This is a genomic window from Nocardioides campestrisoli (assembly GCF_013624435.2).
GTDB lineage: Bacteria > Actinomycetota > Actinomycetes > Propionibacteriales > Nocardioidaceae > Nocardioides > Nocardioides campestrisoli.
This window is the reverse complement of sequence record NZ_CP061768.1, coordinates 2,230,757-2,287,156: the sequence shown is the minus strand read 5'-3', so window position 1 is coordinate 2,287,156 and position 56,400 is coordinate 2,230,757. Positions and strand designations below refer to the sequence as shown.

The window sequence follows — 56,400 nt, the reverse complement described above, 5'->3', positions numbered from 1 at the left end:
GCGGCCTTCCAGTCGCGCATCAGGTCGCGGAACCGACCTGAGGTGGGACCCCAGTCGGTCGAGTCGGCGAGCGACTCGGCCTCCTTGGCCAGGCGCTCCTTGACCGCCTTGGCGGCGTCGCGCTTCTCGTGCTGCTCGGCGAAGTGGCTCTTGCGACGACGGGTGTAGGTGGTGCGGGCCGAGGAGAACCGACGCCACAGCGTGTCGTCGGTCGACTTGTCCAGACGGGGGAGCGCCTTCCACTCCTCGAGGAGGTCCCGGAGCCGGTTGGCGCCGTTGCGCCAGTCGTCGCCGGCGGCGAGCTTCTCCGCCTCGGCGACCAGCTCCTCCTTGCGCGCCTTCGACTCCGCGGTGCGCTGGGCCTTCTCGGCCTTGCGCGCCTCCCGCTGGGTGGCGATCACCGGCCCGAGGGCGTCCAGCTTGGCCAGCAGGGAGTCCAGGTCGCCGACGGCATTGGCCTCGGTGACCTGGGCCCGCACGGTCTTGACCGCGGTGGTCGCCTCCTCCGGGCTCACCTTCCCCGCGGCCACGCGTTGGGCCAGCAGGCCGACCTCGAACTCCAGGGCCGCGAAGCGTTCGGTGAAGAACGTCAACGCCTCCTCGGGGGTGCCCGCGGGGTAGGACCCGACGGCACGCTCACCCGTGCTGGTCTTGACGTAGACGGTGCCGTCCTCGGCCACCCGGCCCCACTCGGACTGCTTCTGCGCGCTCATAGCGGCCCATGCTAGTCAATGAACCGGCGCTGCTCGGTAGGCTGCTGACCGACAACCCCTCCCGAGTCGATCGAAGGTCCATCACCGTGTTCATCGCCGGCTTCCCCGCGGGCCCCTGGGGAACCAACTGCTACGTCGTCTCGACCGGTCCCGGCAACGAGTGCGTCGTCGTCGATCCGGGCAAGGACGCCGCCTCCGGGGTCGACCAGGTCGTCCGCGAGAACCGGCTCAAACCGGTCGCGGTCCTGGTGACCCACGGGCACATCGACCACATGTGGTGCGTCGCCCCGGTGGCCGGCAGCTACGAGGCCACCGCCTGGATCCACCCCCGGGACCGGCACCTGCTGACCGATCCGATGGCGGGCATGTCGCGGGAGAGCACCCAGATGCTGCTGGGCGGCTCGTACGAGTGGGCCGAGCCCGACGACGTGCGCGAGCTCTCCGACGAGCAGACCCTGGAGATCGCGGGCCTCTCGTTCGTGGTCGACCACACGCCCGGCCACACCGAGGGCTCGGTCACCTTCCGCACGCCGTACGGCGAGTCGGCCGGCAGCGCGGACGTGTCGGAGGTGATGTTCTCCGGTGACCTGCTCTTCGCCGGCTCCATCGGCCGCACGGACCTGCCCGGCGGCGACCACCCCACGATGCTGCGCAGCCTGACCTCCAAGGTGCTGCCGCTGGCCGACGACATCGTGGTGCTGCCCGGGCACGGGGAGCAGACCTCGATCGGGCGGGAGCGGGCGACCAACCCCTACCTGCGCGAGCTGATCGACCAGGGCGACTCTGCCCGTGTGACCCGAGGACTCTGAGATGGCCAGGATCGCCCCGCTGAGCGGGTTCCCCGAGCTGCTGCCCGCCCAGCGGGTGGTGGAGCGCGACGTGATCGCGTCCCTGTCGAGCACCTTCGAGCTGCACGGCTTCGCCAACATCGAGACGCGCGTCGTGGAGCCGCTGGACCGGCTGGCCAAGGGTGGCGAGATCGACAAGGAGATCTACGTCCTGCGCAGGTTGCAGGCCGACGACAGCGCCGACGACACCGGCCTGGGCATGCACTTCGACCTCACCGTGCCCTTCGCCCGCTACGTGCTCGAGCACGCAGGCCACCTCGAGTTCCCGTTCCGCCGCTTCCAGATCCAGCCGGCGTGGCGAGGCGAGCGCCCGCAGGAGGGCCGGTACCGGCAGTTCACCCAGGCCGACGTCGACATCGTCGGGCGCGACACCCTGGCGTTCCACCACGACGTCGAGGTGATGACCGTGATGGTCGACGCCCTCGACCGGCTGCCCATCCCGCCGGTGGCGTTCCAGTTCAACAACCGCAAGCTGATCCAGGGCTTCTACCGCGGCCTCGGCATCGGGGACGTGACCGCCGCGATCAAGGTGATCGACAAGCTCGACAAGCTGCCCGCCGAGCAGGTGGCGCGGCTGCTGGTCGAGCAGGCCGGAGCCACGGCCGAGCAGGCCGAGCGGTGCCTGGAGCTGGCCACGATCCGGGTCCCCGACACCTCCTTCGTGGAGCGGGTCCGCGCGCTGGGCGTCACCGACGACCTGCTCGACGAGGGCCTGGCCGAGCTGGCCGCCGTGATCGAGGGCTGCGCGGCGGTCGACGCCCCGTCGGTGAGCGTCGAGGCGAACCTGCGCATCGCCCGTGGCCTCGACTACTACACCGGCACGGTCGTGGAGATCTTCATGGAGGGCTACGAGCGCCTCAAGTCGGTGGGCGGCGGCGGTCGGTACGACGCGCTGGCCACCGACGGCAAGACCACCTACCCCGGCGTCGGCGTCTCGTTCGGCGTCTCCCGCAGCCTGCTGCCGCTGCTGGCCGACGGCGTGCTCGCCGGGTCCCGCCCGGTGCCCAGCGCGGTGCTGGTGGCCGTGGTCGACGAGGAGAGCCGCACGCGGTCCACCGACGTGGCCGCCGCCCTGCGTCGTCGTGGCGTGCCGTGCGAGGTGGCGCCCAGCGCCAGCAAGTTCGGCAAGCAGATCCGGTTCGCCGAGCGCCGCGGCATCCCCTGGGTCTGGTTCCCCGGCGACGACGGCGCCGACACCGTCAAGGACATCCGTTCCGGGGAGCAGGTCGCCGCCGATCCGGCGTCCTGGACCCCACCGGCCGAGGACCTGCGACCGCAGGTGCTGACCCCGACCGCCACCCCCAGCATCCCCACCACCACCGAGGAGAACACCCCGTGATCCGCACCCATGACGCCGGTTCCCTGCGACCCGAGCACGTCGGCCAGACCGTGACCCTCGCCGGGTGGGTGGCGCGGCGCCGCGATCACGGCGGCGTCGCCTTCCTCGACCTGCGCGACGCCAGCGGCGTGGTGCAGGTGGTGGTCCGGGACGAGGCCGTGGCCCACAGCCTGCGCAACGAGTACTGCCTCAAGGTCACCGGCGAGGTCGGCACCCGTCCCGAGGGCAACGCCAACGCGGCGATCCCCACCGGCGAGATCGAGGTCGTCGCTCTGCCTGGCACCGAGGGCGTCGAGGTGCTCTCGACCGCGGCTCCGCTGCCGTTCCCGATCGACGACGCCGCCTCGCACAAGGGCGGCGACGTGGGGGAGGAGGTGCGGCTCAAGCACCGCTACCTCGACCTGCGCCGCTCCGGCCCCGCCGCCGCCATCCGGCTGCGCAGCCGGCTCAACCGGGCGGCCCGCACGGTGCTCGACGAGCACGGCTTCGTCGAGGTGGAGACCCCGACCCTGACCCGCTCCACCCCCGAGGGCGCCCGCGACTTCGTGGTGCCGGCCCGGCTCCGGCCCGGCAGCTGGTACGCCCTGCCGCAGAGCCCGCAGCTGTTCAAGCAGCTGCTGATGGTCGGCGGGCTGGAGAAGTACTACCAGATCGCCCGCTGCTACCGGGACGAGGACTTCCGCGCCGACCGCCAGCCCGAGTTCACCCAGCTCGACATCGAGATGAGCTTCGTGGACCAGGAGGACGTCATCCGGCTGATGGAGGACGTGCTCGAGGCGATGTGGGCCGAGGCCGGGCACAAGATCGAGCGTCCGATCCCGCGGATGACCTACGAGGAGGCGATGCGCCGCTTCGGCTCCGACAAGCCCGACCTGCGAATGGGTCTGGAGCTCGTGGAGTGCACCGAGTTCTTCGCCGACACCACGTTCCGGGTCTTCCAGGCGCCGTACGTCGGTGCCGTGGTGATGCCCGGCGGCGCCTCGCAGCCGCGCAAGAAGCTGGACGCCTGGCAGGAGTGGGCCAAGCAGCGCGGTGCCAAGGGCCTGGCCTACGTGCTCGTCCAGGAGGACGGCTCGCTCACCGGGCCCGTCGCCAAGAACCTCTCCGAGACCGAGGCGGCCGGGCTGGCCGACCACGTCGGCGCGGCGCCCGGGGACTGCATCTTCTTCGCCGCCGGCGCGGCCAAGCCGAGCCGCGCCCTGCTGGGTGCCGCCCGGCTGGAGATCGGGCGCCGCGGCGGCCTGATCGACGAGTCCACCTTCGCCTTCACCTGGGTGGTGGACGCGCCGCTGTTCGAGCCCGCCTCGGACGCGGTGGCCAGCGGCGACGTCGCCGTGGGCGCCGGCGCCTGGACCGCGGTGCACCACGCCTTCACCAGCCCCAAGCCGGAGTACCTCGACACCTTCGACACCGACCCCGGCTCGGCGCTCGCCTACGCCTACGACATCGTGTGCAACGGCAGCGAGCTGGGCGGCGGGTCGATCCGTATCCACCGCGAGGACGTGCAGAAGCGTGTCTTCAAGGTGATGGGGATCGACGAGGCCGAGGCGGAGGAGAAGTTCGGCTTCCTGCTCGAGGCGTTCAAGTACGGCGCCCCGCCGCACGGCGGCATCGCCGTCGGGATGGACCGGATCTCGGCCATGCTGGCCGGCACCGACTCGATCCGCGACGTGATCGCGTTCCCGAAGTCAGGTGGCGGTTACGACCCGCTCACCGAGGCGCCCGCGCCGATCAGCGCGCAGCAGCGCGCGGAGGCCGGGGTGGACGCGGTGCCGGAGGAGACCGGCTCCGACGCGGCTGACGCCTGAGCACCTCGATGAGCCGCTGGAGGCCGTGGGCCGTGGGCGTGGCCTCGGGGCTGCTGCTCACGGCCTGCACCGGGAGCGGGGACCCGGAGGACGCGGACGAGGGCGCGGGGGCGCCGGGTAGCTCCGCGTCCCGGATCGCCGACCTCCGTGGGCCGGCGCGGCCGGTCGAGGGTGCGGTCTCCGGGGGCAGCCTCACGGTCCACCTGCCGGGGGAGCCGGGACCCACGTCGCTCGACCCGGCCGGACTCGGCCAGGGCCAGGCCAGGGCCATCATGCAGGCGCTGACCCAGCGCTCGCTGACCCAGTACGTCCGCGGCGAGGACGGCACCCCGGTGCTGGTGCCCGACCTGGCCACGGACCTGGGCCGGCCCAACGAGGACCACACCGAGTGGCGGTTCACCGTGCGCGACGGGGTGACCTGGGAGGACGGCAGCGCGGTCACCCCCGGCCAGGTGGCCTTCGGGATCACCCGCACGCTGGACGTCAAGGCGTTCCCCCTCGGGCCCGGCGCCGACTACACCCGGCCGTACTTCGCCGGGGGCACCCAGGGCAGGAGCACGGAGCAGCAGGGCAAGCAGGGCAAGAAGGCGAAGAAGGCGGAGAAGGCGCCCTTCACCGGAGTCCGGGTCGAGGGACGCGACGTGGTGCTCACCACCACCGAGCCCTACCCCGAGATGGATCGCCTGGTCTCCCTGCCGGGCTTCGGCCCGGTGCCGGAGGGGAAGGTCTCCGACCCGCCCGGCTACGGCCGCAAGCCCTGGGCGACCGGCCCCTACCGGGTGAAGCGGCTGGTGCCCGGCAAACGGCTCGTGCTGGTCACCAACGGTCAGTGGCAGCCGGACAGCGACCCGGGCCGGCACCAGTACCTCGACCGCTGGGTCTTCCGCTTCGACCGGACGCAGGCCCAGGTCGACCGGCTGGTCCTCGACGGCGGGAAGCGGGCCCGGCACACGGTGGCGACGGTGAGCGGTCACGCCTACCCCGAGGCCGCCCCGGCGCTGGGCGACCGACTCGTGCCGCAGGCCGCGCCCTGCGTCTCCACGCTGGCGCCGGACCACACCAAGATCACCGACCTCGCCGTACGCCGCGCGCTCGCCCTCGCCTATCCCTACGAAGAGGCGTGGCTGGCGGCCGGCGAGGTCCCGGGGATCACCCGGATGCACGCGGACTCGCTGGTTCCGCCGTGGTTCCCGGGGAAGCAGGACCGGGACGCGGTGGACGCGGGTGAGGGCTCCTGGCCGCGCACCGACCCGGAGCGGGCCCGCGAGCTGCTCGCGGAGGCCGGCCACGAGCCGGGCGACTACGAGCTGACCATGCTGGTGCACGAGGACGACCCCCGGGCCGTGGCCGTGCAGGCGCGTGTCACCCGGGCGCTGCGCCGGGGCGGCTTCGCGGTCCGGGTGCTGCCCGTGGCGGAGTCGCCGTACAACGTCTGGGGCGAGCCGAAGTCCCCGCTGGACAAGAAGCTGAACGTCCGCGCGGTCAGCCTGTGCGCCGACTGGCCGTCGGGCTCGGGCCTGGTGGAGCCGCTGCTGCGGGCGGGGTCGGACTACAACACCGCCCGGTTCGCCGAGGAGTCGGTGGAGCAGGAGCTCGACCGGATCGCGGCGTTGCCGCCGACGGAGCAGGACGAGGCCTGGGCCGAGCTGGACGAGCGGGCGAGCGCCGAGCAGCTGCCGTTCGTCCCCACCGGCTTCCGGCGCGAGCTGCTCGCCTTCGGGCAGGGCGTCGGCAACCCGACCGGCGAGGCCGCCTCCGGGGCGCCGAACTACCGCGACCTCTACGTGGTCCAGTGACCTCGCGCGAGCGGGGTCGACGGCGACGCCTAGGCTGAACGACGTGGGTGACACGATCTCCGAGCCCGGACTCTTCGACGCCCCCGACCCGGGCGCCGGATCGCTGGGCGCCAACACGTACGCCTCCGCCCCGCTCGCGGTGCGGATGCGTCCGCGCACCCTGGACGAGCTGGTCGGGCAGGCCCAGCTGCGTGCGCCGGGGTCGCCGTTGCGTCGCCTCGTGGAGGGCGACCAGTCGATGTCGCTGCTGCTGTGGGGGCCGCCGGGCACGGGCAAGACCACCATCGCCGGGATCGTCAGCCAGCAGACCGACCGCAGGTTCGTCGAGGTCTCCGCCGTGGCCGCCGGGGTCAAGGAGGTCCGCGCGGCGATCGACGCCGCGCGCGCCGAGCTCTCCCGGGGTGGCCGGGAGACCGTGCTCTTCGTCGACGAGGTGCACCGGTTCACCAAGGCCCAGCAGGACGCGCTGCTGCCGGGCGTGGAGAACCGCTGGGTGACCCTGGTGGCAGCCACCACGGAGAACCCGTTCTTCTCGGTGATCTCCCCGCTGCTCTCCCGCAGCCTGCTGCTCCGGCTGGAGTCGCTGACCGACGACGACGTCGACCTGGTGATCGAGCAGGCGCTGACCGACGAGCGGGGCCTGCGCGGCCGGTTCGAGCTCACCGAGGACGCCCGGGCCCACCTGGTCCGGCTCGCCGGCGGTGACGCCCGCCGCGCGCTGACCTACCTGGAGGCGGCGGCCGGCGCGGCCGCCTCGGTGGGGGACGGCGACCGCCCCACGATCGACCTGGAGCTGGCGGAGACCGCGGTCGACCAGGCGGCCGTGCGCTACGACCGCCAGGGCGACCAGCACTACGACGTCACCAGCGCCTTCATCAAGTCGGTGCGGGGCTCCGACGTGGACGCCGCGCTGCACTACCTGGCCCGGATGGTCGAGGCGGGGGAGGACCCTCGGTTCATCGCCCGTCGTCTGGTCATCCTGGCCAGCGAAGACGTCGGGCTCGCCGACCCGACCGCGCTCACCACGGCCGTGGCCGCGGCCCAGGCGGTCCAGCTGATCGGGATGCCGGAGGCCCGGCTCAACCTGGCCCAGGCCACGATCGCGCTGGCCGCCGCACCCAAGTCCAACGCCGTGATCAAGGCGATCGACGCCGCCAGCGCCGACGTCCGGGCAGGGAAGATCGGCCCGGTGCCGGCCCACCTGCGCGACGCGCACTACGGGGGTGCCAAGTCCCTGGGGCACGGCGGCGGCTACAAGTACTCCCACGACGAGCCGTACGGGGTGGCCCGGCAGCAGTACGCCCCGGACGTGGTCCTCGACGCGACCTACTACCGGCCCACCAACCTGGGGGCCGAGGCCGCGGTCAAGGAGCGCTGGCAGCGGATCCGCAGCCTCATCCGGGGCGCACGCGGAGACAGGTAGGGTTCCGCTCTGTGACAGTCCCGACGACCTTGGTGCTGACCGGCGCGGCCGTGCTGGCCGTCGTGGTCCTCGCGCTCGTGCTGGCGCTGGTCCGCCTGCACCGGCAGACCAGGGCCGCGCTGGAGCGTGCCGAGGCCGACCAGGCAGCCCTCCGCGCCCGGCTCGACGAGCTCGCGCACACCGCTCACCGGACCTCCGAGCGGCTCGAGGCCGAGTTCGTGATCACCGACGCCGGCAACAGCCTCGAGGACGCCCGGCGAGCCCCGGAGCCCGCGCGGATCGAGGGCCGGCTCTTCGCCGACCTGGTGCTGCGCGAGTCCGCGGTCAAGGCGGCGTCCTGGGCGTACGCCGTACGACGGGTCGCCTCCGCGGAGTCCCGCAACCGGCTGCGGTTCGAGATGCGGCAGGAGACCAAGCGCTCCACCCGTCGGCGCCGGGCGGACGTCAAGGAAGCCCTGCGGCAGTACTACGCCCGCGAGCGGGGTGATCTGGCGTGAGCCGCGGCTTGTGGTTCGTCGCCGGCGCGGGCGCCGGTCTCTACGGCGCGGCTCGGGCGCGACGCGTCATGGACAGCCTCTCCGCCGAAGGGCTGCGCGCGCGTTGGCACGGGCTGACGCATGCCGCCCGGCTCGCCGGCGAGGAGCTCGGCCAGGCTCGCGCGGAGCGCGAGACCGAGCTCCGGGACCGCCTGGGGCTGCCACCCCGACCCACCGATCCGACTCGCGTGCTCGAGGCCCCGCGACCAGCGGGCGCGCCCGAGCTCCTCCCCACCGACGACACGAGAGACACCGCCTGATGGACACCGCAGAGATCCGCCGCCGCTTCCTCGCGCACTTCGAGAACGGATCGCGTTGGGGCGCGCACACCGCCGTCCCGTCGGCGTCGCTGCTGGCCGACGACCCCAACCTGCTCTTCGTGCCGGCCGGGATGGTGCCGTTCAAGCCGTACTTCCTCGGCCAGGAGAAGGCGCCGTACCCGCGCGCCACCAGCGTGCAGAAGTGCGTGCGCACCCCCGACATCGAGGACGTCGGCCGGACCACGCGGCACGGCACGTTCTTCGAGATGTGCGGCAACTTCTCCTTCGGCGACTACTTCAAGGAAGGCGCGATCGAGCTCGCCTGGGAGCTGGTCACCAAGCCGGTCGCCGACGGTGGCTTCGGCCTGGACGAGTCCCGGCTGTGGCCCTCGATCCTGCACGGGGACGACGAGGCGCTCGCGCTGTGGAAGAAGGTCACCGGCCTGCCCGAGGACCGGATCGTCCGGCTCGGCCGCAAGGAGAACTACTGGTCGATGGGCGTGCCCGGTCCCGGTGGTCCGTGCTCGGAGATCCTCTACGACCGCGGCCCGCAGTACGGCCCCGACGGCGAGTTCGGCACCACCAGCCGGACCGAGATGCCGGTCGAGCTCGAGGACCGCTACCTGGAGATCTGGAACCTCGTCTTCATGCAGGACGAGCTGAGCGCGGTGCGGTCCAAGGAGGACTTCGACATCGCCGGCTCCCTGCCGAACCGCAACATCGACACCGGCATGGGTCTCGAGCGGGTCGCGTTCCTCCTGCAGGGCAAGGAGAACATGTACGAGATCGACGTGATGGCGCCGGTGATCGCTCGCGCCGAGGAGCTCAGCGGCCGCCGCTACGGCGCGGACCGCGACGACGACGTCCGGTTCCGGGTGGTCGCCGACCACGTGCGCAGCTCGATGATGCTGATCGGCGACGGCGTGACCCCGGGCAACGAGGCGCGCGGCTACGTCCTGCGCCGGCTGCTGCGCCGCGCGGTGCGCTCGATGCGGCTGCTCGGCTACGAGGACCCCGCCCTGCCGGAGCTGATGCCGGTCAGCCGCGACCGGATGGGCGAGACCTACTCCGACCTGCACAGCGACTGGGAACGGATCTCCCGGGTCGCCTACGCCGAGGAGGAGGCGTTCCGCAAGACCCTCCAGGCGGGCACCACGATCTTCGACCTAGCCGCGGGCCAGGTGAAGGAGAGCGGCGGCCGGGTGCTCTCGGGCCAGCAGGCGTTCTCCCTGCACGACACCTACGGGTTCCCGATCGACCTGACCCTGGAGATGGCCTCCGAGCAGGGCCTGTCGGTGGACGAGGCGGGCTTCCGGGGCCTGATGGCCGAGCAGCGCGAGCGCGCCAAGGCCGACGCCCGGGCCAAGAAGGGGCAGCACGCGGACACCAGCGCGTACCGCGGCGTCCTGGACGCCCACGGACCGACCGAGTGGCTGGCCTACGAGACGCTCGAGACCGAGTCGCGGCCGCTGGCGCTGCTGCGCGAGGGGCACAGCGTGCCGGCCCTGGCGGCCGGTGAGGTCGGCGAGCTGGTGCTGGACCGCACCCCGTTCTACGCCGAGTCCGGCGGCCAGGCCGCTGACGCCGGCCGGATCGAGTTCGACGGCGGCGTGCTGGAGGTGCTCGACGTGCAGCGGCCGGTCCGCGGGCTGGTGGTGCACCAGGTCCGGGTACTGGAGGGCGAGCTGCCCGCGGACGCCGGGACGCTGCACGCCAAGGTCGACCCGGAGTGGCGCACCGGCGCCCGGCAGGCCCACTCCGGCACCCACGTGGTGCACGCGGCCCTGCGCGAGGTGCTCGGCCCCACGGCGCTGCAGTCCGGCTCCTACAACCGGCCCGGCTACCTGCGGCTCGACTTCGGCTGGACCTCCGCGCTCTCGCCGGACCAGGTCCGCGACATCGAGACCGTCTCCAACCAGGCGCTACGCGCCGACCTGCCGGTGGGCTGGCAGTACATGACGCTGGCCGAGGCCAAGGAGTGGGGCGCGATCGCGCTCTTCGGCGAGACCTACGACGACCAGAAGGTCCGGGTCGTCGAGATCGGCGGACCCTGGTCGCGCGAGCTCTGCGGCGGCACGCACGTCGACCACTCCTCGCAGATCGGCACGGTCGTGGTCACCGGCGAGGCGTCGGTGGGCTCCGGCAACCGGCGGATCGAGGCGTTCACCGGGGTCGAGGGCTTCGCCTACCTGGCCCGTGAGCGCGACGTCGTGCACGAGCTGACCACCATGCTCAAGGCGCAGCCCGACGACGTGGTCGGCCGGGTCCGGGACATGGTCGAGCGGCTCCGGGCCACCGAGAAGGAGCTGGAGCGGGCGCGCCTGAGCCAGCTGCTCGCCGGCGGTGCCGGCCTCGCGGCCGGCGCCCAGGACGTCGGGGGAGTGGCCGTCGTGGCCCACCGGGTCGACGGAGCCGGGGGCGGTGACGTGCGGACGCTCGCGACCGACGTGCGCGCCCGGCTGGCTGCTGATCGTCCCGGTGTCGTCGTCCTCGTGGGCGTCGCCGACGGCAAGGTGGCCGTCGTGGCGGCGACCAACGACGCGGCGCGCGAGCGTGGACTGTCGGCCAACGACCTGGTCAGGGCGCTCGGCCCGCACGTCGGCGGCCGGGGCGGTGGCAAGCCGGACATGGCCCAGGGCGGCGGTACCGAGGTGTCGGGCGTCGACGCGGCGGTCGCCGCAGTCGCCCCGGAGGTCGCCCGGGCCCTCGGGGGTGCCTGAGGTGCGCACGGGCGTACGGCTGGGGATCGATCCGGGGGATGCCCGGATCGGGGTCGCCCGCAGCGACCCGTCGGGATTCCTGGCCACGCCGGTGGAGACCGTGCCGCGAGGTCGAGGCGACCTGCGCCGGATCCAGCGGATCCTCGCCGAGGAGGAGGCGGTCGAGGTGGTCGTCGGACTGCCCCGTTCGCTGTCGGGGGGCGAGGGCCCGGCCGCGGCCAAGACGCGCGAGTTCGCCCGCGCCCTGGCCCGGCGGGTCGCGCCCGTGCCGGTGCGCCTGTGCGACGAACGGTTGAGCACGGTCAGCGCGGAGTCCATGCTCCGCGATCGGGGGAGCAAGGGAAGCAAGCGTCGTGCGGTGGTGGACCAGGCCGCCGCCGTCGTCATCCTGCAGCACGCGTTGGACACGGAACGAAGCACCGGATCCGCGCCCGGAGAGATCGTCGAGGTCAACGATGAGTGAGCACACGGACGCGGACTACGAGGAGACGGAGGAGCGCACGTACGGCGCCTCCGGCGGCGCCCGGCGGAAGAAGCGCCGCCGCAGCCCGGTGGGCTGTCTGGTCGCCCTGGTCGTCGTCGCCGCCCTGGCCGCCGGGCTCTACGTGGGCGCGCAGAAGGGCATCGAGTTCGTCTCCGACCAGTTCGGCTCGGTCGAGGACTACCCCGGCCCCGGTCAGGGGTCGGTGATGTTCGAGGTGAGCCCCGGCGACGTGGCCGCCCAGATCGGTCGCAACCTCAAGGACGCCGGGGTGGTCGCCTCGGTGCAGGCGTTCATCGACGCCGCCGCGGCGAACCCCGACTCGTCGCGGATCCAGCCCGGCTCCTACGAGCTGGCCGAGGAGATGCGCGCGGTCGACGCGCTGGACATTCTGCTGGACCCCGCCAACCAGGTGAAGAACACCGTGACCATCCCCGAGGGCCTGCGGGTGACCGACATCGTCGACGTGCTGGTCGAGGAGACGGACTTCAACCGCAAGCGCTACGAGAAGGCGCTCGCCGACCCCGCCGCGCTGGGGCTGCCGGACTACGCCGAGGGCAACGCCGAGGGCTACCTCTTCCCCGCGACCTACGAGATCGGTCCGAAGGACAAGCCGAAGGACATCCTGGCCGCGATGGTCCGCCGGTGGCGTCAGGCCGCCGACGAGGTGGGGCTGGAGGAGCGCGCCGCCGCGCTGGGCAAGACCCCCGCGGAGATCATGATCATCGCCTCGCTGGTCGAGGCCGAGGGCCGCGGCGACGACATGCCGAAGGTCGCGCGGGTGATCTACAACCGGCTCGACGGACCCGGCGACAAGGGGGGCACCAACGGGCTGCTCCAGATCGACGCCGCGAACGCCTACGGCATCGGCAAGTCCGGCACCACGGCGCTGACCACCGAGGAGCTGGCGGAGGACACGCCCTACAACACCCGGCTCTATCCCGGGCTGCCGCCGACCCCGGTCGAGGCTCCGGGCGACGACGCGATCGCCGCGGCGGTCGAGCCGGCCGAGGGCCCCTGGTACTACTACGTCACCGTGGACCTGGCGACGGGGGAGACCAAGTTCACCGACTCCTACGACGAGTTCCTCGAGTTCAAGCAGGAGTACCTCACCTACTGCGAGTCCTCGGACGCGTGCTGAGGCGATGACCTCGTCCTCGCGCAGGTGCGCGGTCCTCGGGGACCCGGTGGCGCACTCCCTGTCCCCGGTGCTGCACCGCGCCGGGTACGCCGAGCTCGGCCTGGACTGGAGCTACGAGGCACGCCGGGTCCCGGCCGGCGCCCTCGCCGGGTTCGTCGACCGCCTGGACGCCACCTGGCGCGGGCTCTCGGTGACCATGCCGCTCAAGCACGAGGCGCACGCCCGGGCCGACCGGCTGACCCCGGTGGCGCGCACCGCCGGGGTGGTCAACACCCTGGTCCTGGCCGACGACGGGACGGTCCTGGGGGACAACACCGACCTGCCCGGCGCGGTCGCCGCCGTGCGGGAGCGGACGGACGCCGCGCTGCGGCACGCCGTGATCCTGGGTGGCGGCGCGACGGCGACCTCGGTCGGCCTGGCCCTGGTGGGCCTGGGGGTGACCACGGTGGACCTCCTGGTCCGCACGCCGGAGCGGGCCGCCGGCACGGCGGCGGCGCTGCGGGCCCACCCCGCGGAACCCCGGGTGCACGTGCTGCCGCTGACCCCGGGTGACGCGGACGCCGCCGTCGGCGGAGCGCTCGACCAGGGGGCGGCCGACATCGTCGTCTCGACAGTGCCGGCCGCGGCCCAGACCGCGGAGCTGGTCGAGCGCCTGCGGGACGCCACCTGCCTCTTCGACGTCGTCTACGACCCCTGGCCCACCCCGCTCGCCAAGGCGGCCCGCGGGGTGGTGGTCTCCGGGCTGGACCTGCTCGTGCACCAGGCGGCGCTGCAGTTCACGCTGTTCACCGGGGAGCCCGCGCCGCTGGCCCGGATGCGGGCGGCGGGGGAGCAGGCGCTGGCCGAGCGGTCGCGCACCGGGGCGGGCGCATGATCGAGGCAGCGGCGCTGGGCCTGCTGGTCTCGGGCCTGGGCGGTCTGCTGGTCCCGCCGCTCATCGCCCGGATCCCTGAGCCCGCAGAAGAGCCGGCTGAGCAGCCCGACGGGCACGACCGGGCCGAGGACGGGGCGCTCCCCGAGGAGCAGGCGCCCCCTGAGCCGGCCGAGGTGAAGGTGCCCTACGCCGAGATCGCCGAGGCCCGCGGACTGCGCTGGCGGACCGCGACGGCCTCCGGGCTCGCCGGCGCCCTGCTCGGCGCCACGCTCGGCTGGGACTGGTCCCTGCTCTTCCTGCTCCCGCTGGTGCCGGTCCTGGTCGCGCTCTCGGTGGTCGACTGGCGCACCCGCCTGCTGCCGACCTGGCTGGTCTCGCGCACCTACGTGGGGTTGCTGGCTGCGCTCGTGCTGACGGCCCTGCTGGCCCGCGACCCGGGCGGGCTGGTCGGCGCCGGGTGGGGCTGGCTGGTCGCGGGGGCGTCGTACTTCGTGCTGTGGTTCATCTACCCGCGCGGGCTCGGCTACGGCGACGTCCGGCTCTCCGGGGTGCTGGGCCTGGCGCTGGGGCACCTGGGCTGGGCCGAGCTGCTCACCGGGCTCTACAGCGGCTTCCTGCTCGGGGGCGTGGGAGGCGGGCTGCTCGCCCTGATCGGGGTGGCCGACCGCAAGGGCGTGCCCTTCGGACCGTTCATGGTGCTCGGTGCCCTGGTCGGCGTCGTCGTCGGCCCGGAGGTCGCTGGACGTCTCGTGGGGGGCGGAGCCTGATCGGTCCGGGACCCCCTCGTGAAAGACTGCCGCCATGCTGCGATGGCTCACTGCGGGCGAGTCCCACGGACCCTCCCTGGTCGCGATCCTGGAGGGCCTTCCCGCCCACGTCCAGGTGACGAGCGACGAGATCTCCGACTCCTTGGCCCGGCGACGACTCGGCTACGGCCGTGGCGCCCGGATGAAGTTCGAGCAGGACGTGGTGCGCCTGCTGGGCGGCGTCCGGCACGGCGAGACCCAGGGCGGCCCGGTGGCCATCGAGGTGGGCAACAGCGAGTGGCCCAAGTGGGAGAAGGTCATGTCCGCCGACCCGGTGGACGTCGACGAGCTGGCCACCATGGCCCGCAACGCTCCGCTGACCCGGCCGCGGCCGGGCCACGCCGACCTCGTGGGCATGCAGAAGTACGACTTCGAGGAGGCGCGGCCGATCCTGGAGCGTGCCTCCGCGCGTGAGACCGCTGCCCGGGTGGCGCTCGGCCGGGTGGCGACCAACTTCCTGAGCCAGGCGCTCGGCGCCGAGGTGGTCTCGCACGTTGTCGAGCTGGGCGGCGTGGCCGCCCCCGCCGGCCTGGTCCCGACCCCTGACGACGTGGCCCGGCTCGACGAGGACCCGGTGCGCTGCCTGGACCCCGAGGCGTCCGCGGCGATGGTCGCCGCCATCGACCAGGCGCACAAGGACGGCGACACCCTCGGCGGCGTCGTCGAGGTGGTCGTGCACGGGCTGCCCCCGGGCCTCGGCTCGCACGTGCACTGGGACCGGCGGCTCGACGCGCGCCTGGCCGGTGCGCTGATGGGCATCCAGGCGATCAAGGGCGTCGAGGTCGGCGACGGGTTCGACCTGGCCGCGACCCCGGGGTCACTGGCCCACGACGAGATCGTTCCCGGACCCGACGGGCTCCGGCGTACCTCGGGGCGCTCCGGTGGCACCGAGGGCGGGATGAGCACCGGGGAGGTGCTCCGGGTCCGCGCCGCGATGAAGCCGATCGCCACGGTGCCCAGGGCGCTGCGCACGGTCGACGTCGCCACCGGTGAGGAGGCGGTGGCCCACCACCAGCGCTCCGACGTCTGTGCGGTCCCCGCGGCCGGCATCGTGGCCGAGGCGATGGTCGCCCTGGTCCTCGCCGACGCGGTCCTGGAGAAGTTCGGCGGCGACTCGGTCGCCGAGACCCGCCGCAACGCGGAGAGCTACCTGTCCACCCTGAGGTTCAGGTGAGCCCCGAGCCCGGCACCACCGGGCCGCGCGCCGTCCTGGTGGGACCCATGGGCGCCGGCAAGACGACCGTCGCGAGCCTGCTCGCGCAGGCCTGGGACGTGGAGTTCCGCGACACCGACGACGACGTGGTCGCCGTGGACGGGCGGAGCATCTCCGACATCTTCGTCGACGCGGGCGAGGAGCACTTCCGCCGGCTCGAGCGGGCGGCCGTGGAGCGGGCGCTGCGCGACCACCGGGGCGTGCTCGCGCTGGGCGGCGGGGCGGTGCTCGACCCGGACACCCGCGAGCGGCTCGCGGGCCACCCCGTGGTCTTCCTGCGCGTCGGTCTCTCCGACGCGGTCAAGCGGGTGGGTCTGGGCAGCGGTCGCCCGATGCTCCTGGGCAACGTGCGCGGCCAGATCAAGGCCCTGCTCGACGAGCGGGCGCCGGTCTACGAGTCGGTCGCGACCCTGACCGTCGACACCGACGGGCGGACGCCCGAGGACGTCGCCGAGGAGATCCTGGAGGCTCTCGCATGACCGTCACCCCCGACCAGACCGTGCTGCACGTCGGCGGCGCCGCGCCGTACGACGTGGTCGTGGGCCACGACCTCGCCGACCGGCTGCCGGAGATCCTGGGCGACCAGGTGCAGCGGGTGGCGCTGCTCTACGCCGGCCAGCTCGGTGCGCTGGCCCAGCCGGTGGCCGACGCACTCGCGCCGCACTACGACGTCCTCGCGCTCGGTCTGCCCGACGGCGAGGCGACCAAGACGATCGAGGTCGCCGCCGACTGCTGGGAGGCACTCGGCGAGGCGGGCTTCACCCGATCCGACGCGGTGGTGACCCTGGGTGGCGGCGCCACCACCGACCTCGGCGGCTTCGTGGCCGCGACCTGGCTGCGCGGCGTGCGGGTCGTGCACGTGCCGACCACCGTGCTGGGCATGGTCGACGCCGCCGTGGGTGGCAAGACCGGGATCAACACCGGTGCCGGCAAGAACCTGGTGGGCGCCTTCCACGAGCCCGCCGGGGTGCTGTGCGACCTGCGCCTGCTGGAGACGCTGCCGCGCGCGGAGCTGGTGGCGGGCCTCGGTGAGGTGGTCAAGTGCGGCTTCATCGCCGACCCGCGCATCCTCGAGCTGGTCGAGCAGAGCGACCCGGGCGACCTGGTGCCCGGCTCCCCGGTGCTGCGCGAGCTCGTCGAGCGCGCCATCCGGGTCAAGATCGACGTGGTCGTCGACGACCTGCGCGAGACCGGCGGCAGCGGGGGACACCCGGGGCGCGAGGTGCTCAACTACGGCCACACGATGGCGCACGCGATCGAGCGCGCCTCGCAGTACTCCGTGCGGCACGGCGAGGCGGTGGCGATCGGCTCCGTCTTCGTCGCCGAGGTGGCCCGGCTGGCCGGGATCCTGCCTGCCGCCGTGGTCGACCGGCACCGCGAGGTCCTGACCCGCGTGGGCCTTCCGGTCACCTGGTCCGGCGCCGGGTTCGAGGAGCTGCGGGCCGCGATGGCGGTGGACAAGAAGTCGCGCGGCTCCCAGCTGCGCCTGGTGGTGCTGGAGGACGTGGCGCGTCCCCGGGTGCTGGCCGGTCCCGAGGAGGAGCACCTCCGGGCGGCGTACGAGCTGATGACGGGAACCGCCTCGTGACCCAGCCGGGGGTGCCGCGGCAGGTGCTCGTGCTCAACGGCCCCAACCTGGGCCGGCTGGGACGCCGGCAGCCGGAGATCTACGGCACGACCACCCACGCCGAGCTCGCCGACCTCTGCCGCTCCTGGGGTGCGGAGCTGGGTCTGGCGGTCGAGGTGCGGCAGACCAACCACGAGGGCGAGCTGCTGGACTGGCTCAACCAGGCCGCCGACGACCGCGTCCCCGTGGTGCTCAACGCCGCGGCGTGGACGCACTACTCGCTGGCGCTCTACGACGCCTGCGCGCAGCTCGAGGCGCCGCTGGTCGAGGTGCACATCTCCGACCCGAAGAGCCGGCCCGAGGCGTTCCGGCACACCTCGTTCGTGGAGCCGCACGCGGCCGCCACGGTGGCCGGTCGTGGGGTCGAGGGGTACCGGGACGCCCTCGCCTGGCTCGCAGCGCACGCCTGAGCGACGAGAGGGCCGCGCGGGCCTCTGTCGTCACCGCCGGGCACTTTTCCCGACGGCGGTGGTCGGGCGATAGACTCACCGGCTGTCCCTTCTCCCACGACAAAGGCTGGCACTCGCGCATGGCAACGACGAACGACCTCAAGAACGGCATGGTCCTCAACATCGACGGACAGCTCTGGTCCGTGGTGGAGTTCCAGCACGTCAAGCCCGGCAAGGGCCCGGCGTTCGTGCGGACCAAGCTGAAGAACGTCGAGTCCGGCAAGAGCGTCGACAAGACCTTCAACGCGGGCACCAAGGTGGAGACCGCGAACGTCGACAAGCGCACCATGCAGTACCTCTACAACGACGGCACCTCCTACGTCTTCATGGACACCCAGTCCTACGAGCAGCTCGAGGTCCCGCCGGAGGTCGTCGGCGACGCCAAGAACTTCATGCTGGAGAACCAGGACGCCATCGTGGCCACCAACGACGGCCGCGTCCTCTACATCGAGCTGCCGGCCTCGGTCGAGCTGCTGATCGCCGAGACCGAGCCGGGTCTGCAGGGCGACCGCTCGACCGGTGGCACCAAGCCGGCCACCCTGGAGACCGGCCACGTCATCCAGGTGCCGCTGTTCATCACCTCCGGGGAGAAGGTCAAGGTCGACACCCGCGACTCGTCCTACCTCGGCCGGGTCAAGAGCTGATCGCGGTCCGGAGCACGAGGACACCTCTGATGTCGGCACGCAGCAAGGCACGCAAGCGGGCGCTGGACGTCCTGTACGCCTCCGAGATGCGCTCGGAGTCCCCGGTGGCCGCGCTCGAGCGCGCCGTCGAGCAGGGCGAGGGACCCACGAACGACTACACCTCGGTGCTGGTCCACGGGGTCTGGGAGAACCGCGAGCGGATCGACGAGGTGCTGCGCCGGTACGCCGAGGGGTGGACGCTGGAGCGGATGCCGGCCGTGGACCGCAACGTCCTGCGGCTCGGGGTCTACGAGGTGCTCTTCGTCGACGACGTGCCGGACGCGGTCGCGGTGAGCGAGGCGATGGCCCTGGTGCGCGACCTGTCGACCGACGACTCGCCGAGCTTCGTCAACGGCGTGCTGGGCAACATCGTCCGGCACAAGGACGCGCTCGACTGACCCTCGACCCACGCTCCACCAGGATCCGACGCAGGGGCCGGCCGTTTGGCCGGCCTCTGCTGCGTCCCGGGCCCTGCCTGCGGTCCCGGCCCGCGCCGACATGGGCTAGTGGACGTAGGCGGGCAGCCCGGGCAGGTAGACGTCGTTGACGGGCTTGCCCCAGCGAGCGACCGCCGTGGTCTTCTCCCAGGGCTCGACCACCCGCTGGCGGGTCCGCGACTCGAAGTGGAAGAGCTCGCTGGATGCGACCCAGACGATCCGTTGACCGTGGTGCCGGACCTTGTAGCAGAGGTCGACGTCGTTGAAGTTGAGCGGCAGGGTCTCGGTGAAGCCCCCGACCGCCAGGTAGGTGTCGCGACGCATCGCCGCGCAGGCCGCGGTCACGCCACTGGCCTCCCGGTTGATCACCAGGTCACCGAAGCGCCCCGGTGACTCCCCGGCCGCACCCAGGTAGGGGTGGACGTAGTGCCCGCCGTGGTAGGCGTGCCCGGCGTGCTGGATGGTCCCGCTGCTGAAGAAGAGCTTGGCGCCGGTCATCCCGACGTCGGGCTCCGACAGCGGACCGACCAGGTCCTCGAGCCACCGGTCCGATCGCACGGAGACGTCGTCGTTGAGCAGGACCAGGTGGTCGCCGGTCGCGTGCAGCACCCCGAGGTTCATCTTCCGGCTGTAGTTGAACGGCTCGGTGAAGGGGACCAGGACCAGCTTGTCCCCGGCGATCCTGCGCAGCTCGTCCAGCACCGGCTCCGGGGTCGGCGGGTCGTAGACCACCACGATCTCGAGGTTGTCGTGCTGGGTGCGCTCGATCACCGTACGCACGGCCTCGAGCACGTAGATCATGTGCACGCCCCAGACCAGTCCGCCCTTCCCGATGGTCGGGATGACGAGGCTGACCCGGGTCTCCGGGTCGAGCCGGCGGTCGAGCCGGTAGTGGCCAGGGTGCGGGCCGAAGTCGACCTCCGCCTCCAGCCCGAGCCGGTCGACGTGGTCCTGGACGGCCTGGCGGCCGGCGATCCAGGCGTACGGCTTGGCGTTCGCGTCCGCTGCGGCGGAGCCGGGGACGACGCGCCAGTGGTACAGGATCTCCGGGATGTGCACGATGGTCCGGGCCTGCTCGGTCACGCGCAGCGCCAGGTCGTGGTCCTGCGAGCCGTCGTACCCCTCGCGGAAGCCGCCCACCTCGCGGACGAGGGAGGTGCGCATCACCGAGAGGTGGCTGGTGTACATCTGCCCGCGCAGCCGCTCAGGTGACCAGTCCGGCTTGTGGAAGGCGTCGTAGTGCCGGCCGGTGTCGTCGACCTTGTCCTCGTCGGAGTAGAGGTAGTCGACGTCGGCGCGGGCGGCGATCTCCTCGGCGTTGCGGCGCAGGGCGTCCGGGGTCAGCAGATCGTCGTGGTCCAGCAGGACCAGGAACTCACCGCGCGCGCGGTCGATCGCGTCGTTGGAGGCCGCGACGATGTGCCCGTTCGTCTCGCGCGCGACCACGACGAACCGCTCGTCGCGCTCCGCGTGCTCCCGGAGCAGCTCGAGCACGGCCGGGTCGGGGGAGCAGTCGTCGACGAGGATCCACTCCCAGTCCTGGTGCTCCTGGGCGAGGACCGACTCGATCGTCTCGCGCAGCACGTCGAGCGGCGGGGCGTAGACGGGCGTGACGATGGAGAACAGCGGCGCTGTCATGCGTTCCTCAGAGCTCGGGGGTCTTGCCGCGAGCCAGACGACGGCCGATCCGCCAGGCCCGGGACGTGCGGACCTGGTCCAGCTTGGACTCCGCCCGCTCGGCCCGTCGCTGCTGGTTCGTCAGCTTCGTACGCAGCTTGCGCACCCGCTCCTGCTGGGCGACGACCCGGTTGTTGAGCCTGGTCGCCTGAACCTGCAGCTGCAGCTTCTCCGCCTCCAGGCCGATGATGTGGTCGCGGGTGGTCAGCACGTCGTGCTGCGCCTTGCGCAGCAACCCCTCCAGCTCGGCGACCCGGCGCGTGGCCGAGCGGTCGCGGGCCTGGCGACCCAGCAGTGCACGCTGCTCTCGCAGGCCGGCCTCGAGCGGGGCCATGGCCGACTCGTACCGGTGCACGATGTCGCGCGGCTGAAGGTCCGCGCGCTCGAAGAGCACGGCATCGACGGAGAGGAAGTCGAGGTTGAGGTCGGTACGCCGGAAGAAGCCCCGCTCCGCGAACGAGGCGGCCCACTCCCACGGCGAGAAGCCGTCGAGCAGGAGCCCCTCTCGGGAGGGGGAGAAGAGCACCCGGTCGGTGGCGGCGCAGACCGCGTCGATGATCGCCTGGGCCGTCGGGCCGTCCGTCGCCTCCAGCGCCTCGAAGCAGGAGACGAGGTCGTAGCGCTGCGGCAGCGACCTGCTCCAGTCGTGCACCTCGAGCCGGTCACGGACCTCGGGGTGCGCTCCGGCGAGCGCCTCGTCGTCGACGTCGATGCCCCGGGCGTCGACACCCTTCTCGGCGAGCGCCTGCACGAGCAGGCCCGAGCCGCAGCCCAGGTCCAGCGTGGTCTTCGGGTTCGCGATGGCGATGATCCGGTCGGCGACGGCCCGCTTGCGCTCACGGACGGTGTCGTCGTGCCACTCCCACGTGGTGGGCTGCAGGGTCTGCGCAGCCACTCCGCCCGCCGGCGTTGCTCCCTGCGACGACATCAGACACGTCCCTCGTGAATCGGCCCCCAGCGCAGAGCGTCGCCCCGTTCGCTGCCTTCGAATGCGCCGTCACCCTACCGCATCTGGGACTCGCCGCTGTGGCGCATGTGCCGCTCGGCGCGCTCGGGTGTCGAGACGTGGGCTGAGCCTGCTGCGGGCGCCTCTGTTCGGGCGTCGTTGCTAGGCGTGCGACGTGATCCCGTGCACCGCGAGGGCCACCGCCGAGCTGACCAGGAAGTCCTTGACCTGGGGGGCGGAGATCTCCGCGGTGGCCGGGGTGCCGGGGGCGAGCTCGCGGACCAGGATGCCGACGCGGGCCAGCTGCAGCGCGCCGAGCGCGCTGGCGTACAGCACGTTGGCCAGGACGTGCGGGTCGCTGACGGAGAACTCGCCGCTCTCGCGCCCCTGGTCCAGCACGGTGGTCAGCACCACCAGGCAGCCGGAGATGGCCCGGCCCAGCTTGAGGGCCGTCTCCTCGCTCACCTCGTCGAGCAGCTCGGGGCCGGTCCGCCCCATGAGGGACTGGGCGCAGTCGACGAACGCCGGGTGCCCGATGCCGTAGTCGGCGAAGGTGCTGACCAGGGCGACCAGCCGGTCGGTGCACGGAGCGGTCCGGTCGTCGGCGGCGTCCAGAAGGCCGCGCAGCTCGTCCAGGTAGCCGACCAGGGTGAGGGCGAAGAGCTCCTCCTTGCCGCTGAAGTGGCGGTAGACGATGGCCCGGTTGATGCCGACGGCGCGGGCGATGTCCTCGATCTGGGCGTCGCGCACGCCGCGCTCGTCGAAGAGTGCCCGGGTCGCGGCCAGGATCTCCTGCGTCCGCACCCGGCGCCGGGCAGCCGCGGCGCCGCGCCGGGTCGGCTGCGACAGGCTTGCCGTCTGCTCCATGGTCGTCAGTGTAGGCCAGGTGCAACTCCGTGTGACACACGTGTGATGGCAACCACGGCCCCGGCTCAGGAAGGCGGGAGCAGGGCGCGGACCGTCTCCAGCGTGTCGGCCTCCTCGGGCCCCTTGTCGTCGCGGTAGCGCACGACCCGGGCGAACCGGAGCGCGACTCCGCCGGGGTAGCGGGGCGAGCGCTGCACGCCGTCGAGGGCGACCTCCACCACCTGCTCCGGGCGCAGCGACACCACGTACGAGGACCCGTCGACCGGGGAGGTGGCCAGCTCGGTGAACCGCTCGGTCTGCCAGGCGAGCATCTCGTCGGTCATGCCCTTGAAGGTCTTGCCCAGCAGGACCAGGGAGTCCCCGTCGCGGGCGGCCAGGTGGATGTTGGAGAGCCGGCCCTTCCGCCGGCCCGAGCCCCACTCGACGGCGACCACGACGAGGTCGAGGGTGTGCACGGGCTTCACCTTGACCCACGAGGCGCCGCGCCGACCTGCGGCGTAGGTGGCCTCCGGGTCCTTGACCACCACCCCCTCGTGCCCGGCCTGCAGTGCCGCGGCGAGGAAGGCGGCGGCCTCCTCCTCGGAGTCGGTGACCAGCCGGGGCGCCAGGTGCCGCTCAGGCACGAGGTCGGCGAGCACCTGCCAGCGCCGGCTGGCGGGGGAGTCGAGGAGGTCGTGGCCGTCGGCGTGCAGCACGTCGAAGAAGTACGGTGTCACCTGCAGGTCGCCGCCGGCCGTCGCGACCCGGGAGGCGGTCTCCTGGAAGGCCTTCGGCCTGCCGTCCGGACCCAGCAGCAGCGCCTCGCCGTCGAGCACCAGGTCGTCGGCGGCCAGCGACCCCACGGCCTCGACCACCTCGGGCAGCCGGGCGGTGATCTCGTCCAGCGACCGGGTCCAGATCCGGACGTCGTCGCCGCGCCGGTGCACCTGGATCCGGATCCCGTCGAGCTTGGTGTCGATGCCCACCGCCCGGCCCGGCGCCGCCTTGGTCATGGCCGCGGCCACCGCGGGGGCGCTGGAGGCGAGCATCGGCAGGACCGGGCGTCCCACCGTCAGCCCGATCCGGTCCAGCGCGTCCGCGCCCTCGCGCAGGGCGACCGTGGCCACCTCCACCGTGCTGCCCGAGAGCATCGCGGCGCGGCGGACCAGGGTCACGGGGATCCCCGCGGCCTGCGCGACCGCCTCCTGCAGCACCGCGTCGAGGGCGCCCTGGCGCACCTGGCCGGTGAGCACCGCGCGGAGCCACTCCTGCTCGGCGGTGGTGGCCCGGCGCAGCAGGGACTCGACCGCGGCCGCGCGCGCGGCCTGGGAGCCCGGCCCGGCCAGCACGGAGATCCGCTCGAGCGCCTCGTGCACCTCGCGCAGCTCCAGCGAGGGCTCGTCGGCCGGCGGGGGCAGGACGGCGAGGCTGCGCCACCCGAGACCGGTACGCCGCTGCAGCAGCCGTCCCGACAGGTAGGCCGCGGCGACCTCGGTCTCGGCGGGCTCGACCTCGCCGAGGACGGCGGCGAGAGCCTGGACCTTCGCCTTGCGGGAGCGGGTGGCGGCGGCCTCGCCGGAGGCGCGGACCACCCGGGCCAGCAGCACCGTCAGCCGCCGATCCGGCTGCGGACGGCGTACAGCTCGGGGAAGAAGGTCAGGTCCAGGGCCCGGCGCAGGAAGTCGACCCCCGACGACCCGCCGGTGCCCGGCTTGTGGCCGATGGTGCGCTGCACGACCTGCAGGTGCCGGAACCGCCACTGCTGGAAGGCGTCCTCCAGGTCGACCAGCTCCTCGCAGGTCTCGTAGATCCCCCAGTGCCGCTCCGGCTCGGCGTAGACCTGGGCGAAGACGTCCACCAGCCCGGGGTGCGAGGACCGGGACCGCGTCCAGTCCCGGTCGAGCAGGTCGGCGGGCACCGGCAGCCCCTGCCGGGCGAGGAAGGCGATCAGCTCGTCGTAGAGCGACGGCTCGGCGAGCAGCTCGGCCAGTGCCTGGCGCTGGGCGGGGTCGTGGGCGAAGACCTCGACCATCGCGGCGTCCTTGTTGCCGAGCAGGAACTCGACCTCGCGGTACTGCGCCGACTGGAAGCCCGAGGAGGAGGCGAGGAACGGCCGGATCCGCACGTACTCGCTGGGGGTCAGGGTGGCCAGCACCGACCACTGCTCGGTGAGCGTGTGCTGGATGTGCTTGACCCGGGCCAGCCGTTTGAGCGCCTGGGGCAGGTCGTCGGCGCGCAGCAGGTCGCGGGCCGAGCGCAGCTCGTGCACGACCAGCTTGAGCCACAGCTCGGTGGTCTGGTGCTGGACGATGAAGAGGAGCTCGTCGTGCTGCGGCGGCACCGACCGCGGGACCTGCGACGAGAGCAGCCGGTCCAGCTGGAGGTAGTCGGCGTAGGACATCTGCCCGCCGAGGTCGCGCTGGATGGACTCCTCGAGCTCGCGTCGCGGGCCGGTCTCCGACGGTGGTCCTGTCTCCGGAGTGGTCATGGCCCCACCGTATGCCGCGAGGCTCGGCGTACGGGCTGCTGCGCGCCGGCTCCGGCGGGCGCACCCAGGAGGGCCAGCTCCAGGACCAGCCGGTCCCACGGCACCCGCGGGTCGCGACCGGTGAGCTCGCGGATGCGGCGCAGCCGGTAGCGCATGGTCTGGGCATGGCACCGGGCCGTCCGGGCGGCGTCGGCGGCGTTCCCCGTGGCCAGGAACGCGTCCAGTCCCTCGAGCAGCGCGCGGTTCTCGCCGAGCGGACCGAGGACCAGCCGGTGCAGCGCGCTCGGGTCGGCGTCGCGGTGGCCGGCAGCCACCGCCAGGACGGCGGCGTCGGCGTCGTCGAGCAGCCGGTGGCTGCCGGCGAGCGGGCCGACCAGCGCCCGGGCGGGGACCGACTCCAGCGCGTGGCGGGCCAGCCGGAAGGCGCGCGGCAGCTCGCGCACGGCGTGGTCCGCGAGGGCGACCGCGCGCACGGGCTGGGAGGCCGCGGCCAGGCGGCGGGCCAGGACGGCGTGCGGCTCCGGGGGAAGCAGGGCCACGCCGAGACCCTCGTGGGTCCGGGTCAGGAGGTCGGCCGGCGCCTCGGCCCGTTCTGTCTCGGCGCCGGTGACCAGCCGGCGCCACCAGTCGTCGGCGTCCCGACCGCCCGGCAGCGCCGCGACGACCAGCACCGGGTGGGCGGGCAGTCGCACCCCGAGCTCGCGGGTGCGGTCCGCGATCGCCGCGGGGGTGGCGTGCCGTCCGGTCAGCAGGTCGTCGAGCAGCTCCTGCAGCGCCCGCTCGCGGTCGGCGCCCAGCCGTTCGGCGGTCGCGGAGTGCCCGGCGTACAGCGCCTCGGAGAGGGCGTCGATGCTCGCCATCCACAGCCGGGCCAGCGCCAGTGCGTCGGTGACCTCGAGCCGTTCCACCGCGCGCGCCGCGACCAGGTCGGTGACCGCAGCACCCGCGACCCGGTAGGCGCGGAGCACCACCGGCAGCGGCCGCCCGTCCAGCGCGCGTGCCGCGCCGATGCCGCGAAACCGCAGGAGGTCGCTCTCGTCGAGCGCGGAGTCCTCCACCCACGCGTCGAGCACCCGGGACGCGCCCCAGCCGGCGATCGCGGCGACCTCGTCCAGCTGGGCGGGCTGCAGCGAGTCGTACGCCGGGATCTCGGCGCGCACCGCCGCGACGATCACCCGGGTGACCCCCTCCAGGTCGGCGATCAGCTCGTCGCGCACCGTGCGCCGCGTCTCGATGCTCATCCGGTGACAATAGCGATGCTCAGAGGAGACGAGTCTGATTGACGGGGTGGGGACCTGCCCGGAGGCTCACGTCATGGTCACCTCGCCGCACCCCGGCCCCGCCTCCCAGTCCTCCTCGACGACGGCCACCGACGTGCTCGTCGTCGGGCACGGCCTGGCCGGCCTGGTGGCCGCGGCGGAGGCCGCGGACGCCGGTCGCCGGGTGGTGCTGCTCGACCAGGAGGGGGAGCAGTCCCTCGGCGGCCAGGCGCACTGGAGCCTGGGCGGCCTCTTCCTGGTCGACACCCCCGAGCAGCGCCGGATGGGGATCAAGGACAGCCACGAGCTGGCGCTCGCCGACTGGCTGGGCAGCGCCCAGTTCGACCGGGAGGAGGACCGCTGGCCGCGTGCCTGGGCCGAGGCGTACGTCGACTTCGCCGCGGGCGAGAAGCGCGCCTGGCTCCGCGGCATGGGACACCGCGTCTTCCCGGTGGTGGGCTGGGCCGAGCGCGGCGACGGACGGGCGGACGGGCACGGCAACTCGGTGCCGCGGTTCCACCTCACCTGGGGGACCGGGCCGGGTGTGGTGGCGCCCTTCGAGCGCCGGGTCCGCGAGCACGTGGAGACCGGTCGGATCGTGCTCGCGTTCCGGCACCGGGTCGACGAGATCGTCGTGGACCAGGGCACCGTCACCGGGGTCCGGGGCGTGGTCCTGGCGCCCACCGCCGCGCCGCGCGGGGTGGCCAGCACCCGCACGGTGCTCGGCGACTTCGAGCTCTCTGCCGCCGCGGTGATCGTCTGCTCGGGCGGCATCGGCGGCAACCACGACCTCGTCCGGAAGGCCTGGCCGGCCCGGTTGGGCACGCCGCCGGCGACGATGGTGGCCGGCGTGCCGGCGCACGTGGACGGGCGGATGGTGGCGATCTCCACCGACGCCGGGGCGCACCTGATCAACCCCGACCGGATGTGGCACTACGTGGAGGGGATCCGCAACTGGGACCCGGTCTGGGAGAACCACGGGATCCGGATCCTGCCCGGCCCCTCGTCCCTGTGGGTGGACGCGGAGGGCAACCGCCTGCCGGCCCCGCTGTACCCCGGGTTCGACACCCTCGGCACGCTCAAGCACCTCCGCGGCACGGGCTACGACTACTCCTGGTTCGTCCTCACCCGGAAGGTGATCGAGAAGGAGTTCGCGCTCTCCGGCTCGGAGCAGAACCCCGACCTCACCGAGAAGGACGTGCGCCTGCTGCTCTCCCGGGTCACCGGCGACGGTCCGCCGGCGCCGATCCAGGCGTTCCTGGACCACGGGGAGGACTTCGTCGTGGCCGACGACGTCGCGGGCCTGGTAGCCGGGATGAACAAGGTCGGCACGGACGCGACGATCGACGAGGCGCGACTGCGCGCCCTGCTCGAGGCGCGCGACCGCCAGCTGGACAACCCCTACGGCAAGGACGCTCAGGTGACCTTCCTGCGCTCGCACCGGCAGCACCGGGGCGACAAGATCGTCCGCACCGCCCGGCCGCACAAGTTCCTCGACCCGCGCAACGGCCCGCTGATCGCGGTCCGGCTCAACGTGCTGACCCGCAAGACGCTCGGCGGCCTGGAGACCGACCTCGGCGGACGCTGCCTGACCAGCACCGGCGAGCCGCTGCGCGGGCTGTACGCCGCTGGCGAGGTGAGTGGCTTCGGCGGCGGCGGGATGATGGGCTACAACGCGCTGGAGGGCACGTTCCTGGGCGGCTGCCTGTTCTCCGGGCGGGCCGCCGGGCGGGCCGCGGCGGCTGACCTGGCCTGAGGGACCGAGGGCTACCGTCGGAGGCATGAGCGGACCTCTCGAGCGACGGTGGCGGCCGAGCTGGCCCTGCCCCGTGCGCGAGGTGCTCACCCAGCACCGGCGCGGCGGCGGCGACCCGACGCTGCGCACCCTGGGCGAGGTGGTCTGGCGCGGTTCCCGGACCCCGGAGGGCACGGTCACGCTGCGGGTGGAGCCCTGCCCGGGGGTGGGCGAGGTGCATGTCCAGGCCTGGGGTGCGGGTGCGGAGTGGGCGCTGGACCGGCTGCCCGCCCTGCTCGGGGCCGATGACGACCTCTCCGGCTTCGTCGCCGCCCATCCGCTGGTCGCAGAGGGACGTCGTCGGCACCCGCACTGGCGGCTCTCACGCACCGGTCTGGTGATGGAGTCGGTGGTGCCGTCGGTGATCGAGCAGAAGGTCACCGGCCAGGAGGCCTTCGCCGGCTTCCGCCGCCTGGTACGCCGGTTCGGCGAGCCCGCGCCCGGCCCCGGCGTCGAGCGCGACCTGTGGGTCCAGCCCTCGGCCGAGCGGATCCGGACCATCGCCTCGTGGGAGTGGCTCCACCTGCACATCGACCCGGCGCGGTCCCGCGCCCTGGTCCGGGCAGCCGCGGTGGCCGACTCCCTCGAGCGGCTGGGCGCCCGCGGCGCCGAGGAGCTAGACCGAGGGCTCCGCAGCCTGCCGGGCATCGGGGTCTGGACCAGCGCGGAGGTCCGTGCCCGGGCGCTCGGCGACCCGGACGCGGTCAGCTTCGGCGACTACCACGTGGCCAAGGACGTGGGCTGGGCCGTCACCGGCGCGCCGTTCACCGACGAGCAGATGGCGGAGTTCCTGGAGCCGTGGCGACCGCACCGGGGGCGGGTGGTCGCCTACCTGGGCATGACGGCCGGGCACCGGCCCCGGCGCGGGCCGCGGATGGCGCCGCGCACCCACCTCCCCGCGAGGCCGGTGACGCGGCGGTCCTGAGCCGGGCTCAGAGCAGGGGACGGAGCGGGGCCAGCACGAACTCGGTGAACTTGCGGTGCAGGTCGCGTGCCTCCCACTCCTCGCGGGTGATCTCGAGGCAGTTGGACTCGTCGATGGCGAAGATCTTCTCCATCAGCGCGGCCATCTTGTCGTCGATCAGCTCGACGTTGATCTCGTAGTTCCCGGTCAGGCTGAGGCGGTCGACGTTCGCGGTCCCGACCGTGGTCCACTGCCCGTCGATCGTCGAGGTCTTGGCGTGCACCATCGCGTCGCGGTAGCGCAGGATCCGGACCCCGGCCGCGAGCAGCTGGGAGTAGTAGCCGCGCGAGATCCAGTCGGCCACGATGTGGTTGGACTTCAGCGGGAGCAGGATCCGGACGTCGACGCCGCGTTCGGCCGCGTGCTTGAGGGCGTCGACGAAGTCCTGGTCCGGGGTGAAGTAGGCGTGGGTCATCCAGATGTTGTCGGTGGCCCGGTTGATCGCCTCGAGGTACATCGAGCGGATCGGGAACATCCACAGGCGCGGGATGTTGCGGGAGAACCGGATCCGGGGCTCCCAGGTGGAGTGGGCCTCCAGGAGCAGCGGGCGCTCGCTGGGCCGCAGCCGGTTGCGCCGGTGCAGGTTCCAGAAGTCGGCGAATGCCCGCTTGAGGTCCCAGACCGCGGGGCCGGTGATCGCGATGTGGGTGTCGCGCCACTCGGTCGCGTACGCGGTGCCGATGTTGTAGCCGCCGACGAAGCCGACGGTGTCGTCGACCACCAGGATCTTGCGGTGGTCGCGCCCGTAGCGGCTGAGGTCCCAGAACTTCAGGCCGGCGTTGTACAGCGGGTAGCGCAGCACCTTCAGCGACCGCGGGAACCGCTTGAACCGGGGGGAGACGACCAGGTTGGCGAACGCGTCGTAGATGCAGTAGACCTCCACGCCACGCTCGGCGGCCGCGACCAGGGCCCGCTTGAAGGCCTCGCCGACCTCGTCGCCCTTCCAGATGTAGGTCTCGAAGAGGATCTGGTGCTGGGCGCCGTCGATCGCGGCCAGCATCGCGTCGTACAGGTCCTGGCCGTAGGTGTAGGTGGTGATCGTGCCGTCGCCGATGGCCACCGTGCTCGGCGCGGCCCGCGGGAACGGCTTGGGCTTCTTCCCGCGACGACGGTAGGAGTCGACCAGGGTGAGGGCGAAGGCCAGCAGGAACGGGGTGCCGACGACCGCCACGAGTGCGCGCCGGACGGCTCTCAGGGTGCGTTCTGCGCTCGTGTTCCGGCTCACAGGCACAGAGTAGCGAGCGGTCCACGCACGCCTCGCGCGTCCCTCTCGTCCCACGGGGCCGGGGTCGGTTCCGCGCCGCCCGGGTCTGTCGGTGCCTGGACGTAGGCTCGGGGCATGCGTCCAGTGACAGACCTCGAGCGCCGGGTCGCGCCGTTCCACGTGGAGTCGGACTACACGCCCTCCGGCGACCAGCCCACTGCGATCGCCGAGATCAGCCGGCGGCTCCAGGCCGGTGAGCAGGACGTGGTGCTGCTCGGCGCGACCGGCACCGGCAAGACCGCGACCGTGGCGTGGGTGGCCGAGCAGGTGCAGCGGCCGATGCTGGTGCTCCAGCCCAACAAGACGCTGGCCGCGCAGTTCGCCAACGAGCTGCGCCAGCTCTTCCCGAGCAACGCGATCGAGTACTTCGTCTCCTACTACGACTACTACCAGCCGGAGGCGTACGTCCCGCAGACGGACACCTACATCGAGAAGGACTCCTCGATCAACGAGGAGGTGGAGCGGCTGCGGCACTCCGCGACCAACTCGCTGCTGACCCGGCGCGACGTCATCGTCGTCTCCACCGTCTCCTGCATCTACGGCCTCGGGACCCCGCAGGAGTACGTCGACCGGATGCTGCGGCTCAAGGTCGGCCAGGAGCGCGACCGGGACGAGATCCTGCGCCAGCTGGTCAACATCCAGTACACGCGCAACGACATGAGCTTCACCCGCGGCACGTTCCGGGTCCGCGGCGACACGTTGGAGATCTTCCCGGTCTACGAGGAGATGGCCGTGCGGGTGGAGTTCTTCGGCGACGAGATCGAGCGGCTGATGACCCTGCACCCGGTCACCGGCGAGGTGCTCACCGAGGACGAGGAGCTCTACGTCTTCCCGGCCACCCACTACGTCGCCGGTCCCGAGCGGATGGAGCGGGCGATCGCCGGTATCGAGCACGAGCTCGCCGAGCAGCTGGCCACCTTCGAGCGGCAGGGCAAGCTGCTGGAGGCGCAGCGGCTGAGGATGCGCACCACCTACGACATCGAGATGATGCGCCAGGTCGGCTCCTGCTCGGGGATCGAGAACTACTCGATGCACATCGACGGGCGCCAGCCCGGCTCGGCGCCCAACTGCCTGCTCGACTACTTCCCCGAGGACTTCCTCCTGGTCGTCGACGAGTCCCACGTCGCGGTGCCGCAGATCGGCGGCATGTACGAGGGCGACATGTCCCGCAAGCGCAACCTGGTCGACCACGGCTTCCGGCTGCCCAGCGCGATGGACAACCGTCCGCTCAAGTGGGAGGAGTTCCTCGAGCGGATCGGCCAGACGGTCTACCTCTCCGCCACCCCGGGCAACTACGAGCTGGACCGGATCGGCGGGGTCGACAACGCCGTCGAGCAGATCATCCGGCCCACCGGGCTGGTGGACCCCGAGGTCGTGGTGAAGCCGACCAAGGGCCAGATCGACGACCTGATCCACGAGATCCGGGAGCGGACCGCCAAGAACGAGCGGGTCCTGGTGACCACGCTGACCAAGAAGATGTCGGAGGACCTGACCGACTACCTTCTGGAGGCCGGGATCCGCACCCGGTACCTGCACTCCGAGGTCGACACCCTGCGCCGGATCGAGCTGCTGCGCGAGCTGCGGATGGGGGACTACGACGTGCTGGTCGGTATCAACCTCCTGCGCGAGGGTCTCGACCTGCCCGAGGTGTCGCTGGTCGCGATCCTGGACGCGGACAAGGAGGGCTTCCTGCGCTCGGACAAGTCCCTGATCCAGACCATCGGCCGCGCCGCCCGCAACGTCTCCGGCCAGGTGCACATGTACGCCGACAAGATCACCCCCTCGATGGAGGCGGCGATCGAGGAGACCAACCGCCGCCGGGAGAAGCAGGTCGCCTACAACAAGGCGCACGGCGTCGACCCGCAGCCGTTGCGGAAGAAGATCGCCGACATCACCGAGATGCTCGCCCGCGAGGACGAGAACACCGCCGAGCTGCTCGCCACCTGGCAGGGCACCGGTGCCCGCGGCGACAAGTCCAAGAAGTCGCCGGTCCCCGGGCTGTCCAAGCTCAAGACCGCCGAGCTGCACGAGAACCTGCCCGACACCGCGGGGATCCCGTCGACCGACCTGGCCGAGCTGATCCAGCAGATGACCGACCAGATGAAGAGCGCCGCCGCCGAGCTCCAGTTCGAGGTCGCGGCCCGGCTGCGCGACGAGATCGGTGACCTGAAGAAGGAGCTGAGGCAGATGATGGAGGCGACGAAGTGAGTGCCGTCCGCGAGTTCCAGGTCACCTTCGACGCGCACGACCCCGACCGGCTCGCCCGGTTCTGGGCGGAGGCGCTCGGCTACCGGCTGGAGCCCCCGCCGGCGCCGTTCGCCAGCTGGGACCAGGCGCTGGAGGCCTGGGGCGTGCCGCCCGCCGCGCGGAACTCCAAGTCGGCGATCGTCCCGCCGGAAGGGGGCGCCGGTCCCCGGGTCTTCTTCCAGCAGGTCCCCGAGGCGAAGACGGCCAAGAACCGGGTCCACCTCGACCTGCGCGCAGCCCAGGGGCTGGAGGGCGAGGCCGCGCTCGAGGCGCTGGAGACCGAGTGCACCCGACTGGTGGGTCTCGGGGCGGTCCGCGTCCGGCGCTCCGAGCCCGGGGCGGAGCCGGGCAGCGACGGCTACCTGGTGATGACCGACCCGGAGGGCAACGAGTTCTGCCTGGACTGACGCCGCTCTCCCGGCGGGAGGCGGATCAGCGCGCCGGCTCGGCCGCGGGCGCCTGGTCGCGGCCGGCGACCACCCGGTATCCCTCGGTCTCGGGGTCGAAGGTGGTGGACTGCACCGTGAGCCCGACGCTCCGCAGCTGCGCCACGAGGTCCTCGTACCGGTAGGGCCAGATGGACAACCGTTCCGAGCAGGCCCGCACCGCCCCCTCCGGCTCGATCCGGGCGACCACGATCTCGAGGACGTGCTCCTGCTCCCAGCGCTGCTCGATCTGCCAGGAGTAGCTGACGACCGCATCGCGGTCGTGGCGGCGGACGAGTCGATCGCGGACCTCTACCCGCGAACCGGCGGAGCGCACGAGCGCCCAGTTGCGCGAGGTGAGCACGAGGCGTCCACCTGGACCCAGCAAGCGCGACATGGCTTCGAGTGCGGTCAAGCGTCCGGCTGCGCCCTCGGCGTGCCCGAGCGAGTTGCCGACGCAGAAGACCACGTCGAACGCGGCGTCCTCCAGGTGGTCGGGCAGCTCGCCCCAGCTCGCGCGGAGGGCTCGAAGTGACACGCCGTGCTCGCCGGCCAGGTTCTCGGTCCGGCGGACCATGCGATCGCTGGCGTCGGTCGCGACCACGTCCAGGTCGAGACCCGCGAGGCCGACGGCGAGCTGGCCGGTCCCGCACGCGCAGTCGAGGACGCGGGCACGCGGCGGCAGAGAGCCCACCACGTCGCTGCCGTAGACCGCGGCTGCCTGGGCGGGGGTCAGCTTGTCGTCCCCGATCAGCCACTCGTACACGTCGGACATCGCCCCGTACCCAGCCACTGTGATCGCCTCCGTCACTCGACGGCACCCGGGTCGGACCACGCCCGCGAGTCGTCACGTGCGCCTCGCTGTGCGCGAGGCGGTCAAGCAGACTGTTCCGTCCCTCTGTCGTTCCCGCCAGAGGTTTTGCGCTCTCTGCCCGCACCCACGGGACAGCCGGTCAGGGGACGCTGCGGGCCCGGGCGACCGTCAGGCCGACCAGCCGGGAGACCACCAGAGCGATGTAGAGCACGCCGACCACCTGCTGCACCATCACCACCGAGCGGGCGTGGTCGAGCACGGGCAGCACGTCCGAGAGCCCGACGCTGGTCAGGTTGGTGAAGGAGAGGAAGAGCAGGTCGAACCACGGCAGGTCGTTCCCGCTCGCCCCGGCGAACGAGCCGGGCCACACCACCTGCACGGCAGCGAACACGTACGCGAACGCCCAGGCGACGACGGTGAACGCCGCGCCCGTGGCGAACAGCTCGTCGCGGGTCACCCGGTCGTCCTCGTAGAGGTAGCGGACCATCGCGTAGGAGACGTAGAGGTAGAACGGCGCGTGCAGCACGGCCGAGATCAGCACGATCGTGTCGTGGTCCGGCAAGGTCGCCTCCAGCACGGTGAGCACCAAGGCGGGCAGGCCGAGCACCAGGATCACCCAACCGAAGACCGGGGTGCGTCGGACCGCCAGCACGGCGGCCAGCACGACGACCATGTTGACCACCCCGAGCACCGCCCGGCCGACGACCGTGTGGTCCAGGAAGGGGTAGGCCAGGACCGCCACGAGCTGCGCGGCCAGCAGGCCGGCGGACGGGTGGGTGCGGACCACGCGGAGCAGGCGCGGGCTGCTCACCGCCCGTCCTCCCACACCTGACAGGGGCGAGGTCGGGTCGCAGCGGACTGGGCGATCATCCGGCGAGGCTACTGCGATCGGCGCCAGGAGGGGGCAGACGGTGCTATACCTGGCAGTCTGGGCGCCCTGAGCGCTCGCCCCGCCACCGGCCGAAGGGATCCCCGTGAGCGTCGTCGAGACCGATCTGCTGGTGCTGGGCGCTGGGCCCACCGGACTCTTCGCCACCTACTACGCGGGCTTCCGCGGGCTGAGCGTGACGGTCGTGGACTCGTTGCCGGAGCTCGGCGGCCAGATCACCGCGATGTACCCCGAGAAGGCGATCCTGGACGTGGCCGGGTTCCCCCGGGTGAAGGGCCGCGACCTGGTCGCCGGGCTGGTGGCCCAGGCGGACACGGCCAAGCCGACGTACCTGCTGGAACGCACGGCGCTGACCCTGGAGCACCGCGCCGACGGGGTCGAGGTCGGGCTGGACGACGGCAGCGTCGTCCGCGCGGGTGTCGTCCTGGTCACCGCGGGCATCGGCAAGTTCACTCCCCGGCCGCTGCCCTCCGGTGAGGGCTGGCGCGGACGCGGCCTGGAGTTCTTCGTGCCCTCCTTCGAGCCGTACGTCGACAAGGACGTGGTGATCGTGGGGGGCGGGGACAGTGCGTTCGACTGGGCCCAGCACCTGGAGCCGGTGGCCCGGTCGGTGGTCCTGGTGCACCGCCGCAGCGCCTTCCGGGCGCACCCCCGCACCGTGGAGGCGGTCCAGGACTCCAGCGTCGAGCTGGTCACCCCGGCCCAGGTCACCGGGCTGCTGGGAGGGGAGTGGGTGGAGCAGGTGGAGGTCACCGTCGACGGAGAGGCACCTCGCCGGCTGCCCTGCCAGGCCGTGGTCGCCGCCCTGGGGTTCGTCGCGGACCTGGGACCCCTGCAGCAGTGGGGGCTGGAGGTGTCCAAGCGCCACGTCGTCGTCGACTCCGCCATGCGCACCAACCTCCCGCGGGTCTTCGCCGCGGGCGACGTCGCGGAGTACCCGGGCAAGGTCCGGCTGATCGCGGTCGGCTTCGGCGAGGCCGCCACAGCGGTCAACAACGCCGCCGTGACCCTCGACCCGCAGGCGCACGTGTTCCCCGGGCACTCCAGCGAGGCCCTGGGCTGACCTGAGGGCCGACCAGGCAGGACCAGCGGCCCAGGATCAGCGACGCAGGATCAGCCTCGCAGGATCAGCCGGACGCCTGAGGCCATCCGGGCGTTCGCCTGCTCGGCGGTGCTGCGGCCGGTGACCCAGCCGATCAGGGCGGCCAGCCACAGGTCCGCGATCACGCCCGCGACCTCGCGGTCCTGGTCCGTGGGCACGCGGCCGGGGTCGACGGCGGTGGAGACCAGCTCGGTGACCAGGTCGAGCACCCGGGCGATCTCCTCGCTGGCCGAGGAGTCGGCGAACATGAACGCACGGGTCACTGCCTCGGTCAGCCCACGGTCGTGGCGCAGGTTCGTGCCGGCGACCCGCAGCACCTCGAGCACCCGGTCGGCCGCGGTGCCTGCCGGGGGCGGAGCGGCGTCCAACAGCTCCTGGGTCCGGCGCAGCTCGGTCTCCAGGGTGCAGACCAGCAGGTGCACCTTGGAGGGGAAGTAGCGGTACAGCGTGCCGAGGGCCACCCCGGCGCCCTCCGCCACCGCGCGCATCTGCACGGCGTCGTAGCCGCCCGCGGAGGCCAGGACCCGGGTGCTGTCCAGGATCCGGTCGCGGCGCTCCAGCTGGGCCGCCGAGGGGGCCGGACGGCGTCGAGACGCGCGGACGCTGAGGCGGGCACTCACGTTATCCTCCGATGGACCCAGGCACGCCGATCCGGGGGATCCCCGGGATCGGGCTCGTGCGTCGACTGGGTGGCGACGGTACCAACCGGCCCGCGTGATAGAAACACGTTCTACCTGATCGAGGAAGGACCGGGTCGTTGCGAGTTGCACTGCTCTCCTACCGGAGCAAGCCACACTGCGGGGGGCAGGGGATCTACGTCCGGCACCTGAGCCGAGAGCTGGTCGCCCTCGGCCACGAGGTGGAGGTCTTCTCCGGCCAGCCGTACCCGATCCTCGACGAGGGGGTCCGGCTCACCAAGGTCCCCTCGCTCGACCTCTACCGGGAGCCCGACCCGTTCCGCGTCCCGAAGCTGCGCGAGTTCCGCGACCGGGTGGACGTGGAGGAGTTCCTCACCATGTGCACCGCCGGCTTCCCGGAGCCGAAGACCTTCAGCACCCGGGTCGCCCGGCTGCTCAAGGACCGGGTGCGCGACTTCGACGTCGTCCACGACAACCAGGTCCTCGGCTACGGCATGCTCGACATCGAGAAGATGGGGCTGCCGCTGCTCACCACGCTGCACCACCCGATCACCTTCGACCGCCGCATCGACCTCGAGGCGGCGCCGACGCTGCGCAAGAAGCTCTCCCTGCGTCGGTGGTACGGCTTCCTGCGGATGCAGGGGAAGGTCGCCCGCCGGGCCCGCAAGATCCTCACCCCCTCGGAGTCCTCCAAGCGCGACATCGTCCGCGACTTCGGCATCGAGCCGGCCCGGGTCGAAGTGGTGCTCCTCGGCGTCGACGACGTATTCGTGCCACCGACGAAGCCGCGGGTCGCCGGTCGCATCCTGGCGATGGCCAGCGCCGACGCCCCGATGAAGGGGATCGCGACGTTGCTGGAGGCGTTCGCCAAGCTGCGGACCGAGCGCGACGTCGAGCTCCTCCTGGTCACCAAGCCGGTGCCCGGCGGCCGTACCGAGCAGCTGATCGACACCCTGGCGATCAAGGACTCCGTGCGGTTCGTCAGCGGCGTCTCCGACCAGGAGCTGGTCGACATCATGGGCTCGGCCGAGGTGGCGTGCGTGCCCTCGCTCTACGAGGGCTTCTCGCTGCCCACCGCCGAGCTGATGGCGTGCGCCACTCCGCTGGTGGTCTCGCGGGCCGGGGCGATCCCCGAGGTCGTGGGCCCCGACGGGGAGTGTGCCGACCTGGTCACGCCCGGTGACGTCGACGAGCTGGTGGACGCCCTCGGCGCCCTGCTCGACGACCCCGAGCGCCGGGCCCGGATGGGCGCGGCGGGACGCCGTCGGGTGATGGAGAAGTTCAGCTGGCGGGCCGTGGCGGCCGCCACCGCACGCGCGTACGACGAAGTGATCACCGACTACCGGGCCGAGAAGGCCGCAGAGGGGGAGCCCCGTGCTGACCGTTGACTTCGACCGGCTGGGAGTGAAGGCGGGGGACCGGGTCCTCGACATGGGGTGCGGCGCCGGACGGCACGCGTTCGAGATGTACCGCCGGGGCGCCGACGTCATCGCCTTCGACCAGGACGCCGACGAGCTCGCCGGTGTGCGCGAGCTCTTCGTGGCGATGAAGGAGGCCGGGGAGGTGCCCGAGGGCGCCGAGGCCGACGTCAAGGAGGGCGACGCGCTCGCCCTGCCGTTCGCCGACGGCGAGTTCGACCGGATCGTCGCCGCCGAGGTGCTGGAGCACATCCCCGCCGACATCCAGGCGATCGACGAGCTGGTCCGCGTGCTGCGCCCCGGCGGGACGCTGGCCGTCTCGGTGCCGCGGTGGCTGCCCGAGGTGATCAACTGGAAGCTCTCCGAGGACTACCACAACACCCCCGGCGGGCACATCCGGATCTACACCGACAAGGAGCTGATCGACAAGATCAGCAAGGCCGGGATGCGCCACGACGGCGTCGCCTACGCCCACGGCCTGCACTCGCCGTACTGGTGGATCAAGTGCGCGGTCGGCGTCGAGAAGGACGACCACCCGCTGGCCAAGGCGTACCACAAGCTGCTGGTCTGGGAGATCATGAAGCAGCCCAAGGTGCTGCAGGTGGCCGGCAAGGTCCTCGACCCGCTGATCGGCAAGAGCATGGTGCTCTACTTCACCAAGCCCGATGTCGCCTGAGGTTCCTCAGGTCCCCGGTGTCCTGACCTCCCACGAGGTGGCCAGGACCGCTGCGACCATCGCGGCGATGCAGGAGCCCGACGGCGCGATCCCCTGGACGCCCGGCGACAAGACCGACGTGTGGAACCACGTCGAGGCGGCCATGGCGCTGCTGGTGGGCGGCGAGGTCGAGGCCGCGGAGCGCGCCTACGAGTGGACCCTGGGCTGGCAGCGCCCGGACGGCTCCTGGCCGATGAAGATCGTCGAGGGGTCGGTCGCCGACGAGAGCGGCGAGACCAACATGTCCGCCTACCTGGCCGTCGGTGTGTGGCACCACTGGCTGGTGCGTCGCGACGCTGACTTCGTCCGCCGCTACTGGCCCGCGGTCCGCCGCGGCCTGGACTGGGTCGTCTCGCTGCAGCTGCCCTTCGGGGGCATCGCGTGGTCGCAGGCCTGGGAGGACGGGTCCCCGGGACCGGTGAACGCCGACGCCCTGGTCGCAGGTTCCTCCAGCATCCACCACGCCCTGGCCGCCGGCCTGGCCCTGGCCGAGCTGGTGGGGGAGCCCCAGCCCGAGTGGGAGCTGGCCGGCGGGCGGCTGGCGCACGCCCTGCGCGACCACCGCGACCTGTTCCTGGACAAGTCCGAGTTCTCCATGGACTGGTACTACCCGGTCCTCGGCGGCGCGGTGCGCGGCGAGGCCGGGTTCGGTCGGATCGCGGAGAAGTGGGACACCTTCGTGGTCGACGACCTGGGGATCCTCTGCGTCTCGACCAACCCCTGGGTGACCGGCGCCGAGACCTGCGAGCTGGTGATGGCGCTCGAGGCGCTCGGCGACCGGGACCGGGCGCTGCGCCTCTTCGCGGACATGCAGCACCTGCGCGACGACGAGGGTCGGTACTGGACCGGCTACGTCTATCCCGACGAGGTCAACTGGCCGGGCGAGCACACCACGTACACCGCCGCCGCGGTGATCCTGGCCGCCGACCAGCTCTCCGGCACCACGCCGGGCTCCGACATCATGCGCGGGACGACGCTTCCCCGGATGGCGGAGCTGGGGCTCGAGTGCGGGTGCCCGTCAGGCGAGGTCGCCCAGGGCTCCGGTCGTTCCTGAGGTCCGCTCCAGCACGCGCATCGAGCCGAGTGCCTCGACCTCGGTGAACTCAGCCGTGGCGAGCGCGCGCAGGTAGACGTCGTACGGCGGCCGCCCGCCGTCCGCCGGGTCGGGGAAGACGTCGTGGATGACCAGCAGGCCGCCCGGCTGCACCCACGGCGCCCAGCCGGTGAAGTCGTTGTGGGCGTGCTCCTCGGCGTGCCCGCCGTCGATGAAGAGCAGGGCCAGCGGGGTCCGCCAGTGCCGGGAGACGGTCGTGGAGTGGCCCACCACGGCCACCACGTGCTCCTCCAGCCCGGCCCGCTCCAGGGTGCGGCGCAGGAAGGGGAGGGTGTCCATCCGGCCGGTGCGCGGGTCCACGACCTCGGGGTCGTGGTGCTCCCAGCCCGCCTGGTTCTCCTCGCTGCCGTGGTGGTGGTCGACGGTGAAGACCGTGCCGCCCACCTCGAGGGCCGCGGCGCCCAGGTAGACCGCGGACTTGCCGCAGTAGGTGCCGACCTCCAGCGCGGGGCCGGTGGGGAGCTGCCCGGCGGCCCGGCGGAAGAGCAGCAGCCCCTCCTCCTCGGGCATGAACCCCTTCACCTCCCGGGCGAGCGTGCGCAGGTCCTCGGGCATCGGGGAGGTGGTCATGGGCTCATCCTTCCGGACGCCCCGGCCGGCTCGCGGCACCGGTACCGCCTCAGGGCTCGATGAGTCCGGCACGGATCGCGTAGCGGGTCAGCTCGGTGCGGTCCCGCATCCCGAGCTTGCCCAGCACGTTCTCCCGGTGCCGCTCGACGGTCCGCACGCTGATGGTGAGCAGCCGGGCGATCTCGCGCGAGGAGTGGCCCTCGGCGATCAGCTTGACCACCTCGTCCTCCCGGGCCGTCAGCACCGCCCGGGGCAGACGCTCGCCGCGGCGCAGCCGCTCCAGGTAGTCGCGTACCAGCACGCTCTCGGCCTGGGGGTAGAGGAACGACTCCCCGCGCAGCGCCGCGCGGCAGGCCGCGACCAGGTCACGGTCGGCGACCGACTTCAGGACGTAGCCGCAGGCACCGACCCGCAGGGACTCGAAGAAGTACTGCTCGTTGTCGTGCATCGAGAGCATCAGCATCGTCGGCGGGGGAGTACGGCGGGAGAGCTGTCGCGCCGCCTGCAGGCCGGTGAGCCGGGGCATCGCGACGTCGAGGATGGCCAGGTCGATCGGCACCTCCCGGACCGCCTGGACCGCCGCGGCCCCGTCCGCGGCCTCCGCGACGACCTCCAGGTCGGGCTCGGCCTCGAGGATCATCCGCACGCCCCGGCGCACCAGGGCGTGGTCGTCGGCCAGCAGCACCCGGGCCGGGCGGTCGGCGGGGCTCATCCGGCGACCTCGGACGCCGGCGTCGGCTGGCCGGTGGCCAGCGGGATCGTGAGGGTGACCCGGGTGCCGCCCCCGTCCTGGCCGGCGACCTCCAGCCGGCCGCCGACCAGGGCGGCCCGCTCGCGCATGCCCCGGGTGCCGACGCCCTCGCGCCGACCCGCCAGCCCCTTGCCGTCGTCGGCCACGGTCAGCACCAGCTGGTCGCCGCTGACGCCCAGCTGCACGTCCACCGTCCTGGCCCCGGCGTGCCGGGCGACGTTGGTCAACGCCTCCTGGGCCACCCGGAAGACCACCAGCTCCACCTCGTCGCTCAGCGGCGGCAGGCCCGGGAGGACGCCGCGGCGCACCAGGGTGTCGCCCGCTCCGAACAGGTCGTTGGTGAGTGCGGCCAGGGCGCTGCGCAGGCCAAGGTCCTCGAGCACGTGCGGCCTCAGGTGCCGGGCGACCGACCGCACCTCGTCCAGGCTGGCCCGGACGCCCTCGCGCACCCGCTCCAGGGAGTTCCGGGCCTCCGGCGGCGCGGTGGCGGCCAGGGCTGTCAGCTCCAGCAGCACCGCGGTCATGGACTGGCCGACCCCGTCGTGCAGCTCCTGGGCGATCCGGCTCCGCTCCGCCTCCTGGGCGGCGGACGCCGCGGCCGCGTTCTCCCGCCGGCTCGCCTCGATCCGGTCGAGCAGGTCGTCGATGGACCGGGCCAGCCGCCCGGCCGGCCCGCGTTCGGGGCCGGAGAGGCGCACCAGCGGCTCGGTGCTCCGGGCGTGGTCGAGCTGCTCGACCAGGCGGTCCAGCGGGAGCACGGCCCGCCGGACCAGCAGCACGTCGGCGAGCAGCAGCAGCACCAGGCCGCCGAGCAGCACGAGCACCTGGTGGGTGGAGGGCCGGGACGAGACCGAGGCCGGGGAGAGGATCAGCAACACCGCGCCCACGGCCAGCAGCAGCCCGTTGATCAGGATCACCCGCGTGGCGAGGGAGAGCCGGGGGGCGGAGGCCATGCGCCCACCCTTCCCCACGCTCATCGCCGGTGTCCACGCCAGGGTGGGCGGACGCCGGATGCGGACGCCGGGGGACCAGGTGGAACGCGAAGACCTGGGGACGACTCCCCATGGTTCCGGGCCCGGTGGCGGGAGAGGATCAGCACCAACATGGACCTGAACCTCGTGATCGGCGGCGCTGCCCTCGTCCTGCTGACCGGGGTGGCGGCCGTGCGCGTCTCCGCCCGCGCCGGACTGCCGAGTCTGTTGCTCTACCTGGTCATCGGTCTGGCCATCGGGGAGGCGGGGCTCGGGCTGCAGTTCGAGGACCTCGAGCTCACGATGGTGCTCAGCACGCTGGCGCTGGCGGTGATCCTCGCCGAGGGCGGCTTCAGCACGCGCTGGGACGTGATCCGGCCGGTGGTCGGCCTGGCGGGGATGCTCGCCACGGTCGGGGTGGCCGCCAGCGTGGCGGTCACCGCCCTGATCGCCTACGTCGCCCTGGACGTCGACCCGCGCACCGCCCTGCTGCTCGGAGCGGTGGTGGGCTCGACCGACGCGGCCGCGACGTTCTCCATCATGCGGCGGCTCCCGGTGCGCCCCCGGCTGCGGGCGACGCTGGAGGCCGAGTCGGGCTTCAACGACCCCCCGGTGATCATCCTGGTCACGGTGGTGGCCAGCGACGCCTGGTACGAGGCACAAGGGCTGGAGATCGCCGCCCTGGTGGTCTTCCAGCTGGTCGTGGGTCTGGTCACCGGGCTGGTGGTCGCGATGTGCGGGCAGTGGCTGCTCTCCCGCAGCGCCCTCCCCGCGGCGGGCCTCTACCCGCTGGCCACGTTCGCGATCCTGTTCCTGGCCTTCTCGACCGCCGGCGTGCTGGGCGGCAGTGGCCTGATGGCGATCTACGTGGCCGGCATGTGGCTCGGCAACGCCCGGCTCCCGCACCACCAGGCGACGGCCGGCTTCGCCGACGGGATGGGCTGGCTGGCGCAGATCGGGCTCTTCGTCCTGCTCGGCCTGCTGGCCAGCCCGAACCGGCTCGCCGACGCCGTGCTGCCGGCGCTGATCGTCGGGGTGGGACTGACCTTCGTCGCGCGGCCGCTCTCCGTGGCGCTCTGCTCGGTGTGGTGGCGGGTGCCATGGCGCCACCAGGTCTTCCTCTCCTGGGCGGGCCTGCGGGGCGCGGTCCCGATCGTGCTGGCCACGATCCCGATCACCCAAGGGCTGCCGGAGGCGGAGCAGATCTTCGACGTGGTCTTCCTCCTGGTCACGACCTTCGTGCTGATCCAGGCGCCGTCGTTGCCCTGGCTGGCCCGGCGCACGGGTGTCGTGGTCGAGCGGGCGCACGAGATCGAGGTCGAGTCGGCGCCGCTGGAGTCGATCGACGCCAGCCTGCTCCAGTTCGAGGTGCCCCCCGGGTCCCGGTTGGCCGGGGTCTTCGCCGACGACCTGCGGCTGCCCTCCGGGGCGGTGCTCGCCCTCGTCGGGCGCGAGGGCAAGGTGAGCGTGCCCGACCGGCACACCTCGCTGCGCCCGGGGGACCAGCTCCTCCTGGTGGTCCCCGAGCGCGTGCGCAACCAGACGGAGCGTCGCCTGCAGGCGATCAGCCGCCAGGGCAGGCTCGCGGTCTGGCTGGACGAGGAGCCCGGGGCCGGGCCGCCCCAGGAGCCACCCGAGGGCCGACAACCGGGCAGGCGCAACAATGGTCGCCATGACGACGTACGGGCGGGCCGTGCCCTGGCAACCGGACGACGACCTCTATCCCGAGGCCGACGGCCTCGTCGACCACGCTCGCTTCCGTGACGTCCTGGGGCGGTTCGCCTCCGGGATCACCGTGGTGACCGCGACCCACGACGGTGTGCCGGTCGGGCTCACCTGCCAGAGCTTCACCAGCGTCTCGCTCGACCCGCCGCTGGTGCTGTTCTGCCCCTCCCGGGCCTCACGCGCCTGGCCGCTGATCGAGCGCGCCGGCCGCTTCTGCGTCAACGTCCTGGCAGCCGACCAGGCCGACGTCTCGCACGCGATGGCCAGCCGCGGGATCGACAAGTTCGCCCAGGTCGGGTGGCGGCCCTCCGCGGAGTCGGGCAGCCCGGTGCTGGACGGCGTGCTGGCCCACCTGGAGTGCACGCTGGAGGCCGTGCACGACGGCGGGGACCACCACGTGGTGCTCGGCCGGGTCCAGCACCTGCAGGTCGACCGCGAGGGGGATGCGCTGCTCTACTTCAAGGGCGACTACACCGCCACCGGTCAGTCGAACGTGTAGCCGAACTCCGTCAGGTCGCGGGCGTAGACCTCGGCCACCCGCCGCCGGGTGCGGTCGTCGTAGTAGTCCTGCCACGGCCCGGTGCTCCAGGTGTTGCGCCGGGGCGGGTCCACGACGGGCAGCCCGAGGCGCTTCTGCACCACCGCGAGGTCGGCGGCCAGGCGCTCGGTCCGGCCGATGTGGTCGGCGCGCCGGCGCGGGGTGACCAGGAAGTCCACCTGGGGCGTCGCCAGCCGAGGGTGCTCCTCGGTGCCGCGCAGGACGAACTCCTCGAAGTCGGCGTACTTCGCCACCGCCCGCCACAGCGGGTTGCCGCCCCGTGGGCCGTCCTGCTCCACCTGCGGCTTGCCGGAGGCCGGTCCCAGCCGGTGGTTCCAGCGGTCGATCATCGACCACCACGAGACCATCCGGCTCCACGGGTTCCGGACGAACCCGAAGGTCCAGTAGTCGGCCAGGCCGGGCTCCTGCTGGAGCACCCAGCGCAGCCGCGGGTGCCGTCGCGGACCGAGGTCGCGCAGGTCGTGGGCGCCCTCGCGGACCACCGACTCCACCGTCACCCCGCCGGTCTTCGGCACGTGGATGAAGAGGAGCCGGTGGGCGTCGGAGATCAGCACGGGAGCAGGGTAGCCCCGGGGTCAGGCCTCCAGCGGCCAGCCCCGGCCGGCCCAGCCGCCGGTGCCGCCGGCGACGTTGACCGCGTCGACGCCCTGGGCGCGGAGGAACTCCACGACCTGGCGGCTCCGGTTCCCGCTCTGGCAGATCACCAGGACCCGGCGGTCCCGCGGCAGCTCGTCGAGGTGCTGGGGCACCTGCCCCATCGGGACGTGCTTCGCCCCGGGGACGTGGCCCGCGGCGAACTCGTCGTCCTCGCGGACGTCCAGCACGAAGGCCCCCTCGGAGTGCAGGGCCGCGAACTGCTCGAGGTCGACCTCCGCGGCGGACTCGGCCTCGGCGACCTGGCGCCGTACGTCGTCCATGTCCAGGCCGCGCACGGCGGTGATCAGCTCCTCCAGGGCCGGCGGCGGGAGCGCGCCGGGCTGGGAGAAGACCAGGATCCCGTCGCGGAACGCCATCAGCGTGGGGATCGAGGTGATCTGGGCCATCGCGGCCAGCTCCTGCTCGGCCTCGGTGTCGACCTTGCCGAAGACGATGTCGGAGTGCTTTTCCGACGCCTGCTCGAACACCGGCGCGAACTGCCTGCACGGTCCGCACCAGGCGGCCCAGAAGTCGACCAGCACGATGCCGGGCGCGGTCACGGCGGTCTCGAAGTCCTGTCGGGTCAGCTCACGTGTCGCCATGTCGACGACGTTACCCGCCGGTCCTACCAGCCCCGGGCCCGCCACTCGTCCAAGTGCGGGCGCTCCTCGCCCAGCCTTCCGTCGTCCCCGTGGCCGGGATAGAACCAGGTGGTGTCCGGCATCGCGGCGAAGATCTTCTCCTCCACGTCGCCGATCAGCTGGGCGAACGCGTCGGCGTCGCCGAAGGTGTTGCCGACGCCGCCGGGGAAGAGGCTGTCGCCGGTGAAGAGATGGGAGTGACCGTCGGGGTCGTCGTAGCGCAGGCAGACCGAACCGGGGGTGTGCCCGGCCACCGCGACCACGCGCAGCACGGCCTCGCCCACCCGCACCTCGTCGCCGTGGGCGAGCCGCCGGTCGACGGTGACGCCCGTCTGCTCCGTGACCGCGTCGGCGTCCGGTCCGCCGACCAGGACCTCGGCGCCGGTGGCCTCGACGACCTCGGCGAGGGCGCGGTGGTGGTCCCAGTGCTGGTGGGTGGTGACCACCTTGGCCAGACCGTCGGGCCCGACCAGCTCCAGCAGCCGCTCCGGCTCGGCCGCGGCGTCGACGAGCACCTGCTCGCCGGTCCTCGGGCACCGGAGCAGGTAGCAGTTGTTGCTCATCTTCGGGTCCACCGCCACCTTGGTGATCAGGAGGCCGGGCAGCTCGCGTGTCTGGGCGGGGCCACCCGGGGCGACCTTCCCGTCGTACTCCTGCTCCGCCCGCTCCGTGCCGGTCTTCTCGTCCACCTGGTCATCTCCTCCTCGTCCGAGGGCCGTCTGCCGGCCGTCCGTGCATCACGCTGCAGCTCGCCGGCGCCGAACGTGGCTGGCCGGGTACCCGGTCTACCAGGGCTTCATCGCGGGCACCACGCCCGAGGTCGAGGCCAGCCCCACGACCGGGGTGCGACCGCTCAGCCAGCGGGCGAGCTCGACCGCGGTCCCCGAGACGACAGGCCCCTCGCCCGGCTGCGGCCAGGTCCGGTCGAGGTCGACGGCGTGGGCCTGGACCGGCCCGAGGCGGCTGAGCCGCACGGCCAGCGCATCCACCACCGCCGCGGCGGCGACGGGGGAGACGTCGTCCGCGCGGGCGCCGGCGTCGAGGTCGAGGTGGTGCAGCACGACCTCGGCGATCCGCTTGCGCGGGACCTCGGCCACCAGGAACGTCGCTCCGCCCGGGTCCCGCTCCAGACAGGCCTGCCACGCGTCGCCCTGGACGGCGTCGAGCGCCTCCGCGAGCAGCGTGGTGCTGGCCAGGAACCGGGCGCGCAGCTCCTCGGCCGGAGCCGAGGCGAGCTCGTCGATGTCGTCCTCCCGGGCGGTGCCGGTGCGGTACTGCGGACGGTGCTCGCCCCGGCCGGCGGCGTCGACGGACTCCGCCAGCCCCTCCGCGTTCAGGGCGAGGTGGGCGACCACCTGGGCCCGGTCCCACCCCGGCAGCGCCGAGGCAGCACGCAGGCCGGCGTCATCGAGCGTGTCCACCGTGCGCACCAGGGCGGTCGTCGCCTCGCGCAGCAGGTCGCGATCATCCATGCGGGTCATTGAACACCCGCGAGGGGCCGGCGCGCGCCCCCGACTTGCGCCGAGTTGATAACATGGCGAACACGTGTTCGAACGACGTGTGGGGATCTCTCTGTGACCGACCAGCTGATCATCCGGGGCGCCCGGGAGCACAACCTGAAGGACGTCTCGCTGGACCTTCCGCGCGACTCCCTCATCGTCTTCACCGGCCTCTCCGGCTCGGGCAAGTCCTCGTTGGCGTTCGACACGATCTTCGCCGAGGGGCAGCGGCGCTACGTCGAGTCGCTCTCGGCGTACGCGCGCCAGTTCCTCGGGCAGATGGACAAGCCGGACGTCGACTTCATCGAGGGGCTCTCGCCGGCGGTCTCGATCGACCAGAAGTCGACCTCGAAGAACCCGCGCTCGACCGTCGGCACGATCACCGAGGTCTACGACTACCTGCGCCTGCTCTATGCCCGCGCCGGGCGGCCCCACTGCCCGACCTGCGGTGCCCCGATCGAGCGGCAGACGCCCCAGCAGATCGTCGACCGCGTCCTGGCGATGGAGGAGGGACGCCGGTTCCAGGTCCTGGCCCCGGTGATCCGCGGTCGCAAGGGCGAGTACGTCGAGCTGTTCCGCACCCTGCAGGCCCAGGGCTTCAGCCGGGCCCGGGTCGACGGCGAGACGTACCCGCTGGACGCGCCTCCGACCTTGGACAAGCAGCGCAAGCACAACATCGAGGTCGTGATCGACCGGCTCGCGGTCAAGGAGTCCGCCAAGCGCCGGCTCACCGACTCGGTGGAGACCGCCCTGCAGCTGGCCGACGGCCTGGTCGTCCTGGACTTCGTGGACCTGGAGGCCTCCGACCCCGGACGCGAGGTGCGCTTCTCCGAGCGGATGGCCTGCCCCAACGACCACCCGATCGACACCGACGACCTGCAGCCCCGGTCGTTCTCGTTCAACTCCCCGTTCGGCGCCTGCCCGCAGTGCCACGGCATCGGCACCCGGATGGAGGTCGACCCCGAGCTGGTGGTGCCGAACCCCCAGGCCTCGCTGGGCGAGGGCGCGATCCAGCCCTGGAGCGGCGCGCACGTCGCCGACTACTTCCTGCGGCTGATGGGCGCGCTGGGCGAGGAGCTCGGCTTCGACCTCAACACCCCGTGGGAGAAGCTGCCCGCGAAGGCCCGCAAGGCGATCCTGCACGGCCACCCCACCAAGGTGCACGTGGTGACCCGCAACCGCTACGGGCGTCAGCGTTCCTACTACGCCGAGTTCGAGGGCGTCGCGCAGTACATCGAGCGTAGGCACCACGACGCGGAGACCGACACGAGCCGTGAGCGGTTCGAGGGCTTCATGCGCGAGGTGCCCTGCCCGGCCTGCCGGGGCAGCCGGCTCAAGCCCGTCTCGATGGCGGTGACGGTCGGTGGCCTCTCGATCGCCGAGGTCTGCGCACTGCCGATCAACGAGACCGCCGACTTCCTGCGCACCGTCGAGCTCAGCGAGCGCGAGGCGCAGATCGCCGAACGGGTGCTCAAGGAGATCCAGGAGCGGCTCCAGTTCCTGCTCGACGTCGGTCTCGACTACCTGTCGCTGGACCGGCCCTCGGGCTCGCTCTCGGGCGGTGAGGCGCAGCGGATCCGGCTGGCGACCCAGATCGGCGCGGGCCTGGTCGGCGTCCTCTACGTGCTCGACGAGCCCTCGATCGGCCTGCACCAGCGCGACAACATGCGGCTGATCGACACCCTGGTGCGCCTGCGCGACCTGGGCAACACCCTGATCGTGGTCGAGCACGACGAGGACACCATCCGGCACGCCGACTGGGTCGTCGACATCGGCCCGGGCGCCGGCGAGCACGGGGGACAGGTGGTCCACTCGGGCTCGGTCGCCGACCTGCTCACCCACCCCGACTCCGCCACCGGCCAGTACCTCTCCGGTCGCCGGGAGATCCCGGTGCCGGAGGTGCGGCGTCCGCGGACCAAGGGCCGCGAGCTGGTGGTCAAGGGGGCCAAGGAGCACAACCTGAAGAACGTCGACGTCGCGTTCCCGCTGGGGATGTTCGTCGCGGTCACCGGCGTCTCGGGGTCGGGCAAGTCGACCCTGGTCAACGACATCCTCTACACCTCGCTGGCCAAGCAGATCTACAACGCCCGCACGGTCCCGGGCCGGCACCGGACGATCACCGGCGTCGACCAGGTCGACAAGGTGATCCACGTCGACCAGTCGCCGATCGGGCGGACGCCGCGCAGCAACCCGGCGACGTACACCGGGGTCTTCGACCACGTGCGCAAGCTCTTCGCCCAGACCCCCGAGGCGAAGATGCGCGGCTACCTCCAGGGCCGGTTCTCCTTCAACGTCAAGGGCGGGCGCTGCGAGGCGTGCCAGGGCGACGGCACGATCAAGATCGAGATGAACTTCCTGCCCGACGTCTACGTGCCGTGCGAGGTCTGCCACGGCGCCCGCTACAACCGTGAGACGCTCGAGGTGCACTACAAGGGCAAGACCATCGCGGACGTGCTCGACATGCCGATCGAGGAAGCGGCCGAGTTCTTCGCCGCCGTCCCGGCGATCGCCCGGCACATGAAGACCCTGACCGAGGTGGGGCTGGGCTACGTCCGGCTCGGGCAGCCCGCGACCACCCTGTCGGGCGGGGAGGCGCAGCGGGTCAAGCTGGCCAGCGAGCTGCAGAAGCGCTCCACGGGCCGCACGGTCTACGTGCTGGACGAGCCGACCACCGGTCTGCACTTCGAGGACATCCGCAAGCTGCTGCTGGTGCTGGGCCGGCTGGTCGACCAGGGCAACACCGTCCTGGTGATCGAGCACAACCTCGACGTGATCAAGACCGCGGACTGGATCATCGACATGGGGCCCGAGGGCGGGTCCCGCGGCGGCACCGTGGTGGCCGAGGGCACCCCGGAGGAGGTGGCCCGGCACGAGGCGAGCCACACCGGGACGTTCCTCAAGCCCCTGCTGGAGGGCCAGCTGCGCCGCTGACCGAGGCGCGGGCCGGTCCGCCCGGCCCGGCCGGCCGGCTCTCCGGGCGGGCGCACCGTCCGCGCCAGGTCCGGTCCCGGGGGGACTCGCGGCGGTCGAGGCGTCGGTCGAGCATCACCCGCGCCTCGTCGAGCCGGCCGGCGCGGAGCAGGGCCGCGATCCTGATCTCCTCCAGCACCTCGCGCTGGGCGTCCGAGCCGCCGAGCCGCCACGTCCGGTAGGCCACCGCGCCCAGGCAGTCGGCGGCCAGACCTGGCAGCCCCCGGGCGAGCACGATCAGGGCGTGCACGACCGGCGCCACCACCTCGCGGTGCACCGGGTGCACGTGCGACTCGGCATACCTCGCCAGCGTCCGGAGCCCGGGCACGTCGTCGGTGGCCAGCAGCACGACTGCGGCGTGCAGGGCCAGGAACGGCGTCGCCGGCCGGGCCAGCGTCTCGCGGCCTGTCGTCGCCAGCACACCGGCGAGCCCCGGCACGTCCTCTCCCTCGGCGGTCAGCGCCCAGCGGAAGAGCAGCGAACCGGTGTCCACCAGGGCGCGGCAGCCCAGGGCCCGGTCGGTGCCGAGCTGGTCGCGGTGCCGGCGCCGGACCGCGTCGGTGTCGCCCAGGCTCAGCTCGTGCAGGGCGGCGTGCCAGGAGAAGTGGCTCAGGCTCACCGTGCGTGCCCCGTCCCCGGTCACCCAGCCGTCCATCCAGTGCAGCCCCGCGTGGTGGTCGCCGGTCTCGTAGTGGGCGTGGGCCCGGGCGTGGGCCGAGTGCCCGGCCGACGGCTCCGCGGCCAGGGACCGGCAGGAGAGCTCCATCGCCTCGTCGAAGCGCCCCTGCTCCTGCCGCATGAAGGCCAGCAGCCCGTCGCTCCACCAGTGGCCGTCGTACGCCGGGGCGGCCGCCTCGACGATCGCCCAGGCCTGCTCGGGGACCTCGGTGACCCCTGCGAAGGCGATGGTCGGCACGGCGGTGGAGAGGAGCAGCGCGTCCCGCGGGTGCTCGGCGAGGTGCGCCACCAGGGGCGCGGGGTCACCGGCGACGTGCCGCACCACGGCGTGCACGTGCGCCCGCTCGCGGTCGGTGGCGCGCCGGGCGTGCAGCTGGGCGTCGCGCAGCCGCGCCGGCAGGTCCACGGGCAGGCACATCTCGTGGCCCAGCAGGGCGAGGGTGGAGTGGGCCAGCGCGAAGGTGGGATCCAGCGCGAGCGCCTGGGAGACCTGCTCGGCGCCGCCCTCCCGGAGTCGCAGCAGGTCGAGGAGTCCCCGCGACCAGACGGCGGCGGCCTCGGGGCTCGTGGTGAGCGGGAGCCCGAACGGGTCGCGACAGGACATGAAAAGCATAGTAAGTCACACGACTTTGATTGGGAACCGTTCCGCGAGGTGTGTCGTGGGGCTCCCGGCGGCGCTCCGGGTCTCCACCCACCCGATATCCTCGGAGCGACTTCGTCGTCCAGACCAGGAGCAGGTGTGAGCAAGCAGGGCCTCAATCGACGTCAGGCACTCAGCGGGGCAGCGGCGGCCGGGATCGGCGTGCCGCTGCTGGCGGCGTGCGGCTCCGACACCGGCGAGGCCGTCGACACGAAGCCCAAGGCCGAGAGCGGCCAGCTCCTGGCCTCGACGGACGACGTCGGAGTCGGCTCGTGCGTGGTGTTCCCGAAGGAGCAGGTGGTCCTGGCGCAGCCCGCCGAGGGGACCTTCACCTGCTTCTCCGCGGTCTGCACGCACCAGGGCTGCCTGGTCTCCACCAGCTCGAGCGGCGAGATCCCGTGCACCTGTCACGGCAGCTACTTCTCGCTCGAGGACGGGTCGGTCCTGAAGGGTCCGGCCACCAAGGCGCTGTCCAAGGTCGAGATCGAGGTCGACGGGGACCGGATCACCGTCGTCTGAGCGTCGGTGCCGGACCGTAGGCTCTGCACATGGCTTCTCCCGCGTCGTACCGTCCCGCTCCCGGGACGATCCCGACGCAGCCGGGGGTGTACCGGTTCCGGGACCGTCGCGGCCGGGTGATCTACGTCGGCAAGGCGAAGAACCTGCGCGCCCGGCTGTCGTCGTACTTCCAGGACATCAGCAACCTGCACCCGCGCACCGCCTCGATGGTGACCACCGGGGCGAGCGTCGAGTGGACCGTGGTCCGCACCGAGGTGGAGGCGCTCCAGCTGGAGTACTCCTGGATCAAGGAGTTCGACCCCCGGTTCAACGTCAAGTACCGCGACGACAAGTCCTACCCCTGGCTGGCGGTCACCGTGGGGGAGGAGTTCCCCCGGGTGATGGTGGGGCGCGGCGCCAAGAAGAAGGGCACGCGCTACTTCGGGCCGTACGGGCACGCCTGGGCGATCCGGGAGACGGTCGACCTGCTGCTGCGGGTCTTCCCCATGCGCTCGTGCAGCAACGGGGTCTTCAAGCGCTCCGCGCAGATCGGCCGCCCCTGCCTGCTCGGCTACATCGACAAGTGCGCGGCGCCCTGCGTCGGCGCCGTGAGCGCCGAGGAGCACCGACGCATCGTCGACGACTTCTGCGACTTCATGGCCGGCAACACCACGGCCTTCGTGAAGCGGGTCGAGAAGGAGATGTACGCCGCCTCCGAGGCGCTCGACTTCGAGAAGGCGGCTCGGCTGCGCGACGACCTGGGCGCGCTCAACCGGGCGCTGGAGAAGCAGGCGGTGGTGCTGGGCGACGGCACGGACGCCGACGTGATCGCGCTGGCCGAAGACCCGCTCGAGGTGGCCGTGCAGGTCTTCCACGTGCGCGGCGGGCGGATCCGCGGCCAGCGGGGCTGGGTCGCGGACCGGATGGCCGAGGGCGGCACCGCGCACCTGGTGGAGGAGTTCCTGCTCCAGCTCTACGGAGGCGAGTCGGAGTCGATCCCGCGCGAGGTGCTGGTGCCCGAGCTGCCCGAGGACGTCGCCACGATGGAGGAGCTGCTCAGCTCGCTGCGCGGCAGCCGGGTCCAGGTGCGGGTGCCGCAGCGCGGCGACAAGGCGACGCTGCTGGAGACCGTGGGGCGCAACGCCGCGCAGTCGCTCGCGCTGCACAAGACCAAGCGGGCCAGCGACCTGACCACCCGCAACAAGGCGCTCGAGGAGATCCAGCAGGCGCTGGAGCTCGAGGAGGCGCCGTTGCGCATCGAGTGCTACGACGTCTCCAACCTCCAGGGGACCGAGGTGGTCGCCTCGATGGTGGTCTTCGAGGACGGGCTCCCGCGCAAGGGGGAGTACCGCCGGTTCGTCATCCGCGGGGTCGAGGGCCAGAACGACGTGGCCTCGATGCACGAGGTGATCACCCGGCGCTTCCGCCGGCTGCTGGACGAGCAGGCGCGTTCCACCGAGGTGGTGACCGACTCCGGGCCGATGCTGGTCGACCCCGAGACCGGACGTCCCCGCAAGTTCGCCTACGCGCCCGGGCTGGTGGTCGTCGACGGCGGCCCGCCCCAGGTGGCGGCGGCCCGGGCGGCGCTGACCGAGCTGGGGATCGACGACATCCCGGTCTGCGGCCTGGCCAAGCGCCTGGAGGAGGTCTGGGTCCCCGACGAGGAGGACCCGGTGATCCTGCCGCGCACCAGCGAGGGGCTCTACCTGCTCCAGCGGGTCCGCGACGAGGCCCACCGGTTCGCGATCACCCACCACCGCTCGCGTCGTTCCAAGTCGATGGTGGAGAGCGTGCTCGACGACGTCCCGGGACTCGGTGAGGTGCGCCGCAAGTCACTCCTGCGACACTTCGGGTCGTTGAAGAAGCTGCGCGAGGCGGACGAGGCCCAGATCGCCCAGGTCCCGGGGATCGGACCGTCCACCGCCGCGGCGATCAAGCAGGCCGTCGGGGCGGGGGCCGCCCGCAGCGCAGGACCGCGGATCAACACCGCCACGGGCGAGATCGAGGAGGACTGATGGGGCAGCCGGCAGAGCTCGTGATCATCACGGGGATGACAGGGGCGGGCCGGAGCACGGCCGCCAAGGAGCTGGAGGACCTCGGCTACTTCGTGGTCGACAACCTCCCGCCCACGCTGGTGCGCGACGTGGTCCGGCTGGTCGACGACAGCCGGGGCACCGACCAGCCGATCGCCGTCGTGGTCGACGTCCGCTCCGGGTCCTTCTTCACCACGCTCGCCGCCAACCGGCACGAGCACACGACGGGGCGGCCGACCACGCTGCTCTACCTGGACGCAGGCGACGACGTCCTGGTCCGGCGGCAGGAGGCCGTACGCCGTCCGCACCCGCTCCAGGGCAGCGGCCGGCTGATCGACGGGCTGGCGCGGGAGCGCACCGTGCTCGAGGAGATCCGGGGCAGCGCCGACCTCGTGATCGACACCACGGCGCTCAACGTGCACCAGCTCACCGCCCTGATCGCCGAGCACTTCGGGTCGCCGGCCGCCCGGAGCCTGAAGGTGACGATCGTCAGCTTCGGCTTCAAGTACGGCATCCCGGTGGACGCCGACTTCGTGGCGGACATGCGGTTCCTGCCGAACCCGCACTGGATCCCCGAGCTGCGACCGCACAACGGACGGGACACCGACGTCGCCGACTACGTGCGCAGCCAGCCCGGTGCGGCCGAGTTCCTCGACGGATACCTGCCGGTGCTCCAGATCGCCGCCGGGGGATACCTGCGCGAGGGCAAGCGGTTCATGACCGTGGCGGTCGGCTGCACCGGTGGCAAGCACCGCAGCGTGGCGATGACGGAGGAGATCGTGGCGCGGATGCGGGCCTCGGGGTACGACGTCCGGGCCACCCACCGCGACCTGGGACGGGAGTGACGGTGCAGCGCACCGGTGCGTCGGCGGTCGCACTGGGCGGAGGGCACGGGCTGCACGCCAGCCTGACCGCGCTGCGGCACGTCGCGGACGAGCTGACGGCCGTGGTGACGGTCGCCGACGACGGGGGCTCCTCGGGACGGCTGCGCCGCGAGCTGCAGGTGCTGCCGCCCGGCGACCTGCGGATGGCGCTCTCGGCGCTGTGCGGGGACGACGACTGGGGGCAGACCTGGATGCGGGTGCTCCAGCACCGCTTCTCCGGTGACGGCGAGCTGCACGGGCACGCGCTCGGCAACCTGCTGATCGTCGGTCTGTGGGACCTGCTGGGGGACGCGGTGGCGGGCCTCGACATGGTGGGTCGGCTGCTCGAGGCACGCGGCCGGGTGCTGCCGATGTCGACCGTGCCGATCGACATCACCGCGCAGGTCGAGGCCCCGGACGGTCCGCAGACCGCGCACGGGCAGGTCGAGGTGGCCACTGCCCAGGGCCGGATCACGTCGGTGGCGCTGACCCCCTCGGACCCGCCGGCCTGCCCCGAGGCGCTGGGAGCGGTCAAGGACGCCGACTGGGTGGTCCTGGGACCGGGCTCCTGGTACACCTCGGTGATCCCGCACCTGCTGCTGCCCGAGCTGCGCCGGGCGATCGTGGACCGCGGCGACCGGCTCGTGCTCGTGCTCAACCTCGTGGCGCAGGCGGGGGAGACCGGCGGCTTCAGTCCGGCCGACCACCTGGCGGCGCTGCGCGAGGTCGCTCCCGAGCTGCGGGCGCACACCGTGCTCGCCGACACCTCCGCGGTGCTGACGGCACGGGCCGACCTCGAGGACGCCGTGGAGGCCCTGGGGGCGCGACTGGTCGTCGCCGACGTGGCCTCCCACCCCGGGAGCAGCGCGCACGACCCGGTCCGGCTCGCGGAGGCGCTGCGCGTCGTCCTCGCGGGGGAGGACGGAGCCGGAGGGGACCGAGTGGGGGAGTCCGTCCCGCCTCGTTGACGGGCGTGGGAGGATCCCGCCATGGCGATGACGGGACAGGTGAAGGCCGAGCTTGCCAACACCGCGATCACCAAGACCTGTTGCCGCAAGGCCGAGGTGGCCTCCATGCTGCGGTTCGCAGGTGGGCTCCACATCGTGAGCGGCAGGATCGTGGTGGAGGCCGAGCTCGACACCGGGGCGGCGGCCAGGCGGCTGCGCAAGGACGTGGCGGAGGTCTACGGCCATCAGTCCGACGTGGTGATGGTCCAGGGCAACGGGATCCGCAAGGGCAGCCGCTACCTGGTGCGCGTGGTCAAGGACGGCGAGGCGCTGGCCCGGCAGACGGGTCTGCTCGACCCCCGCGGCCGGCCGGTGCGCGGCCTTCCGCCGGCCGTGGTCTCCGGCGGCGGCTGTGACGCCGTGGCCGCGTGGCGTGGCGCGTTCCTGGCCCACGGCTCGCTGACCGAGCCCGGCCGCTCGTCGGCCCTGGAGGTGACCTGTCCCGGTCCCGAGGCGGCGCTGGCCCTGGTCGGCGTGGCCCGCCGGCTCGGCATCTCCGCCAAGGCCCGCGAGGTCCGGGGGGTCGACCGGGTGGTGATCCGTGACGGCGACGCGATCGGCGCGCTGCTGACCCGGCTCGGGGCGCACGAGACGCTGATGGCCT

At 72.7% G+C, this 56,400-nt stretch carries 53 protein-coding genes and 1 pseudogene (2 of these 54 only partly in view); 34 read left to right on the top strand and 20 right to left on the bottom strand.

The window, feature by feature from the left end; genetic code table 11:
• Positions 1 to 713 carry the 5' portion of a DUF349 domain-containing protein gene (locus H8838_RS10820; RefSeq protein WP_181311146.1) on the bottom strand. 526 nt of this gene lie to the left of the window's left edge, so the window shows 713 of its 1,239 coding nt (coding positions 1-713); its start codon is at positions 711 to 713; its stop codon lies beyond the left edge, outside the window.
• Positions 714 to 799: 86 nt separating this feature from the next.
• Between H8838_RS10820 and H8838_RS10815 the strand changes: the two genes are divergently transcribed.
• The 18 genes from H8838_RS10815 to nusB all read left to right on the top strand — a co-directional run bounded on the left by H8838_RS10815 (position 800) and on the right by nusB (position 19,115).
• A complete protein-coding gene (locus H8838_RS10815; protein WP_181311379.1) occupies positions 800 to 1,522 on the top strand; it encodes an MBL fold metallo-hydrolase in 723 nt (240 codons plus the stop codon).
• Between the two features lies 1 nt (position 1,523).
• Positions 1,524 to 2,900: a histidine--tRNA ligase gene (gene hisS / locus H8838_RS10810; protein WP_185996497.1), complete on the top strand. Its 1,377-nt coding sequence runs from the start codon at positions 1,524 to 1,526 to the stop codon at positions 2,898 to 2,900.
• The gene (gene aspS / locus H8838_RS10805; RefSeq protein WP_185996498.1) at positions 2,897 to 4,708 is read left to right on the top strand and encodes an aspartate--tRNA ligase; all 1,812 of its coding nucleotides are present in this window, start codon (positions 2,897 to 2,899) and stop codon (positions 4,706 to 4,708) included. The genes hisS and aspS overlap by 4 nt, the downstream gene beginning before the upstream one ends.
• Positions 4,709 to 4,716: 8 nt before the next feature.
• Positions 4,717 to 6,504, top strand: a complete 1,788-nt coding sequence (locus H8838_RS10800; protein ID WP_185996499.1) for an ABC transporter substrate-binding protein — start codon at positions 4,717 to 4,719, stop codon at positions 6,502 to 6,504.
• A 43-nt stretch (positions 6,505 to 6,547) separates the two neighbouring features.
• Entirely contained in the window at positions 6,548 to 7,927 is a 1,380-nt protein-coding gene (locus H8838_RS10795) for a replication-associated recombination protein A (protein ID WP_373562887.1), read from the top strand.
• A gap of 11 nt (positions 7,928 to 7,938) precedes the next feature.
• Positions 7,939 to 8,424: a hypothetical protein gene (locus H8838_RS10790; RefSeq protein WP_185996500.1), complete on the top strand. Its 486-nt coding sequence runs from the start codon at positions 7,939 to 7,941 to the stop codon at positions 8,422 to 8,424.
• Complete coding sequence (locus tag H8838_RS10785; protein WP_185996501.1) at positions 8,421 to 8,723, top strand: DUF6167 family protein; 303 nt, start codon at positions 8,421 to 8,423, stop codon at positions 8,721 to 8,723. The genes H8838_RS10790 and H8838_RS10785 overlap by 4 nt, the downstream gene beginning before the upstream one ends.
• Positions 8,723 to 11,443 carry an alanine--tRNA ligase gene (alaS, locus tag H8838_RS10780; RefSeq protein ID WP_185996502.1) on the top strand — a complete coding sequence of 907 codons (2,721 nt, stop codon included), beginning with the start codon at positions 8,723 to 8,725 and terminating at the stop codon, positions 11,441 to 11,443. The genes H8838_RS10785 and alaS overlap by 1 nt, the downstream gene beginning before the upstream one ends.
• Before the next feature lies 1 nt (position 11,444).
• Complete coding sequence (gene ruvX, locus H8838_RS10775; protein WP_181311139.1) at positions 11,445 to 11,906, top strand: Holliday junction resolvase RuvX; 462 nt, start codon at positions 11,445 to 11,447, stop codon at positions 11,904 to 11,906.
• The gene (gene mltG / locus H8838_RS10770) at positions 11,899 to 13,065 is read left to right on the top strand and encodes an endolytic transglycosylase MltG (protein ID WP_185996503.1); all 1,167 of its coding nucleotides are present in this window, start codon (positions 11,899 to 11,901) and stop codon (positions 13,063 to 13,065) included. The genes ruvX and mltG overlap by 8 nt, the downstream gene beginning before the upstream one ends.
• A 4-nt stretch (positions 13,066 to 13,069) precedes the next feature.
• On the top strand, positions 13,070 to 13,939 hold the full coding sequence (locus tag H8838_RS10765) for a shikimate dehydrogenase (protein WP_185996504.1): 870 nt from the start codon (positions 13,070 to 13,072) through the stop codon (positions 13,937 to 13,939).
• Positions 13,936 to 14,706, top strand: coding sequence for a prepilin peptidase (locus H8838_RS10760; protein ID WP_185996505.1), 771 nt, complete (start codon positions 13,936 to 13,938; stop codon positions 14,704 to 14,706). The genes H8838_RS10765 and H8838_RS10760 overlap by 4 nt, the downstream gene beginning before the upstream one ends.
• Before the next feature lie 34 nt (positions 14,707 to 14,740).
• Complete coding sequence (gene aroC / locus H8838_RS10755) at positions 14,741 to 15,919, top strand: chorismate synthase (RefSeq protein WP_224766067.1); 1,179 nt, start codon at positions 14,741 to 14,743, stop codon at positions 15,917 to 15,919.
• A complete protein-coding gene (locus tag H8838_RS10750) occupies positions 15,916 to 16,437 on the top strand; it encodes a shikimate kinase (protein ID WP_263458193.1) in 522 nt (173 codons plus the stop codon). The genes aroC and H8838_RS10750 overlap by 4 nt, the downstream gene beginning before the upstream one ends.
• The gene (aroB, locus tag H8838_RS10745; RefSeq protein WP_181311135.1) at positions 16,434 to 17,546 is read left to right on the top strand and encodes a 3-dehydroquinate synthase; all 1,113 of its coding nucleotides are present in this window, start codon (positions 16,434 to 16,436) and stop codon (positions 17,544 to 17,546) included. The genes H8838_RS10750 and aroB overlap by 4 nt, the downstream gene beginning before the upstream one ends.
• Positions 17,547 to 17,557: 11 nt before the next feature.
• Positions 17,558 to 17,995 carry a type II 3-dehydroquinate dehydratase gene (locus H8838_RS10740; protein WP_181311375.1) on the top strand — a complete coding sequence of 146 codons (438 nt, stop codon included), beginning with the start codon at positions 17,558 to 17,560 and terminating at the stop codon, positions 17,993 to 17,995.
• 119 nt (positions 17,996 to 18,114) lie between these two features.
• Positions 18,115 to 18,678: an elongation factor P gene (gene efp / locus H8838_RS10735; RefSeq protein WP_181311134.1), complete on the top strand. Its 564-nt coding sequence runs from the start codon at positions 18,115 to 18,117 to the stop codon at positions 18,676 to 18,678.
• A gap of 29 nt (positions 18,679 to 18,707) precedes the next feature.
• Positions 18,708 to 19,115: a transcription antitermination factor NusB gene (nusB, locus tag H8838_RS10730; RefSeq protein WP_181311133.1), complete on the top strand. Its 408-nt coding sequence runs from the start codon at positions 18,708 to 18,710 to the stop codon at positions 19,113 to 19,115.
• A 105-nt stretch (positions 19,116 to 19,220) separates the two neighbouring features.
• On the opposite strand, the gene H8838_RS10725 is transcribed toward nusB, so the two are convergent.
• The 6 genes from H8838_RS10725 to H8838_RS10700 form a co-directional block, all read right to left on the bottom strand.
• Positions 19,221 to 20,792 (bottom strand): glycosyltransferase family 2 protein, encoded by a 1,572-nt coding sequence (locus H8838_RS10725; protein ID WP_181311132.1) that lies wholly within the window; start codon positions 20,790 to 20,792, stop codon positions 19,221 to 19,223.
• 7 nt (positions 20,793 to 20,799) lie between these two features.
• Positions 20,800 to 21,726 (bottom strand): class I SAM-dependent methyltransferase, encoded by a 927-nt coding sequence (locus tag H8838_RS10720; RefSeq protein ID WP_181311131.1) that lies wholly within the window; start codon positions 21,724 to 21,726, stop codon positions 20,800 to 20,802.
• 213 nt (positions 21,727 to 21,939) lie between these two features.
• Positions 21,940 to 22,644 carry a TetR/AcrR family transcriptional regulator gene (locus H8838_RS10715; RefSeq protein WP_185996506.1) on the bottom strand — a complete coding sequence of 235 codons (705 nt, stop codon included), beginning with the start codon at positions 22,642 to 22,644 and terminating at the stop codon, positions 21,940 to 21,942.
• Positions 22,645 to 22,709: 65 nt separating this feature from the next.
• The gene (locus H8838_RS10710; protein WP_185996507.1) at positions 22,710 to 24,230 is read right to left on the bottom strand and encodes an ATP-dependent DNA ligase; all 1,521 of its coding nucleotides are present in this window, start codon (positions 24,228 to 24,230) and stop codon (positions 22,710 to 22,712) included.
• 2 nt (positions 24,231 to 24,232) lie between these two features.
• The gene (locus tag H8838_RS10705) at positions 24,233 to 25,111 is read right to left on the bottom strand and encodes a tryptophan 2,3-dioxygenase (protein ID WP_181311128.1); all 879 of its coding nucleotides are present in this window, start codon (positions 25,109 to 25,111) and stop codon (positions 24,233 to 24,235) included.
• Positions 25,108 to 26,352, bottom strand: coding sequence for a PucR family transcriptional regulator (locus H8838_RS10700; RefSeq protein WP_185996508.1), 1,245 nt, complete (start codon positions 26,350 to 26,352; stop codon positions 25,108 to 25,110). Before H8838_RS10700 ends, H8838_RS10705 begins: the two co-directional genes overlap by 4 nt.
• 73 nt (positions 26,353 to 26,425) lie before the next feature.
• Between H8838_RS10700 and H8838_RS10695 the strand changes: the two genes are divergently transcribed.
• Together H8838_RS10695 and H8838_RS10690 are read left to right on the top strand one after the other, a co-directional pair.
• Positions 26,426 to 28,126 carry an FAD-binding dehydrogenase gene (locus tag H8838_RS10695; protein ID WP_185996509.1) on the top strand — a complete coding sequence of 567 codons (1,701 nt, stop codon included), beginning with the start codon at positions 26,426 to 26,428 and terminating at the stop codon, positions 28,124 to 28,126.
• Positions 28,127 to 28,151: 25 nt separating this feature from the next.
• Complete coding sequence (locus H8838_RS10690) at positions 28,152 to 29,090, top strand: DNA-3-methyladenine glycosylase family protein (protein ID WP_185996510.1); 939 nt, start codon at positions 28,152 to 28,154, stop codon at positions 29,088 to 29,090.
• Positions 29,091 to 29,097: 7 nt separating this feature from the next.
• Here the strand turns inward: H8838_RS10690 and H8838_RS10685 are convergent, their stop codons facing one another.
• Positions 29,098 to 30,354: a phospholipase D-like domain-containing protein gene (locus tag H8838_RS10685; RefSeq protein WP_181311124.1), complete on the bottom strand. Its 1,257-nt coding sequence runs from the start codon at positions 30,352 to 30,354 to the stop codon at positions 29,098 to 29,100.
• Between the two features lie 114 nt (positions 30,355 to 30,468).
• On the opposite strand from H8838_RS10685, the gene uvrB reads away from it, so the two are divergent.
• Positions 30,469 to 32,601: an excinuclease ABC subunit UvrB gene (gene uvrB, locus H8838_RS10680; RefSeq protein WP_181311123.1), complete on the top strand. Its 2,133-nt coding sequence runs from the start codon at positions 30,469 to 30,471 to the stop codon at positions 32,599 to 32,601.
• On the top strand, positions 32,598 to 33,047 hold the full coding sequence (locus H8838_RS10675) for a VOC family protein (protein WP_185996511.1): 450 nt from the start codon (positions 32,598 to 32,600) through the stop codon (positions 33,045 to 33,047). The genes uvrB and H8838_RS10675 overlap by 4 nt, the downstream gene beginning before the upstream one ends.
• A gap of 25 nt (positions 33,048 to 33,072) precedes the next feature.
• Here the strand turns inward: H8838_RS10675 and H8838_RS10670 are convergent, their stop codons facing one another.
• Entirely contained in the window at positions 33,073 to 33,858 is a 786-nt protein-coding gene (locus H8838_RS10670) for a class I SAM-dependent methyltransferase (RefSeq protein ID WP_185996512.1), read from the bottom strand.
• Between the two features lie 160 nt (positions 33,859 to 34,018).
• Positions 34,019 to 34,690: an ion channel gene (locus tag H8838_RS10665; protein WP_224766066.1), complete on the bottom strand. Its 672-nt coding sequence runs from the start codon at positions 34,688 to 34,690 to the stop codon at positions 34,019 to 34,021.
• Between the two features lie 163 nt (positions 34,691 to 34,853).
• Here H8838_RS10665 and H8838_RS10660 point away from each other — a divergent pair, with 163 nt between their 5' ends.
• On the top strand, positions 34,854 to 35,831 hold the full coding sequence (locus H8838_RS10660; protein ID WP_224766065.1) for an NAD(P)/FAD-dependent oxidoreductase: 978 nt from the start codon (positions 34,854 to 34,856) through the stop codon (positions 35,829 to 35,831).
• 50 nt (positions 35,832 to 35,881) lie between these two features.
• Here the strand turns inward: H8838_RS10660 and H8838_RS10655 are convergent, their stop codons facing one another.
• Positions 35,882 to 36,490 carry a TetR family transcriptional regulator gene (locus H8838_RS10655; RefSeq protein WP_224766064.1) on the bottom strand — a complete coding sequence of 203 codons (609 nt, stop codon included), beginning with the start codon at positions 36,488 to 36,490 and terminating at the stop codon, positions 35,882 to 35,884.
• Positions 36,491 to 36,627: 137 nt separating this feature from the next.
• Here H8838_RS10655 and H8838_RS10650 point away from each other — a divergent pair, with 137 nt between their 5' ends.
• From H8838_RS10650 to H8838_RS10640, 3 genes are read left to right on the top strand one after another with little or no spacing between them, the layout of a single operon-like run.
• The gene (locus H8838_RS10650) at positions 36,628 to 37,896 is read left to right on the top strand and encodes a glycosyltransferase family 4 protein (protein ID WP_185996513.1); all 1,269 of its coding nucleotides are present in this window, start codon (positions 36,628 to 36,630) and stop codon (positions 37,894 to 37,896) included.
• Positions 37,883 to 38,602, top strand: coding sequence for a class I SAM-dependent methyltransferase (locus H8838_RS10645; protein WP_181311120.1), 720 nt, complete (start codon positions 37,883 to 37,885; stop codon positions 38,600 to 38,602). Before H8838_RS10650 ends, H8838_RS10645 begins: the two co-directional genes overlap by 14 nt.
• A 37-nt stretch (positions 38,603 to 38,639) precedes the next feature.
• Positions 38,640 to 39,695, top strand: a complete 1,056-nt coding sequence (locus H8838_RS10640; RefSeq protein ID WP_224766063.1) for a prenyltransferase/squalene oxidase repeat-containing protein — start codon at positions 38,640 to 38,642, stop codon at positions 39,693 to 39,695.
• Here the strand turns inward: H8838_RS10640 and H8838_RS10635 are convergent.
• Genes H8838_RS10635 through H8838_RS10625 form a run of 3 tightly spaced genes read right to left on the bottom strand, consistent with a single transcriptional unit; the run spans position 39,660 to position 42,029 of the window.
• A complete protein-coding gene (locus H8838_RS10635) occupies positions 39,660 to 40,325 on the bottom strand; it encodes a class I SAM-dependent methyltransferase (RefSeq protein ID WP_224766062.1) in 666 nt (221 codons plus the stop codon). The two genes, H8838_RS10640 and H8838_RS10635, sit on opposite strands and share 36 nt — an antisense overlap.
• 49 nt (positions 40,326 to 40,374) lie before the next feature.
• Positions 40,375 to 41,037, bottom strand: a complete 663-nt coding sequence (locus H8838_RS10630; RefSeq protein ID WP_181311118.1) for a response regulator — start codon at positions 41,035 to 41,037, stop codon at positions 40,375 to 40,377.
• A complete protein-coding gene (locus H8838_RS10625; RefSeq protein WP_185996514.1) occupies positions 41,034 to 42,029 on the bottom strand; it encodes a sensor histidine kinase in 996 nt (331 codons plus the stop codon). The genes H8838_RS10630 and H8838_RS10625 overlap by 4 nt, the downstream gene beginning before the upstream one ends.
• A gap of 150 nt (positions 42,030 to 42,179) precedes the next feature.
• On the opposite strand from H8838_RS10625, the gene H8838_RS10620 reads away from it, so the two are divergent.
• Both H8838_RS10620 and hsaB read left to right on the top strand, forming a co-directional pair.
• Complete coding sequence (locus tag H8838_RS10620) at positions 42,180 to 43,811, top strand: potassium/proton antiporter (RefSeq protein ID WP_181311116.1); 1,632 nt, start codon at positions 42,180 to 42,182, stop codon at positions 43,809 to 43,811.
• On the top strand, positions 43,720 to 44,271 hold the full coding sequence (gene hsaB / locus H8838_RS10615; RefSeq protein WP_185996515.1) for a 3-hydroxy-9,10-secoandrosta-1,3,5(10)-triene-9,17-dione monooxygenase reductase subunit: 552 nt from the start codon (positions 43,720 to 43,722) through the stop codon (positions 44,269 to 44,271). Before H8838_RS10620 ends, hsaB begins: the two co-directional genes overlap by 92 nt.
• Here the strand turns inward: hsaB and H8838_RS10610 are convergent.
• The 5 genes and pseudogenes from H8838_RS10610 to H8838_RS10595 all read right to left on the bottom strand — a co-directional run bounded on the left by H8838_RS10610 (position 44,256) and on the right by H8838_RS10595 (position 47,080).
• The gene (locus tag H8838_RS10610) at positions 44,256 to 44,885 is read right to left on the bottom strand and encodes a sulfotransferase family 2 domain-containing protein (protein WP_185996516.1); all 630 of its coding nucleotides are present in this window, start codon (positions 44,883 to 44,885) and stop codon (positions 44,256 to 44,258) included. The two genes, hsaB and H8838_RS10610, sit on opposite strands and share 16 nt — an antisense overlap.
• Before the next feature lie 21 nt (positions 44,886 to 44,906).
• A complete protein-coding gene (locus H8838_RS19985) occupies positions 44,907 to 45,176 on the bottom strand; it encodes a rhodanese-like domain-containing protein (RefSeq protein ID WP_224766524.1) in 270 nt (89 codons plus the stop codon).
• 36 nt (positions 45,177 to 45,212) lie between these two features.
• Positions 45,213 to 45,569, bottom strand: a pseudogene (gene trxA, locus H8838_RS19980) (thioredoxin); the annotation flags it as partial.
• A 23-nt stretch (positions 45,570 to 45,592) separates the two neighbouring features.
• Positions 45,593 to 46,297, bottom strand: coding sequence for an MBL fold metallo-hydrolase (locus tag H8838_RS10600; protein ID WP_224766061.1), 705 nt, complete (start codon positions 46,295 to 46,297; stop codon positions 45,593 to 45,595).
• A gap of 96 nt (positions 46,298 to 46,393) precedes the next feature.
• The gene (locus H8838_RS10595) at positions 46,394 to 47,080 is read right to left on the bottom strand and encodes a maleylpyruvate isomerase family mycothiol-dependent enzyme (RefSeq protein ID WP_185996518.1); all 687 of its coding nucleotides are present in this window, start codon (positions 47,078 to 47,080) and stop codon (positions 46,394 to 46,396) included.
• A gap of 102 nt (positions 47,081 to 47,182) precedes the next feature.
• Between H8838_RS10595 and uvrA the strand changes: the two genes are divergently transcribed.
• Positions 47,183 to 50,038, top strand: a complete 2,856-nt coding sequence (gene uvrA / locus H8838_RS10590) for an excinuclease ABC subunit UvrA (RefSeq protein WP_181311111.1) — start codon at positions 47,183 to 47,185, stop codon at positions 50,036 to 50,038.
• On the opposite strand, the gene H8838_RS10585 is transcribed toward uvrA, so the two are convergent.
• A complete protein-coding gene (locus H8838_RS10585) occupies positions 50,004 to 51,359 on the bottom strand; it encodes a pyridine nucleotide-disulfide oxidoreductase (protein ID WP_185996519.1) in 1,356 nt (451 codons plus the stop codon). The genes uvrA and H8838_RS10585 overlap by 35 nt on opposite strands.
• Before the next feature lie 135 nt (positions 51,360 to 51,494).
• Here H8838_RS10585 and H8838_RS10580 point away from each other — a divergent pair, with 135 nt between their 5' ends.
• The 5 genes in view from H8838_RS10580 to whiA are tightly spaced (at most 29 nt apart) and all read left to right on the top strand, a layout consistent with a single transcriptional unit that may run on beyond the window.
• The gene (locus H8838_RS10580) at positions 51,495 to 51,914 is read left to right on the top strand and encodes a QcrA and Rieske domain-containing protein (RefSeq protein ID WP_181311109.1); all 420 of its coding nucleotides are present in this window, start codon (positions 51,495 to 51,497) and stop codon (positions 51,912 to 51,914) included.
• Between the two features lie 29 nt (positions 51,915 to 51,943).
• Complete coding sequence (gene uvrC / locus H8838_RS10575) at positions 51,944 to 53,908, top strand: excinuclease ABC subunit UvrC (protein ID WP_181311108.1); 1,965 nt, start codon at positions 51,944 to 51,946, stop codon at positions 53,906 to 53,908.
• Complete coding sequence (rapZ, locus tag H8838_RS10570) at positions 53,908 to 54,771, top strand: RNase adapter RapZ (protein ID WP_181311107.1); 864 nt, start codon at positions 53,908 to 53,910, stop codon at positions 54,769 to 54,771. Before uvrC ends, rapZ begins: the two co-directional genes overlap by 1 nt.
• A gap of 2 nt (positions 54,772 to 54,773) precedes the next feature.
• On the top strand, positions 54,774 to 55,757 hold the full coding sequence (locus tag H8838_RS10565; RefSeq protein ID WP_444875239.1) for a gluconeogenesis factor YvcK family protein: 984 nt from the start codon (positions 54,774 to 54,776) through the stop codon (positions 55,755 to 55,757).
• 21 nt (positions 55,758 to 55,778) lie between these two features.
• Positions 55,779 to 56,400 carry the 5' portion of a DNA-binding protein WhiA gene (gene whiA, locus H8838_RS10560; protein ID WP_181311105.1) on the top strand. It continues 365 nt past the right edge of the window, so 622 of the gene's 987 nt are visible here — the first part of the coding sequence; the start codon lies at positions 55,779 to 55,781; its stop codon lies beyond the right edge, outside the window.

What these genes read in the sequence shown, in the direction of transcription:
- hisS (WP_185996497.1), top strand. Translation starts at nt 1,524, where the DNA reads ATGGCCAGGATCGCCCCGCTGAGCGGGTTCCCCGAGCTGCTGCCCGCC.
- H8838_RS10800 (WP_185996499.1), top strand. Translation starts at nt 4,717, where the DNA reads ATGAGCCGCTGGAGGCCGTGGGCCGTGGGCGTGGCCTCGGGGCTGCTG.
- alaS (WP_185996502.1), top strand. Translation starts at nt 8,723, where the DNA reads ATGGACACCGCAGAGATCCGCCGCCGCTTCCTCGCGCACTTCGAGAAC.
- mltG (WP_185996503.1), top strand. Translation starts at nt 11,899, where the DNA reads ATGAGTGAGCACACGGACGCGGACTACGAGGAGACGGAGGAGCGCACG.
- H8838_RS10765 (WP_185996504.1), top strand. Translation starts at nt 13,070, where the DNA reads ATGACCTCGTCCTCGCGCAGGTGCGCGGTCCTCGGGGACCCGGTGGCG.
- H8838_RS10760 (WP_185996505.1), top strand. Translation starts at nt 13,936, where the DNA reads ATGATCGAGGCAGCGGCGCTGGGCCTGCTGGTCTCGGGCCTGGGCGGT.
- aroC (WP_224766067.1), top strand. Translation starts at nt 14,741, where the DNA reads ATGCTGCGATGGCTCACTGCGGGCGAGTCCCACGGACCCTCCCTGGTC.
- aroB (WP_181311135.1), top strand. Translation starts at nt 16,434, where the DNA reads ATGACCGTCACCCCCGACCAGACCGTGCTGCACGTCGGCGGCGCCGCG.
- efp (WP_181311134.1), top strand. Translation starts at nt 18,115, where the DNA reads ATGGCAACGACGAACGACCTCAAGAACGGCATGGTCCTCAACATCGAC.
- nusB (WP_181311133.1), top strand. Translation starts at nt 18,708, where the DNA reads ATGTCGGCACGCAGCAAGGCACGCAAGCGGGCGCTGGACGTCCTGTAC.
- H8838_RS10725 (WP_181311132.1), bottom strand. Translation starts at nt 20,792, where the DNA reads ATGACAGCGCCGCTGTTCTCCATCGTCACGCCCGTCTACGCCCCGCCG.
- H8838_RS10715 (WP_185996506.1), bottom strand. Translation starts at nt 22,644, where the DNA reads ATGGAGCAGACGGCAAGCCTGTCGCAGCCGACCCGGCGCGGCGCCGCG.
- H8838_RS10705 (WP_181311128.1), bottom strand. Translation starts at nt 25,111, where the DNA reads ATGACCACTCCGGAGACAGGACCACCGTCGGAGACCGGCCCGCGACGC.
- H8838_RS10700 (WP_185996508.1), bottom strand. Translation starts at nt 26,352, where the DNA reads ATGAGCATCGAGACGCGGCGCACGGTGCGCGACGAGCTGATCGCCGAC.
- H8838_RS10695 (WP_185996509.1), top strand. Translation starts at nt 26,426, where the DNA reads ATGGTCACCTCGCCGCACCCCGGCCCCGCCTCCCAGTCCTCCTCGACG.
- H8838_RS10690 (WP_185996510.1), top strand. Translation starts at nt 28,152, where the DNA reads ATGAGCGGACCTCTCGAGCGACGGTGGCGGCCGAGCTGGCCCTGCCCC.
- uvrB (WP_181311123.1), top strand. Translation starts at nt 30,469, where the DNA reads ATGCGTCCAGTGACAGACCTCGAGCGCCGGGTCGCGCCGTTCCACGTG.
- H8838_RS10635 (WP_224766062.1), bottom strand. Translation starts at nt 40,325, where the DNA reads ATGACCACCTCCCCGATGCCCGAGGACCTGCGCACGCTCGCCCGGGAG.
- H8838_RS10630 (WP_181311118.1), bottom strand. Translation starts at nt 41,037, where the DNA reads ATGAGCCCCGCCGACCGCCCGGCCCGGGTGCTGCTGGCCGACGACCAC.
- H8838_RS10625 (WP_185996514.1), bottom strand. Translation starts at nt 42,029, where the DNA reads ATGGCCTCCGCCCCCCGGCTCTCCCTCGCCACGCGGGTGATCCTGATC.
- H8838_RS10620 (WP_181311116.1), top strand. Translation starts at nt 42,180, where the DNA reads ATGGACCTGAACCTCGTGATCGGCGGCGCTGCCCTCGTCCTGCTGACC.
- hsaB (WP_185996515.1), top strand. Translation starts at nt 43,720, where the DNA reads ATGACGACGTACGGGCGGGCCGTGCCCTGGCAACCGGACGACGACCTC.
- H8838_RS10595 (WP_185996518.1), bottom strand. Translation starts at nt 47,080, where the DNA reads ATGGATGATCGCGACCTGCTGCGCGAGGCGACGACCGCCCTGGTGCGC.
- H8838_RS10585 (WP_185996519.1), bottom strand. Translation starts at nt 51,359, where the DNA reads ATGTCCTGTCGCGACCCGTTCGGGCTCCCGCTCACCACGAGCCCCGAG.
- uvrC (WP_181311108.1), top strand. Translation starts at nt 51,944, where the DNA reads ATGGCTTCTCCCGCGTCGTACCGTCCCGCTCCCGGGACGATCCCGACG.
- rapZ (WP_181311107.1), top strand. Translation starts at nt 53,908, where the DNA reads ATGGGGCAGCCGGCAGAGCTCGTGATCATCACGGGGATGACAGGGGCG.